Annotated in this window: 37 protein-coding genes (1 of these 37 running past the window's edge); 26 read left to right on the forward strand and 11 right to left on the reverse strand. The window is 42.4% G+C overall.

Annotated elements, in window-relative coordinates:
* The 7 genes from trkA to argJ all read left to right on the forward strand — a co-directional run.
* A protein-coding gene (gene trkA / locus G9Q97_RS22625; protein WP_166151203.1) for a Trk system potassium transporter TrkA crosses the window boundary here: on the forward strand, nt 1-280 show its 3' portion. Its footprint begins 1067 nt before the window's first position; 280 of the gene's 1347 nt are visible here — the last part of the coding sequence; its start codon lies beyond the left edge, outside the window; its stop codon occupies nt 278-280.
* A 2-nt stretch (nt 281-282) separates the two neighbouring features.
* Nucleotides 283-1734, forward strand: a complete 1452-nt coding sequence (locus tag G9Q97_RS22630) for a TrkH family potassium uptake protein (RefSeq protein ID WP_166151204.1) — start codon at nt 283-285, stop codon at nt 1732-1734.
* A gap of 15 nt (nt 1735-1749) precedes the next feature.
* The gene (locus G9Q97_RS22635) at nt 1750-2514 is read left to right on the forward strand and encodes a PhzF family phenazine biosynthesis protein (protein ID WP_166151205.1); all 765 of its coding nucleotides are present in this window, start codon (nt 1750-1752) and stop codon (nt 2512-2514) included.
* Nucleotides 2515-2702: 188 nt separating this feature from the next.
* Nucleotides 2703-3527, forward strand: coding sequence for an acetylglutamate kinase (gene argB, locus G9Q97_RS22640; RefSeq protein WP_166151206.1), 825 nt, complete (start codon nt 2703-2705; stop codon nt 3525-3527).
* Between the two features lie 2 nt (nt 3528-3529).
* Nucleotides 3530-4732 carry an aspartate aminotransferase family protein gene (locus tag G9Q97_RS22645; protein WP_166151207.1) on the forward strand — a complete coding sequence of 401 codons (1203 nt, stop codon included), beginning with the start codon at nt 3530-3532 and terminating at the stop codon, nt 4730-4732.
* Nucleotides 4722-5765: an N-acetyl-gamma-glutamyl-phosphate reductase gene (gene argC / locus G9Q97_RS22650; protein ID WP_166151208.1), complete on the forward strand. Its 1044-nt coding sequence runs from the start codon at nt 4722-4724 to the stop codon at nt 5763-5765. The genes G9Q97_RS22645 and argC overlap by 11 nt, the downstream gene beginning before the upstream one ends.
* A gap of 13 nt (nt 5766-5778) precedes the next feature.
* Nucleotides 5779-6990 carry a bifunctional glutamate N-acetyltransferase/amino-acid acetyltransferase ArgJ gene (gene argJ / locus G9Q97_RS22655; RefSeq protein ID WP_166151209.1) on the forward strand — a complete coding sequence of 404 codons (1212 nt, stop codon included), beginning with the start codon at nt 5779-5781 and terminating at the stop codon, nt 6988-6990.
* A 72-nt stretch (nt 6991-7062) separates the two neighbouring features.
* Here the strand turns inward: argJ and G9Q97_RS22660 are convergent, their stop codons facing one another.
* Nucleotides 7063-7602, reverse strand: a complete 540-nt coding sequence (locus G9Q97_RS22660; RefSeq protein ID WP_166151210.1) for an outer membrane beta-barrel protein — start codon at nt 7600-7602, stop codon at nt 7063-7065.
* Nucleotides 7603-8551: 949 nt separating this feature from the next.
* Here G9Q97_RS22660 and G9Q97_RS22665 point away from each other — a divergent pair.
* Genes G9Q97_RS22665 through G9Q97_RS22675 form a run of 3 tightly spaced genes read left to right on the forward strand, consistent with a single transcriptional unit; the run spans nt 8552 to nt 10982 of the window.
* Nucleotides 8552-9130 (forward strand): YceI family protein, encoded by a 579-nt coding sequence (locus G9Q97_RS22665; protein WP_166151211.1) that lies wholly within the window; start codon nt 8552-8554, stop codon nt 9128-9130.
* A 13-nt stretch (nt 9131-9143) separates the two neighbouring features.
* On the forward strand, nt 9144-10430 hold the full coding sequence (locus G9Q97_RS22670) for a hypothetical protein (protein WP_166151212.1): 1287 nt from the start codon (nt 9144-9146) through the stop codon (nt 10428-10430).
* Between the two features lie 21 nt (nt 10431-10451).
* Complete coding sequence (locus tag G9Q97_RS22675; protein WP_166151213.1) at nt 10452-10982, forward strand: hypothetical protein; 531 nt, start codon at nt 10452-10454, stop codon at nt 10980-10982.
* 164 nt (nt 10983-11146) lie between these two features.
* Here G9Q97_RS22675 and G9Q97_RS22680 read toward each other — a convergent pair whose 3' ends face one another.
* The 8 genes from G9Q97_RS22680 to G9Q97_RS22715 form a co-directional block, all read right to left on the reverse strand.
* Complete coding sequence (locus G9Q97_RS22680; protein WP_166151214.1) at nt 11147-12625, reverse strand: efflux transporter outer membrane subunit; 1479 nt, start codon at nt 12623-12625, stop codon at nt 11147-11149.
* A gap of 12 nt (nt 12626-12637) precedes the next feature.
* A complete protein-coding gene (locus G9Q97_RS22685) occupies nt 12638-15793 on the reverse strand; it encodes an efflux RND transporter permease subunit (RefSeq protein ID WP_166151215.1) in 3156 nt (1051 codons plus the stop codon).
* A 48-nt stretch (nt 15794-15841) separates the two neighbouring features.
* A complete protein-coding gene (locus tag G9Q97_RS22690) occupies nt 15842-16921 on the reverse strand; it encodes an efflux RND transporter periplasmic adaptor subunit (protein WP_246255833.1) in 1080 nt (359 codons plus the stop codon).
* Between the two features lie 491 nt (nt 16922-17412).
* Nucleotides 17413-18801 (reverse strand): arginine decarboxylase, encoded by a 1389-nt coding sequence (locus G9Q97_RS22695; protein ID WP_166151217.1) that lies wholly within the window; start codon nt 18799-18801, stop codon nt 17413-17415.
* Between the two features lie 102 nt (nt 18802-18903).
* The gene (locus tag G9Q97_RS22700; RefSeq protein WP_166151218.1) at nt 18904-19305 is read right to left on the reverse strand and encodes a hypothetical protein; all 402 of its coding nucleotides are present in this window, start codon (nt 19303-19305) and stop codon (nt 18904-18906) included.
* A gap of 247 nt (nt 19306-19552) precedes the next feature.
* Nucleotides 19553-21628: a tetratricopeptide repeat-containing sensor histidine kinase gene (locus G9Q97_RS22705; protein ID WP_166151219.1), complete on the reverse strand. Its 2076-nt coding sequence runs from the start codon at nt 21626-21628 to the stop codon at nt 19553-19555.
* A gap of 42 nt (nt 21629-21670) precedes the next feature.
* Nucleotides 21671-23821, reverse strand: coding sequence for a carbohydrate binding family 9 domain-containing protein (locus G9Q97_RS22710; protein WP_166151220.1), 2151 nt, complete (start codon nt 23819-23821; stop codon nt 21671-21673).
* Between the two features lie 183 nt (nt 23822-24004).
* The gene (locus G9Q97_RS22715) at nt 24005-24619 is read right to left on the reverse strand and encodes a TetR family transcriptional regulator (RefSeq protein ID WP_166151221.1); all 615 of its coding nucleotides are present in this window, start codon (nt 24617-24619) and stop codon (nt 24005-24007) included.
* Nucleotides 24620-24815: 196 nt separating this feature from the next.
* On the opposite strand from G9Q97_RS22715, the gene G9Q97_RS22720 reads away from it, so the two are divergent.
* From G9Q97_RS22720 to G9Q97_RS22745, 6 genes are all read left to right on the forward strand, one after another.
* Nucleotides 24816-28049, forward strand: coding sequence for a SusC/RagA family TonB-linked outer membrane protein (locus G9Q97_RS22720; RefSeq protein WP_166151222.1), 3234 nt, complete (start codon nt 24816-24818; stop codon nt 28047-28049).
* Between the two features lie 13 nt (nt 28050-28062).
* On the forward strand, nt 28063-29862 hold the full coding sequence (locus G9Q97_RS22725) for a RagB/SusD family nutrient uptake outer membrane protein (RefSeq protein WP_166151223.1): 1800 nt from the start codon (nt 28063-28065) through the stop codon (nt 29860-29862).
* 90 nt (nt 29863-29952) lie between these two features.
* Nucleotides 29953-31185: an alkaline phosphatase family protein gene (locus tag G9Q97_RS22730; protein ID WP_166151224.1), complete on the forward strand. Its 1233-nt coding sequence runs from the start codon at nt 29953-29955 to the stop codon at nt 31183-31185.
* Nucleotides 31186-31290: 105 nt separating this feature from the next.
* A complete protein-coding gene (locus G9Q97_RS22735) occupies nt 31291-33501 on the forward strand; it encodes a DUF5916 domain-containing protein (protein ID WP_166151225.1) in 2211 nt (736 codons plus the stop codon).
* A 349-nt stretch (nt 33502-33850) separates the two neighbouring features.
* Nucleotides 33851-34066, forward strand: coding sequence for a DUF2281 domain-containing protein (locus G9Q97_RS22740; RefSeq protein ID WP_166151226.1), 216 nt, complete (start codon nt 33851-33853; stop codon nt 34064-34066).
* Complete coding sequence (locus tag G9Q97_RS22745) at nt 34066-34449, forward strand: type II toxin-antitoxin system VapC family toxin (protein WP_166151227.1); 384 nt, start codon at nt 34066-34068, stop codon at nt 34447-34449. Before G9Q97_RS22740 ends, G9Q97_RS22745 begins: the two co-directional genes overlap by 1 nt.
* On the opposite strand, the gene G9Q97_RS25425 is transcribed toward G9Q97_RS22745, so the two are convergent.
* On the reverse strand, nt 34397-34714 hold the full coding sequence (locus G9Q97_RS25425) for a type II toxin-antitoxin system RelE/ParE family toxin (RefSeq protein WP_166151248.1): 318 nt from the start codon (nt 34712-34714) through the stop codon (nt 34397-34399). The two genes, G9Q97_RS22745 and G9Q97_RS25425, sit on opposite strands and share 53 nt — an antisense overlap.
* A 317-nt stretch (nt 34715-35031) precedes the next feature.
* Here G9Q97_RS25425 and G9Q97_RS22755 point away from each other — a divergent pair, with 317 nt between their 5' ends.
* From G9Q97_RS22755 to G9Q97_RS22785, 7 genes are all read left to right on the forward strand, one after another.
* On the forward strand, nt 35032-36411 hold the full coding sequence (locus G9Q97_RS22755; RefSeq protein ID WP_166151228.1) for a serine hydrolase: 1380 nt from the start codon (nt 35032-35034) through the stop codon (nt 36409-36411).
* A gap of 215 nt (nt 36412-36626) precedes the next feature.
* Nucleotides 36627-37202: a Crp/Fnr family transcriptional regulator gene (locus G9Q97_RS22760; RefSeq protein ID WP_166151229.1), complete on the forward strand. Its 576-nt coding sequence runs from the start codon at nt 36627-36629 to the stop codon at nt 37200-37202.
* A 76-nt stretch (nt 37203-37278) separates the two neighbouring features.
* A complete protein-coding gene (locus tag G9Q97_RS22765) occupies nt 37279-37635 on the forward strand; it encodes a DUF4406 domain-containing protein (RefSeq protein WP_166151230.1) in 357 nt (118 codons plus the stop codon).
* Between the two features lie 39 nt (nt 37636-37674).
* Nucleotides 37675-37842 carry an NUDIX hydrolase gene (locus G9Q97_RS22770; protein WP_222852068.1) on the forward strand — a complete coding sequence of 56 codons (168 nt, stop codon included), beginning with the start codon at nt 37675-37677 and terminating at the stop codon, nt 37840-37842.
* A 139-nt stretch (nt 37843-37981) separates the two neighbouring features.
* Nucleotides 37982-39181, forward strand: a complete 1200-nt coding sequence (locus G9Q97_RS22775; RefSeq protein WP_166151231.1) for a DUF5060 domain-containing protein — start codon at nt 37982-37984, stop codon at nt 39179-39181.
* 18 nt (nt 39182-39199) lie between these two features.
* A complete protein-coding gene (locus G9Q97_RS22780) occupies nt 39200-39640 on the forward strand; it encodes a hypothetical protein (protein ID WP_166151232.1) in 441 nt (146 codons plus the stop codon).
* Between the two features lie 162 nt (nt 39641-39802).
* Entirely contained in the window at nt 39803-40045 is a 243-nt protein-coding gene (locus G9Q97_RS22785; RefSeq protein WP_166151233.1) for a ribbon-helix-helix domain-containing protein, read from the forward strand.
* 15 nt (nt 40046-40060) lie between these two features.
* Here the strand turns inward: G9Q97_RS22785 and G9Q97_RS22790 are convergent, their stop codons facing one another.
* Nucleotides 40061-40642 carry an META domain-containing protein gene (locus tag G9Q97_RS22790; RefSeq protein ID WP_166151235.1) on the reverse strand — a complete coding sequence of 194 codons (582 nt, stop codon included), beginning with the start codon at nt 40640-40642 and terminating at the stop codon, nt 40061-40063.
* Nucleotides 40643-40904: 262 nt separating this feature from the next.
* On the opposite strand from G9Q97_RS22790, the gene G9Q97_RS22795 reads away from it, so the two are divergent.
* The 3 genes from G9Q97_RS22795 (at nt 40905) to G9Q97_RS22805 (ending at nt 42238) form a co-directional block, all read left to right on the forward strand.
* A complete protein-coding gene (locus tag G9Q97_RS22795) occupies nt 40905-41132 on the forward strand; it encodes a hypothetical protein (RefSeq protein WP_166151237.1) in 228 nt (75 codons plus the stop codon).
* 95 nt (nt 41133-41227) lie between these two features.
* The gene (locus G9Q97_RS22800; RefSeq protein ID WP_222852069.1) at nt 41228-41452 is read left to right on the forward strand and encodes a DUF433 domain-containing protein; all 225 of its coding nucleotides are present in this window, start codon (nt 41228-41230) and stop codon (nt 41450-41452) included.
* Between the two features lie 261 nt (nt 41453-41713).
* Entirely contained in the window at nt 41714-42238 is a 525-nt protein-coding gene (locus tag G9Q97_RS22805; protein ID WP_166151239.1) for a hypothetical protein, read from the forward strand.
* Nucleotides 42239-42310: the final 72 nt, after the last annotated feature.

The raw sequence follows: 42310 nt of genomic DNA on the forward strand, positions 1-42310 counted from the left end.
TCACGTAAGCCGCTACCTGACCAAAGGAAAGGTAGAAGCTGTGTCGGGGATTCATGGTGTGGAAGCAGAATTTGTACAATATCTGGTAACGAAAAATAACCGATTGACCAAGAAAAACCTTAAAGCCCTTCATTTCCCAAATTCAGCTATAGTTGCGGGTGTAATCCGGGGGGAGGAAGTGTTTATTCCTGATGGGGAATTCCAGTTAAAGCTAAATGATAAAGCCATTGTTTTGGCCCTCCCTGAAGCCAAGCCCGTTTTGGAAAAACTATTTAATTGACCATGATCCATTACAAGGCTATTCTAAAAGTAATGGGAGGGCTGATGATGCTCCTTGGAGTCCTGATGTCCCCGAGTATTGCATTTTCTTATTATTACCGAAGCGGTGACCAGATGACGCTAATTGGTTCCTCGTTGATTTGTCTCGTTGTAGGGGGGACATTTTTTTATTCCTTTGCCAAGCAGGATCAAAATATCAGAAAGCGGGAGGGTTACATGATCGTGGCCATGAGTTGGATCATTATGTCTGTCTTTGGGATGATGCCATATATTTTTAGTGGGAGTATTACCGCAGTGGCTGATGCTATTTTTGAGACCGTATCAGGATTTACCACCACTGGTGCAACTATTTTAACTGATATTGAGCAACTTCCGGAAGGAATTCTATTGTGGCGGAGTATGACCCAATGGATAGGAGGCCTGGGAATCATTGTTTTAACGGTGGCGATTTTCCCTCTTTTGGGAATTGGGGGGATTGAGCTGTTTGTTGCTGAATCACCAGGTCCTACGTCTGATAAAGTTCATCCCCGGATTAGGGAAACGGCCAAGCGGCTCTGGTACATATATGTAGGATTGACGGTTATCCTGGTGGTATTGTATTACCTGGAAGGGATGTCGTTTTTTGATGCCATGAATCATGCGCTGACCACCATGTCAACAGGGGGATTTTCTACCAAAAATGCAAGCATGGCGTATTTTGATAATCCCCTAATCCAATATACAGCCATCCTTTTTATGTTTCTGGCAGGCACGAATTTTACGCTTCTCTATTTTGCCTTTAAAGGCAGGTTTAAGAGGATTTGGGCCAGTGATGAATTTAGAGCTTATTTGATATCACTATTGGCTTTAATTATTGGTATTGCGATGGCCATTTATTATTTGGTACCAGGCAATCCGGAGAAGATCTTAAGGGAAGCCATGTTTCAGGTAGTTTCCCTGATAACTACTACAGGTTATGTTACGGCAGATTATACAGCTTACAGCAATGGTTTGACGGTCATTTTTTTTATGATGCTTTTTATTGGTGCCTGCGCCGGTTCTACAAGTGGAGGGATCAAGTTTATCAGGCACCTGACTTTTGTAAAAAACTCCACCCTGGAATTCAAGCGCATTGTGCATCCCCGGGCCGTGGTGCCATTAAAAATCAATGGAGAGCGGGTCACTGGAAAAGTCATAACCCATATCATGAATTTTTTATTACTGTACCTCATGATATTTGTTTTGGGATCTATTGTGATGTCAATTGCCGGTTATGATCTCATTACTTCCTTTGGTGCTGTGGCTACTTCTTTAGGAAATGTGGGGCCGGCCATTGGACGTGTGGGTCCAGTGGATAATTTTGCCTTTTTTTCTCCCTTTGCGAAATTATTTCTCAGTTTTTTGATGTTATTGGGAAGACTGGAGCTTTTTACCATTTTGGTATTGTTTACTCCCTATTTTTGGCGTGCCAACTAAAATACATACAAACTTATGAAACCGACCGTAATTGCTGTATTCACTGCACCTGAGCTGGGTTTTAGAGGAAACCCTGCCGCTGTTGTGCGTTCCCCAACTGCATTGAACGAGAAGGAAATGCAGGAGCAAGCTTCCGGAATTGGCATGCCCGCAACCTCCTTCCTGTTTCAGGATATCCAAGGCAAATACCACGTCAGGTGGTTTGCACCGGATGAAGAAATTGGCCTTTGCGGGCATGGTGCAGCTGCTGCAGGTATATTTCTGGCACTAAAAAATGCTACGGGTGAAGTTGAGCTTCATTTTCAGGGAGGCGTTATTGTGGTGAAGGTTGCCGGGGACAGGTTTTCCCTGCATCTGGAGGCGATTCCTGTTCTTGAAAGAATAAATCCTCCCCAAGCTATTCTCGACGGCCTGGGAATCCCGGTTTTGGAAATGTATAAAACAGCCAACAAGCACCTGATCATAACAGACACCGAAGCGGCAGTAGCCCAAATGCGCCCCGATTTTGTCAGGCTGAGACAGTCGGATATTTTTGGTTATGCTATTTCAGCCAAAGGGGATCAGGTTGATTTTGTAAGCAGGACCCTGGTGCCACATGTGCAGCAACTGGAAGATCATGCTACCGGATCTTCCCACGCACTTCTCGTGCCCTATTGGTCAGAAAAATTGAATAAGAAAAACATGACCGCCCATCAGTTGAGTCCCAGAGGTGGGCGCTTTTTCGTTGAAATGGCAGAAGAGGAGGTTATCCTGACGGGTACTTATGAGATCGAAAAATAAAGATGTTTCCTGATGACAGGATGTCAGTAATTTTTTTAAGTTTTTGATTATTTGAATAATGGATAAAAATATTCTAATCAATTTATTTTTTATCCTGTTTTCGATATAAATTTTTTTCCTTGGTATAATTATTGCTTTTTTATTTTGCAATGTTTTTTTAAATCTAATTTCAACCAAATTAAAATATAATGGAATACCGAAAGATTCTCATCAAATATGGTGGGAATGCAATGGTCAACCAGGAATTAAAAGAAGCCATTGCCCAAAAAATAAAAACCTTGCAAAATCATGGCGTCCAGGTGATTTTGGTTCATGGAGGAGGTCCTTTTATCAACAAATCTTTGGAAGATGCAGGTATAACATCACAATTTTTTGATGGCCACAGACATACCAGCCCGGAAGCATTGAGCTGTATAGAAAAAACACTGAAAGGGGAAGTAAACAGTTCATTAGTGAATTTGCTCAACCGGGAGGGCTTGCAGGCAGTAGGCCTTTCCGGAAAGGACGGCAAACTGGCCATAGCGCAAAAAAGATGGCACCTGGCACGCAATGAGGCGGGTGAAGAGAGTCAGGTGGACCTTGGGCAGGTAGGAGATGTAAAAGTCGTAAACCCTTTGTTGTTAAAAATTTTACTTGATAATGGTTTTACCCCTGTGATTACCTGTATTGCTTCAGACGAAAAAGGCAATGATTTCAATATCAATGGGGATGTATTTGCAGGAAAAATTGCAGCAGCTATGGAAGTAGATGCTTATATTGTACTCACAGACGTGGATGGCCTCTACCAGGACTACCCGGACCCTGCCTCTATTCTGAAAGAAGTCAATCTAAAAACCATTCCACAATATTATGGTAAAGCGATAAAAGGTGGGATGATCCCAAAGATTGAATCCTGTGTGGCAGCTTTAGAAGCAGGTGTAAAGAAAGCCGTCATTTTAAATGGCACACAGCCCGATCAGATTTCAGATTATATTATCAATCAAAGAACTATAGGAACAACCATAACTCAATAAACATGCAGATTTCGAATGAATATTTATATGAGGAAGATAAAAAACATTACTTACCTACTTTTAAGCGCTTCCCGTTAGCACTTATCAAAGGAAAGGGTAGCAGGGTCTGGGATGCGGATGGAAAGGAATACATTGACATGCTTGCAGGAATTGCGGTAAATAATCTGGGACATTGTCATCCTAAGGTCGTGGGTGCTATCCGGGATCAGGCAGGAGAATTGATGCATATTTCCAATTTTTTTGTGAGTCCTCCTCAGGTCGCACTTAGTAAATTATTGGTAGATCTTAGTCGTTTATCCCATGTGTTTTTAACCAATAGTGGGGCAGAATCGGTTGAAGGAGCGATTAAGGTTGCGAGAAAGTATGCTTCCAAGAAGAAAAAAGGAGGAGAGATCATCTCCATGAAAACCTCTTTTCATGGACGGACGCTGGCGACCATTGCCACCGGACAGGCAAAATATCAAAAAGGGTTTGCACCCATACCTACCGGTTTTGTGCAAGTGGATTTCAATGACATCAAGGCTTTAGAGAATGCCATTACGCCAGATACCGCTGCAGTCATACTGGAACCTGTCCAGGGAGAAGGAGGTATTATCCCAGCCGAAAAAGCCTATCTGCAGGCTGCAAGAAAATTATGCGATGAAAATGATGTGCTTCTGATTTTTGATGAAATTCAATGTGGAATTGGACGGACAGGCCATCTTTTTGCCAAGGATCATTTTGGCGTTCAGCCGGATATCATGACTTTGGCGAAAGGCCTGGGTAGCGGTATGCCCGTAGGAGCTTTCCTTTGTAACGAAAAAGTTGGTGCAGCCATTGATTATGGAGACCACGGGACTACTTTTGGTGGCAATCCACTTGCGTCGGCTGCTGCGCTGGCTACCATCAAAGCCATCCTGGATGAAAACCTCTGTCAGGCAGCTAAGGACAAAGGGGATTGGTTAATGAGCATCGTCCGTTCCTGGTCAAAGGATCACCCTATGATCAAGGAAGTAAGAGGTATAGGATTGATGATCGGCATTCAGTTGGACCGACCTGCTGCGCCCATTGTGAAAGCCCTGATGGATGATGGCGTCATTGCCAATGCCACCGCAGAATCTGTGTTGCGCCTGGTCCCACCACTTAATATTCCTGAAGAGGACCTGGTGAAGTTTTTGGACAAATTAAAAGCAATCATAATTTCTGTAGAGCAAAATGAAAAGTAAACAATATAAAACCAGTATCATAGGTGCTTCTGGATATACGGGTTCGGAACTGGCCCGGATTTTGGTTAATCATTCGGAAACAGAGATTGTCAGTATCACTTCTGAATCTCATCAGGGGAAAAAATTCTCTGATCTTCACGCACAATTTTCAGGAATTTTAGACCTTACACTGATCAGTGCGGATGAGGTGGATGTGGCAGGTTTGGATGTGATTTTTTTGGCCCTGCCACATGGAGTTTCCATGGAATTTGTTAAACGCTGGCAAGATTCGGGAGTAAAAATCATCGACTTATCTGGAGATTTCAGGCTTTCAACTCCGGAGGTTTATGAGGACTGGTACAAAAAAAGCCACACATACCCCAGGGGATTTGAACAGGCTGTTTACGGCTTGCCAGAATTGCATGAAAAGCGCATAAAGTCGGCTACCTTAGTGGCGAATCCCGGCTGTTATCCAACAGCTTCTATTTTGAGCCTTGCCCCTTTGTTTCAAAGCGGGAAAGTGGATGCCAAAGGAGCAATCATTGATGCCAAGTCAGGAATCACAGGTGCGGGGGTTAAAGCCAGTAATACCACGCATTTCTCAAATGTCAATGATAATTTTAAAGCTTATGGTATTGGCAATCACCGGCATACGGTGGAAATTCAGGAACAGCTTTCATTTTTACTGAAAAAATCGGTTTATTTACAGTTTACCCCACATCTATTACCAGTAGACAGGGGTATATTGGCAACAGCCTACATTAGTGTAGAAGGAGCGATGAATCAGGAAAAACTTGATAAAATGTATCAGGATTTTTACAACAAAAAGCCGTTTGTAAGGCTAAGAAATCAGGCCCCTTCCATCAAAGAGGTTCGGGGAAGCAATTATGCCGATATTTATCCATTTTGGGATGACCGGACCAAAAGAGCGATTGTAGTGACTGTGATTGACAACCTGGTTAAAGGGGCTGCCGGACAAGCCGTACACAACATGAATCTCATGCTGGGATTGGAGGAATCCACCGGTTTGAATCAGGTACCCATGCAACCATAAAAGCATAGAAAGAATGATAAAAAATATTACCAGTGTAAAGGGGATCAAGTGTTGGGGAGCCCACTCGGGGATCAAATCCATGAGAAGGGATCTGGCTTTGATCTATTCTGAAGTACCGGCTGCGGCTGCGGCTACTTTAACTCAAAATAAAGTGCAGGCTGAGCCCATAAAGGTGACCAAAAGAAATCTGAAAAACAATAAAGCTCAGGTGATTGTATGTAATGCGGGAAATGCGAATGCCTGTACAGGCGAGCAGGGTCGCAAAGGAGCCGAAGCCATGGCAGATACCGTGGCAGAGGCTCTGAATATTTCGCCCGATGATGTGATTGTAGCTTCTACCGGGTTGATAGGAGAACCTTTTCCGACAGATGAAGTCGTGGAAGGGATAAAATCTACCGTTCCCAAATTATCCAATGATACCAAGGCAGGTTCTTTTCTGGCCAATGCCATTTTGACTACTGATACCTTTGCCAAGGAAGGCTTTGTGGATTTTGAATGGGAAGGAAATACCATTTCTATAGGTGGGATTGCCAAAGGATCAGGAATGATCCATCCCAATATGGCCACCATGCTGAGTTTTTTGGCTACCGATATTGCCATTGATGAAAAGCTCCTGCAAAAGACACTTAAATATTGTGTTGATCGCTCTTTCAATATGATAACGGTGGACGGAGACACCTCTACCAATGATATGGTAGCCATATTGGCCAATGGTATGGCAGGAAACAAAAAAGTGACCAGCGAGACCGATCCCCTGTTTCTGATTTTCAAGGAAAAATTACAGGAGATATTGATTCACCTGGCGAAGCTGATTGTTTCCGATGGAGAAGGAGCATCTAAATTTATTGAGTACAAAGTTTGCAAGGCCATATCTGAAAATGTTGCCATGAAATTGGTCAGGGCCATTTCGGATTCTACCCTGGTGAAAACAGCCATGTTTGGCAGGGACCCGAATTGGGGAAGAATCATTGCTGCTTGTGGAAATGCTGGCATAAGTTTTAATTACAAAAAAGCCAATCTATACCTTGGAGATGCAAACAATCAGGTATTGGTATTGGAAAGGGGTAACCCCACCTCTTTTGACAAAAACCACATGAAAAAATTGCTAAGGGAATCCCACGTTAAAATCCGCCTGGAACTCAACACCGGTAAGCAAGAGGCAGTGGGCTGGGGATCTGACCTTACCACCGATTATGTCATGTTCAATTCTGTGTACACGACCTGATTTTTTTATAACCCTTAAAATGCTAAGGCCGGTAGGGATATATTTCTACCGGCTTTTTTTTATTGGAATTAATTAAAGCCCTATAGGAAGTATATAAGCTGCCCGAATGCCCAATAAAGCCAATTGAAAAGGAGCAGGCCCTGCATGTTGGTAACGTATCCCCAACTCTACATTGTTAAATATATAGCCCAATTCTGCAGCAAAAGTGAATTCCAAATTACTTTCTGAATAAGTATTGGGTTCGTTTTTGTAATGGTTGATAAAAAGGGTGCCACCCAATTGGGGTTCGAAGAAAAAAGGTTCAAAATTTAACCGGTAACCGGCCAAAACCGGGATTAGATGAAGTGATAGATTTTCACCAGCCGGTAAAACATAAGCCGGGTCCAATGGAAAATACAGGTAGTTTCCAGTCAGGGAAACCTGGCCGTTTAACCCCAGTCCATAAAGTCCCTTTAAGGACGCACCAAAACCTGCGGGGAATTGAGTCTGATAATATTCGTTCAGGGTTATCCCTGCATCGAACCCGATATTTATTTGGTTTACGCCTTCTTGTGCCATGCTTTTCCATGAAAGCAGCGATAAAAGCACCGCTATAATGAATGGTTTGGTCATTTTTCAGGTACAAAAATGTAAATATTAATTACGTAAACTTAAAGATACGAAAAAATGGGTATTTGTACCCTTTTTTGAGGTTTGAGGTCCTAATGATGCAGTATTTTGTAGAATTTGAATGGAGGAGAATTAATTTTAAACGGTAGCTTCGCTAAGTCAATGAATAATGGTATGGGAAGGATAATTTTATCAAAGAAGGTGGTTTATTTAAATTATTAAAATATTGTTTTATTTAATCATTAAATGTCCATTGTAACGAAATATAATATTGTTAAAATTAAAGTCTTTTTTAGGTTCAATATTGAATGATCCGTAATTTTTCGGAAAAAAAATTTAATTAAAGTAAATTTTTATAAAAAGACAGTCTTTCTTTTTTAAAATAATTTTTTTCTATATCTTTGTATTATTAAATCAGAGGGATTTAAACTTGTAATACCTTATTAAAGGGACAGGAGATGATTAGTTTCATGGGAGGTTCAAATCCTTCTTTTACAACTTGGTTATTTTGGGTTTATTGTTAATTGACTTAAGCTATGGAATTCTATTTCATAGCTTATTTTTTTAACTAGTACAACTAATTAATTAATAATTGTCATTATCTGTTTTTTGTGATTTCCCAGCTCATTTTTTTCAATTGAAGATGCTTTTAGATTGTTTCGCAGACCTAACATTTTAAAAAAAGCAGAAATCGGGATGACGGAAGTTTAAATTTAAGTATTTTTCTTTCCGGAATTTGTAAGAACCTTCTTGTAGTATGAAATGCCCTGGTCTGGATTAAGGAATAACAGTAGTGCCGTACACACTTTTAAGACCCAAAATTAGATCATATTTTTTACTGACTTTGCTCATGTTTTAGAGCTGAACCACTCTTTACCTTTGAACTATCAAAACAAACAATCAGGGTTTTTATCCATAGAATACTGAGATTTTAGACCTAAACCATACAATTATGCGTCACATTTTAAAGAATTTCCTGTTGGTGGTAATGATTACCGCAGGAGTAATCTCCACCAAGGCATTTGCACAACAGTCCTATGAAATTTCAGGTAAACCTCAATTGAAAGTTTCCGGTACTTCCACCCTTCATGACTGGGACATGGTTTCCTCAAAAGCAGAAGGGGCTGCATCCCTGAGAATTTCTGCCGGAAAAGTAACCAGTATAAGTTCAGCCAGGTTTTCCATGCCTGTAGCCTCCCTAAAAAGCGGGAAAGGACAAATGGATAACAATGCCTATAAGGCCCTTAAAGAAAGTGATCATCCCGATATTTCTTTTACCCTGCTTGAGGCCAACCAGGATGGCGGCAATGACTGGAAAGCTACCGGTCGCCTTCAGATCGCCGGTGAAACACGCACCGTACCCTTTCACTTAAGTGTATTGCCAAATGGAAATGAAGTAAGGGTAAAAGGATCCGCCCAGATAAAATTGACTGATTTTGAAGTGGATCCCCCCACCGCTGTTTTTGGAACGATCAAGACCGGTGATGAAATGACGATAACGATTGATTTGAATCTTAACCCAGTAAATTAAAACTTTTATTATCATGAGAAACAAGATTATATTACTCACAGCAGCCATTTTATGGTCTTTTGGAAGCATGGCCCAGCAACGGGACATGCAATTTTGGAGAGCTTACGACCAGAGAGGTATCAATGTGTTTGAAACCGGAAAAGCAGATACCGTAGCCTTTGATGGAGTAAGGGTAAGAATTGGAGGGGCCTTTGCCCAACAGTTTCAATCCCTAAGCCATGAAAATTCCGCTAGCCCGGTAAGGAATGAAGATGGGGTCAATACCAACCAACTGATGGATATCGGCTCGGGATTTAACCTGGCCACCGCTAATCTGAACATTGATGTGGCACTGGCCGATGGGATACGCCTGAATTTGATTACCTACCTTTCTTCCAGACACCACCCCGAGACCTGGGTTAAAGGAGGATACCTGCAGTTTGACAAGCTCCAATTTTTGAACAGCCCTGTATTTGACCAAATCATGGAAAAAGTGACCATAAAAGTGGGTCATATGGAGATCAATTACGGTGATTCTCACTACAGGAGATCGGATAATGGGAATGCCTTTTACAACCCTTTTGTAGGCAATTATATCATGGATGCATTTGCTACAGAAATTGGTGCTGAAGTCATATTTCAAGACAATGGTTTTCTGGCAGTCGCCTCCATGACTGGTGGTGAAATCCAGGGCGGGGTAACCAATCCTAGTCGGAGAAAGCCTTCATTTATCGGGAAACTTGGTTATGACAAGACCCTTGAAAATGATGTAAGGCTGAGGCTAACCGGATCTGTTTATACCACCGCCGGTTCAGTAAACAATACCCTTTGGTCAGGTGACAGGGCAGGTTCCAGGTATTATCTGGCCATGGAAAATACCCTTGCATCTACTTCAGGTAATTTTACCTCCGGTCGTTTCAATCCCGGTATGCGGGATAATGTCACTGCATTGGTGCTAAATCCATTTGTTGAATTTCAGGGACTGGAATTATTTGGTACCCTTGAGCAATCCAAAGGCAAGGCTGCCAATGAATCAGAAGACAGGACCTGGAATCAGGTTGGCCTGGATGCAGTATACCGCTTTGGTGCAATGGATAAGTTTTACCTGGCAGGCAGGTACAATCAGGTCGGCGGAGAAATGGCCAATGGACTGGAACCTTCTATCTCACGGGTGCAGGTCGGTGGAGGCTGGTTTATCACCAAAAATATTTTAGCTAAACTGGAATATGTCAATCAAAATTATCAGGATTTTGCAGCTACCGATATCCGAAATGGTGGTAAGTTCAATGGACTGATGATTGAAGGTGTCATAGGGTTTTAATCTCTTTTATTACATTAGATCATGCGTATCGCCAGTCTTTTATTTTGCTGTATCCTGTGGATGGGAAGCCTTCAAAAGGAGGCATTTATCATCCAGCAAAAAGAAATCATCGTAAAGGGTAAAACTTCAATTGGTGATTTTGAATGCAGTTACGGCAAGGAAGAGATTGGCGATACCTTGTATTTGGGAAATGCTCCCAACAACAGTCTTGATTTTAATATTCCGGTTAAGGAATTTGGATGCGGTAATTTCCTATTGAACGGTGATTTTCGCCGAACCTTGAAAGCTGATCAATATCCAGTTTGTGAAGTACGGGTGATGCGGCTTTTTCGGGGTCAAAAAAACATCTACGGAGATTTGGCCATCAATCTCGTAGGCAAGGATTTGAAATTAAGTAATGTATTTTTTGACAGGAATCGGGAGAGATTGCAAGGTAAAGTTCAGTTGTCCTTTGAAGAATTGGAACTGGAAGCTCCCAGCCGGTTGGGAGGTTTGGTGAGGGTGGAGGAGACCATTGAACTTCAGATTGACTTGTACCTTGTACCAGCTTAAAATCCCTCTTTTATTGGAATTTTGGTTTATTTCACCATTTGACTGGTGAATTCACCTGGTACGAACGATTTCATGCCTTGATGTAAATGTTCATTATTTGCTTTAAAATTCATTATCCAATCCTTTATTTGCACAAGCTTAAATCAGGAGCAGCCATTTGTCTATCAATTCCAACCCCCACCCAGGTTTCTGTACAATTCAATATTTGCTACAAGCATCTGCATTTTCACATCGACCATGTACAATTCACTTTCAAGTGCATTACTTTGGGCATTGATTACCTCCAGATAAGTTGCGTACCCGCTACTGAACAATAAATACGATTCTTTAACAGCCTCTCTTGCATTTATCAGTCTTTGTTCAGCCAATTCATATTCCTCCTCCAGTTTTTCAATCGTCACCATGCCATTAGAAATTTCTGAAACTGCCTGTATCACTTTTTCGCGGAAGGCAAGTTCAGCTATATCCCGTTCCGCAAGGGAAATTTTGTACCTTGTTTTCAGCCTTCTGTTTTGGAAGATAGGCTGAGTTAATGAACCGATAAATACGCCAAATAATGAACCGGGATTCAGGACATTGGAAAAACTAATCGCATCATAACCCAACTGGGCACTTAATGAAAGAGCCGGATAGCGCATGGCTTGAGAGACGCCTACCTGGGCATTCGCCTCTACCAGTGCCAATTCAGCAGCATTAACATCTGGCCGATTTTTAATCAGTTCCAATGGCAGTCCTACGTAGATATCGCTTAATAACCTGGTATCTCCAAGGCCTTTGTTTACGTTTATGGATTCGTTCGGATATTCCCCCAGTAATTCGTTTAGTTTGTTTTTTTGAATTTCCAGTTCGCGCTCTATTTGCGGAACAAGTGAGGCAGAGATCATTTTCTGAGATTCTGTTTGAGTTATCGCCAGGGAAGAAACTTCCCCTGCCCTAAATTGTAATTTAACGATGCTCAATGTCGAATCGTTGAGTCTTAAGTTATAAGTTGCAACCTGCTGTTGTTCCTTAAGCATAAGCAGTTTGTAATAGGCAGTAGCTATTTCCGCTACTAAATCGGTTTCAACCGCTTTGGTAATGGCTTCCCTTCGTTGAAACTGTGCGCGGTTGGCTTCTTTTTGTCGACGGAGTTTACCCCAAACATCAATTTCCCAACTCGATTGAACTGCCGCTATGTTATGTGCCCTGGCTACATACCATTGATTAGGCGTATCTTTACCCTGGTAATATTTGACACTCTCCCTTGTAGTGGAATTTTGAGAGTACCGATCGTTTCTTTTTTCAAAAATGGTGTTAAGCTGTGGGAAAAAATTGGCTTTTGTCTGCTTAAAGGCTTCATTCGCAATATCACTTTCCTTTCGGATTTGTTTTAAATACAGGTTATTATTCAGCCCTTTATCAATTAATTTCACCAGTGAAGTGTCCTCAAAAAAGGATTCCCAGGCTATTTCTGCTATATTATCAGTAAATGCGTCGGTACTATCAGGTTGGTCTGATGGCAAGGTTTTAAAGGCAGCAGGGAGTTCAAGATCAGGTCGTACGTAGTTTTCTCCTGATTTGCACCCCCAAAGAAGAGCAGCTACTAATAAAGCGGGCGTAAGGGGGAGTAGGTATGTTCGTTTAATGTTTTTTATCAAAGACATATTCATTAATTTTTAAGCCTCAACAGGAATGTTCTCCCGTGATTTTCTAGCGGTTTTTTCATGCAAATATTGGAAAACCAAATAAAGCGTTGGGATAATGAAAATCCCTAGAATTACGCCGAAAAGCATTCCGCCTGCCGCTCCGATACTCACTGATTTATTGCCCTGTGCAGAGGCCCCAACGGTCCGCATTAAGGGTATTAGGCCGGCTATAAAGGCAAAGGAAGTCATGATGATGGGCCGGATACGTAAGCGGGAAGCCTCAATTGCCGCATTAAAAATACTCATGCCTTGCCGTCGTTTCTGGGAAGCAAATTCAACGATCAGTATGGCGTTTTTAGCTAGCAAGCCTATCAACATGATAATACTTACCTGAACATAAATATTGTTGTCAATACCGGCTAGGTTAATAGCGACAAAAACGCCAAGAAGTCCGCAGGGAATCGATAGCAATACAGCAAATGGCAATAGGTAACTTTCGTACTGTGCCGCTAAGAGGAAGAATACAAATACAATACTTAAGATGAAAATAATGGCTGTTTGGAAACCTGATTCTTTTTCTTCCAGACTCATACCCGTCCACTCATAACTATAGTTTATGGGTAATTCAGCAGCGACCGCTTCAATGGCATTCATGGCGTCACCTGTACTGTAACCGTCTGCCGGGGTAGCATTGACTGTAATCGAATTAAACAGGTTGTAGCGGTTTACGATTTCCGGACCGACAACCTCTTCAAGTGACACGATTGTGTTTACCGGAACCATTTCCCCTGTTTTACTCCGTACGAAAATAGCGTCAAGTGATTTCTTTTCCGTACGATAGGGGATATCTGCTTGAACAAATATTCGGTACTGCCTTCCAAACCGGTTAAAATCTCCCGTTTGCAATCTCCCAAAATAAGCTTGGATCGATCTCATCATATCTTGTACACTGACGCCCATATTTTTTGCCTTCACGTAATCAATGTTCATCTGGTACTGTGGGAAATTAGCATTGAAGGTGGTAAATGCTTTCTCGATTTCAGGACGATCGTTGACGGTGGCGATAAATTCATCTGCTACCTGATTAAAATCGGTGAAACTTTCTCCAACCCTATCTTGAAGGATCATTTCCAATCCGGAAAATTCTCCAAAACCCTGAACCGTTGGCCTGGCAAATACATTGATTTCAGCCTCAGGAATATGAGACAGGTCATTTATTAGTTCCGTTATCAACAAATTGATGTCCTGGGTTTCACCGCGTTTATCAATTGGGTGGAGATTGATGTATCCCATACCAAATGATGGGCTCGGGGCGTTTTCCATAACATTGAATCCCGAAATGCTATTGACACTTCTGACGGCAGGATGATTTCTAAGGATAGAGTCCACCTGGTTCATGGGACCGGATGTCCTGTGTAAGGAGGAACCCGGAGGCATGGTGAGCGAATACGTAAGAAAGCTGTCGTCCTCAGCCGGAATAAACGCCCCGGGTGTACTTCTGAACATAATAACTGTCAGCGCTAATAGCAGCACAAGTGCACCAATAGGTATCCATTTCTTTTTGAGTAGGTAAGTAACCGAGCGTACATATTTGTTGGTAAATGCTTCAAATCCCGATTCAAAGGATGTAAATACCCTATGTTTTAACCTTCCCATTTTACTGGCCGATTGATCATCAAACGGCTTTGCAGGCTTTAAAAGTAAAGCACATAGTACAGGACTCAAGGTAAGGGCATTCACCGCTGAAATAAGAATGGCAAAAATCAAGGTATATGCGAACTGCCGGTAAAAAAGTCCCACAGGGCCCTCCATAAAACCCACTGGAACAAAAACCGCTGCCATTACTATAGTAATCGAAATGATGGCTGTGGAAATCTCTTTCATCGCTTCCACCGTAGCTTTCTTCGCCGGCATTTTACCATGGGTTAATTTATGGTGTACCGCCTCTACTACCACAATAGCATCATCCACTACAATCCCGATAGCCAATACCAAAGCAAACATCGTCAGCACATTAATAGAGAACCCCAATAATTGCAAAAAGAAGAACGTACCTATCAATGATACCGGAATGGCAATCGCCGGAATTATGGTAGACCTAAAGTCCTGGAGAAAAATAAAAACGACGATAAATACCAGGATACATGCTTCCAATATCGTATGCACCACCTGATCGATTGATTCATCGATCTGATTTCGCACTGAGTAGGATATGTCGTAAGTGATTCCTTCTGGAAAATTCCTGGAAATCCGCTCCATCACTTCGCGGATATCCTGATCGATTTGCTTTGCGTTGGAATCACTGGTTTGGGTAATATTGATCGTTGCTGCAGGTTTCCCATCGACCGTATTGTCGCTACCCAGATTAGATGCACCAAGTTCAACCCTCGCAATATCTCTGAGGTATAGGATAGATCCGTCTTTATTCGATTTAATAACAATATTTTCGTATTCTTCCGGCGTGCTAAATCTTCCCTTGTGTTTAATGATGGTTTCAAAAATCTCCTCTGAAGTTTCTCCAAAGCGTCCTGGTGCTGCTTCAAAATTCTGATCGTTAATTTGATTGGTTACATCTTGTGGTACGAGGCCGTATAGCGCTAATTTCTCCGGATTTAGCCAAACCCGCATCGAATAGGTTCTTCTTCCGACGAAAGAAGCCTGTGCGACTCCCTCCACCCGCAGCAATTCACGCTTAACATTGATTCTGGAATAGGCCTGGATAAAAGTTTCATCATAAGGAGAGTCCTCACTTTCAGCAACAATGTTGATCGTCATAATATTGCCACTAAGCCGCTTTACTACTGAAATACCTTCCTGAATCACCTCAGGAGGAAGTTCCCCAATTTCTCTTGATATACTGTTTTGAACGTTGACCGCAGCGATATCCGGATCAGTACCAGGTTCAAAAAATATATTGATGCTACCTCTGCCCGAATTCGTCGCTTTCGAACGAATATAAGTCATATTTTCTACCCCATTTATGGCCTCTTCCAATGGTAGGAGTACCGATTTGGCTACGGTTTCAGCATTGCCACCAGGATAACTTACCCTTACATTGACACTAGGAGGTGCAATGTCCGGAAAGCGGGTTACGGGAAGACGCATAAGGCTGATCAATCCTGCAATGACAATCAGAATAGATATGACAGAGGCAAATACAGGCCTGTCGATTATTTTTTTAATCATACATCTTTAAATTGAAATAAATTACACTAGCTAATTCGGATTGCTTGCTTATGGGCGGCTAGTTTGTTGATAGGGTTCCACTTTCATCCCATCTTTAACTTTGTGAACACCTGATTCAATGATGGTTTCCCCTTCAGAAATATTATTGTTTTTTATGATAAAATTTCCGCCGGCTTTGCCATTGATCTGGACCTCTTTTCTTTCCGCTGTGCTGTCTGCGCTCAGTGTAAATACGAAATTTTTGTCCTGCACCTTGGTGATGGATTTTTGGGGCACCATCAACACATCAGGGTGGATCTGTTCCAAAATAATTTTGCCGGTGTTTCCGCTTCTTAGCAATTTGTTTGGGTTATCAAACTTTGCCCTAAGGGTAATTGCACCGGTGGTCCGATCGATTTGACCGGCATCAGCATCGATTACCCCTTCTTCCGAATAAACGGTACCGTCCGCCAGGATTAACTTTACATGCGGGTTAAGCCGCCGTGCAGTAGAATCTTCCTTCATTTTTTTGTAAAACAAATAATTAGATTCACTCATGGCAAAATACACGTATATTTGACTTATATCTGATAGTGTGGTTACGGGCTCATCATCTCCTTTTGCTACCAAATTTCCCACACGTTTAGGAATCAAGCCAATGTACCCACTAACCGGTGCCTTTATCTGGGTGAACTGTACGTCTATCTGGCTGGTTGCTTTCAGCGCTTCGGCCTGAGCAAGCGATGCCTTAGCTACCTCGTAGTTCGATTCAGCAGTTTTCATTTGTACTTCTGAAATCACTTCATGGTCTATCAGAGGCTGGAGTCTTTCCAATTCTATTCTTGCATTTTCAAGTTTTGCTTTCTCAACTTCTACAGCAGCCTGTGCATTTTTAAGCCGCTCCTGATACGGTAGGGAATTGATACTGAATAATAATTGTCCTTTTTCTACAAAGTCTCCCTCGTCAACGTGGATTTCATCCAGTAACCCCTCAACCTGGGGACGAATCTCAACATTTACCTTGCCCTCAATAGCTCCCAGGTACTCAAATGTAGTCACCGCAGAATCCCTTTTTACCGTGGTCACCGGCAATGATAGTGTCTCCACTTTTACCTGTTCTCCTTTGCTGTCGCATGAATAATTAACCAAAGAACCTATTATAAATATTGGTACTAGCAATAGATTATAATTAATACTTGAATTTTTTAGTCTCATTTTTAAATAAAATTTTATCCTCATTCCAGCCCTATTGAATTGTTTTTGGCTGATAAGACGGGTATGATTGCTAAAATATCAAAAAGCATTCCAATAATTTTTTGATGAATGGATTAATAGATGTTTTGGGTGGTAAAAAAATTGCTACTTGTAATAATAGGAGTCTAAGAAAATCTCTTTTGATAGTATAATTACTATGCAATTTGTTTCTTTCTGGATTTTGCAAGATGGGTACTGACAAATAACTTTTTGTCTTATAAATTCTTAAAAATGAATAATTTGATGAGGGTTCGCAATAACCCTTATCAAATTATTCATTTCCATATTCCAGCAATTGAATTTGTTTTTTTGAAAAAATAATTTGTGGTGTGAGATTGGACTTGTTATCACTTCCTTCCCCAAAAAAAATGTGAAAAAAATCTCAATCAATACCCTAAGGTTTTCATCATGCTGCTGCTTTCCTGCTCAGGGGCAAACATCCAATGCTTAATACTCCCATCACTTTTCCGATCAATAATTATATGTTTGGGAGCAGGAATGAGGCAGTGTTGGATCCCCCCATATCCTCCCAGAGATTCCTGATAGGCACCTGTATGGAAAAAGCCAATGTATTGGGTGTTGCCTTTCTCTAATTTGGGAAGGTATATATTGAATTGATGGGCTTCGGAATTGTAATAGTCCATGCTGTCGCAAGTCAGGCCGCCCAAAGAAATATTGTGGTATTCCTTGTCCCAGTTGTTGACGGCCAACATGATGTATTTCTGGTTTAAACCCCAGCTATCCGGCAGCTGGGTGATAAATGACCCATCTATCATGTACCACAATTCCTTGTCATTTTGAAGTTTTTCATCAAGTATGGAATAGATCACCGCACCACTTTCGCCTACGGTATAACTTCCGAATTCGGTAAAGATATTGGGCTCTATGGTGTTGTTTTTGGCACACATCCACTTGATATTCTTAATGATCTGATCTGCCATGTACTGGTAATCATAATCAAAAAATACATTAGTTTTAATGGGCCAGCCACCACCCACATCCATCGTGTCCAATTCAGGAGCGACTTTTTTCAATTCCACATATTTCTGGATGAACCGAGTCAGTTCCGACCAATAATATGCTGTATCCCTTATTCCGGAATTGATAAAAAAATGGAGCATCTTTAGACTTACATTGGGATTGTCTTTTATTTTTTCCTCATATAATTTGATGATATCATGGTACCGGACCCCAAGTCTGGAGGTATAAAAGCCAAATTTGGGTTCTTCATCCGCAGCAATCCGGATACCTACCTTAAAAGGTACCTTTACATGCTCCAGATAATAATCGATCTCAGTAAGGTTGTCCAGCACAGGAATGCAATTGGTAAAACCCTCATTGAGTAATTCGGAAACATATTGTTTATAAAGTTCCCGTTTGAATCCATTACAAACGATGAAGGTGTCTTTGGTAATTTTTCCGTTTTTGAACAGGTTTTTTACCAGGGGGATGTCAAAAGTAGAACTGGTTTCAATATGAGCCCCATTTTTCAAAGCCTCATCCATCACAAAGCTGAAGTGAGAGGATTTGGTACAATAACAATAGGTATAGCTGCCCTTATAGTCATGTGTTTGCATGGCATTGCCAAAGTAGGTTTTGGCATTTTGGATATTTTCGGAAATCTTGGGCAGGTAGGTCAGTTTCAAGGGTGTCCCATACTCCTTGATAATTTCCATTAGATTTACCCCATTAAAATGCAGCTGGTTGTTGTTTACATTAAATTCTTTGGTTGGAAAATCAAAAGTTTGCTGGATAAGGTCGATATAATTGTTCATAATTTGCGCTTGCAATTGCTATTTGGTCTATAGAAGATCCAAAAATTGCACCAAAATCTGACTAATCAAACCATTTTTTGTGGAAAAAATGGATCAAAATCTTTAGCCCAAACTTTTGAAAAGCATTTTATTTTCCTTGTCTTGCCTGATTTTCGTCTTTAAAAGTTTACCAAGGGCTTTTCTGAATAGCATCTCTTTGTTCAGGGTTTCGTAGATGTATTTCAAGAATGCCGTAATTTCTTTTTTCGCAGTTGACTTGTAATAAAACGTGAAATTTTTATGGGAATGGTTATTGGTCAGAAATGCAGCCGGGCTTTTGTACAATTCGGCTAATCCCCTCAATAAGCCATAAAGCGAAGCCCATTTTTCTGATAATTCAAAAGAAATGGCTTCATACCCATCCGGGTTTTCGGACATTGACGAAAGCAAGCGTATTCCGAATTGATCAAAATTCACTTCTTTAAGATAACCTTTTTCAATTTTAATTTCCTTTTCCGCTACCATCTTCTTTTTGACTTTACAGTCTCATTTATTTACACTTACTTATACCCAATTGCGGACAAAAAGTTTTGATTTTGAAAAAAATATGGCTCGTTTCAAATCCAATGCAGCATCTTTTTTTAGTCCGCTGAAAAGTTCATTGTTTTCAACTTGATATTTAGGATATACTTAACTTAAAACCTGAACATTCGTTACTCATTGGTATTGAGTTGGTATTCATTTTCTACATTAGAATAGTATTGCCCACTCGTTACTTTTGAATAGGTATTTCAATAAAGAAAGTAGTGCCTTTGTTTTCTTCACTTTCAAACCAAATATTTCCTCCGTGGGCAGTGATGATTTGTTTGGATATTGCCAGGCCCATGCCAAAAGGTTTCTCTCCTTCTGTTCCATGTCTTTTTCCTTCGGTGTACCATTCAAATACCTTGTTCTTTATTTCTTCTGGAATGCCAATACCCTCATCTTTTATTAAAATGAATATTTTTTCGAATTTTTCCCGCATGCTGATCCGGATGGATTTCCCTTTTGGACTGAACTTGATCGCATTGGCAATCAGGTTGCTGATTACCCTCCATAGTTTCTCCCGGCTTACGGAGGCTGTCACTGGTGTGGTTTCCAGTAGTATTTTTTGGTCTTTTTCCCGGGCTTTGTGTTGCAAAAGTTCCACACAATAATTCAACAGCCGATCTATTTCTACCGGTTCTTTTGTAAGAGCAGCCGAATTTTTGTTGGATTGCATCATTTCGGATACCAGGTTAAGCGAATTATTGCAGGAGGTTTTAATGTGTTCCAGCAAAACCCTGTTCTCACCTGTAATCTGCTCATCCGATAAGAGTATATCAGACATCATGACCATGCTGCTGATCGGGTTTCTCAAATCATGAGCTACCATGTACATGATTTTGGTGTTTTCCGCTTGACTTTGTTCCAGTGCCCCAAGTGTTTCCTGAAGTTCTATATTCTGCTGGCTGATTACCCTGTTAATATTTTTGGACCGGTTGAGACCTCTCCAGGCCAATCCTAAAAAGACAACCAACAATACCGTAAATCCCACTGCAGCACCCAAATAAATATTTTTGATATGGTTGTCTCGGTTTACAATAGAGAGTTGATACTGTTGGGCTGCATTTTCATAGGATTCCTCCATGTCCACCAGCCGAAGTTCTTCATCCACTTTTTCGATGGAATCCCTCAAAGAATAGTAGTCTTTTAAATAATGGTAAGCCCTGTCAGATGCTCCGGATTTTCGGTAATATTCCCCCTTTACCCTGTTCAATTGGATAAGGGTGTTAATATAGCCGCGGTTTTTGACCTCAGCCTCGGTAAGTTCTTCATCCAATTGATCCAAATAGGTCCGGGCTTCATTCAGTCGGCTCTGACGAATCAAAAGATCGATCAATTTTACCTTGGATGTTTGCGCATCCCTTCTGTCATATTCAGGTCTGGAATTGATAGCAATGCTTCTCTTAAGAAACTTTTCGGCTTCTTTATCTTGTCCTAATTTAGCCAGTGCGCCACCAAGATTTCCAAAATAGACACCTTTTGCCAGACTGATAAAGTGTTTTTCTCCGGGATACTTCTTTTCAGCATTTTCAAGAAAATTGATCCCCTTTTGGTAATGGACAACGGCACTATCCAGCAAACCCATTTTCTCAAAACTCAGCGCAAGAGTATTGCGGTACATCTGCGGAAAATAGAGATTTTGGTCCAGCATCCCATTTCCCCAGCAATCTTCATTTTCCCGGATTGCCTGTCTGAAGTACGGAAGGCTCTCCTCAAATTTATTTTGCTGGTACCGGAAAAGTCCCATTTGATAGGTGAGGTTGCTGATAAGGCAATTGCTTAAATTCTGAGCGGCAAACTTTCTGCCCTCAAAATAGCTTTCAAAGGCACTGTTAAATTGTTTTTTGGCTTTATACCAGTCTCCTTCTAAAAATTTTGTCTGAGCATATTCTTTTTCATATATATGCCTGCTGTCTTCCAAAAGCCAAAACATGCTGTCCAAATATTCCCTGGACTTGTCCAGGTCAATGTCATAGGTGAGGTAAATTTTGCTCAAAAAATTGTATTTTTCCCATAAATCCAGCGTGCCTTTATCTTCTATATGTCGGTAGGCACTGTCTAGAAAATTTAAGGAATTTCTGAATTGCCCACTATTTAGCAGGTTACTTGATTTGTCCAGGATTTGTGAAGTTTTAGGGGATAAGGCTTGGTATGATTTTTCCTTCTCCGCACAACCCACAAAAACCATCAGAAATGCAACTGCTATACAGCCTTGAAATAAGTTATTACAGCCAAAAAATGAAAGCCGGGAAAATTCTTGCATATGTTTTCAAAATAATCTAAAAAATGTTGGAAAGCCTAATTTTCAGAATCTAAATGTGTAGGCCAATTTGATGGTAGACTGTATCTCCATGGGACGAATTCTGTCCATGAACCGCTGCCAATTGTGGTTGTGTACAATAAATAGGGTTTTTCCCGGATTGATGATCCAGATAAAGCGGCTATTGGTACCCAATCTCTCGGTCACATTATCGTATTGAATGTTAAAATTGATAGATACCCAGGGTGAAAAGTCATAGCTGCTATTCAGCCTTACCAAATGAGTTTTGAAATTTCCCTGCTCAAGATCAACTTTACTGTAGATATAGCTAAGGGTCATGTTCAGCCCCACAATAGGTCTCATAAAAATATCTGCTTCCAGATTGGATTGCCTGCCTGTCCAGAAGCCTATATTGGTCCAGGTGGCAGAACCTCCGATCTTTCGGAATGGTGCCGATATGGCCTCAATGGAATAACCCCTGTTTTGGTACCTGCCCTCGGGGATCAAATAGGTGCCATCCCTGAGGATATCGAATGTATAATCCAGAAATTCATAATTGTGCAAAGCGGAAAAATTAAGAATGTCCCCGGATTCAAACCGTAATCCAAGGACACGGATTTCATGATTTACAGTGGCTGGTTCCCAATTCATCATCATTAGGTATTCAAAGTCATATTCCCAGCTGATTTCCCTCAAAACCTTGCTTCTTTCCATCAGGGGGTTATAGGTTATTGTAGGCTGCAGCCTTCTGAATCCAACACGAGGAACAAAACCTACTGCCGGGTTGTATTGAATGCCAAATTCCCGATAAGATACATGAGCATCCCAGGGTTGATTGGGAAAGTTAAACCGAAACCCTCTGACTGACCTGTCCATCAAACTACTGCTATCATTGAAAAAAGAAGGTGTATGACCTACAAAGAAAGTCTCAAACTGGAAATTTTTGTTTCCTAAAAATCTTGAAGTACTCAGACTGATGTCGGCCCCGAAAGTTTCTCTTACAGGTAAACTGTCACCCTCGGTTTCCCTTCTGGTATAAATAGCACCGACCGTACTTTCACTTGAAATATTCTGTAGCACCCTGGCAACAGTGAAATTTTCCCCCGGAAGTGCTTCAGCCTCACCGGTCTTTACATGGATCATGCCGATATCGGTGTTGTTTACCCGGCCGATTAGCCTTCCCCCATAGCGGATGGGAATGGCCCTGCCTTCCTGTAGGCCGATTCGTCTGCTGAAATAGGGGTTTGGATTACTGGATGGGGCAAACTGGAAGATATTGGCACCCTGAAGAAAAAAGTCCCTCCTTTCTGGCAGTAGAATAGGAAATCGGGTGAGGTTTACCTGCCTGTCATCGACTTCCGCTTCCGCAAAATCCGTATTGATGGTTATTCCTGCTTTTAAATTCGGGTTGATATTATAATTCAATTCTCCGCCAGCATTGAAAGTGCTTTCCTGCCCCATAGGGATTTCAGGGTCAATCCTCGTCTGGGACCTGGAGGCTATGGCATAGGGAATGGCTTCCAGGCCCAAACCTTGATTGATTTGGGACAAACCGGTTAGTTTTCCGGCATCCTGCGGTCTTTCTATTCCCTGGTTTCTCTTATAACCCTCCCAGAGGGTGATTTCATTTTTTCTTCGGATGGTTCTTAAAAAATTGATTCCCCAGGTTTCATTATTTGGGTTGAAATTTAGTGTCATGAATGGAATCCGAAATTCTGCAACCCATCCTTTATCATCCTTGCTGACCCAAACCCTCCATATGCCGTTCCAGTCTCTGTTGATCTGCGCCCCCTGTCCCGTTCGGAGAATGCCATCTCCCATCATGCCCAGGGGGTTGGTCTCAAAATAAAAGGCAGAACGCTGGTCATCATAAGTATCCAGAATCAAGGCAAAAAAATCATCTGTAGCCAGATCCGCATCTCTTCTTCTTTGATAAGCTTTAATATTTCCAGGCTCGCTGTCATACATTCTCACACCCAGGTAAAGATTTTTTTCATCAAAAGCAACCTGAACAGCCGTTTGCTCTGTTGCCAATTGCCCTTCAAGTGGCTCCTGTTGCCGGAATGAAGTTGCCGTATTTACTTGTTTCCAAAAACTTTCATCCAACCTACCATCCATGACCGGAGACTCATTTACTTTTAATCGATAAGCCTTAATTTCTCCTTTTTCCTGCGCCCAAAGTATGGGTGAAAGCATAGTCAAAAGAATAATAATGGGAATAAACCTTAAACGCATATTGTTTATTTGTACTACAAAATAAAATATTTATGCCGGCTTAGGGGCATGTTTTTTTATAGAAGGTCTTTCGGTCGGATCAGCCCCTGATGGATATGGCCTATTCCAGGAATTTTCCCCAATCAGAAGTGTAGTTTATTGGAATCACTCATTTTCATCCAGAATCAATTGACTTTCCAATTGAAGTAGCTGAAAAACCTGATCTTTAAAAATACTTAATTTTCTTTCGTATTCCTTTTCATCTTCAATAAGGGAGAGGTAATAATAAGCCCCTTCAATGACTACAAAAATTTTTTCAGCCAATAATGCAGTGTCCCCTCTGGCAAAAACCGGGTCTTTGTCCAATAAAGTTTTTAACGTATTCCGTAGTTTAAGATGGAGTTTTTTATATTCTTTTTTGATGGTTTCATCCCGAAATGTCATCGCAAAACAACTAAAAAACACACCGTCATCAAATAGCAGGTTCCATTCTCTTGAAAAAAGCCGGTTGACCAAAAGTTCAGGGTAAACTTTATGATCTTTTTCCAACTTGTTAATGATTGGCTTATAAATCAGTTGATACTGGTGAAGTATATGGGCAATCAATCCCAGTACCAAAAGCCTCTTGTTTGGGAAATAGTGCATGATCAGACTTGGTGGCATGCCCAGGTGTTTGCCAATTTTTGCAATCGATACGTTTTCAATTCCCTCCAGACGGGATAAATCATAAAAGCCTGTAATGATTTCCTTTTTTTTCTCCTCTTTTACCTTCTTTTTCATACCTTCGTAAAATAAAAAGGCTAATTTAGTCAAAAAAGTATTCTTTATAGCGATTTTTTATTTAAATTTAAATATTTAATATTGAATGAATATTCAATAAATAAAATGTAACACGGGTTTAATATTGAGGTAATAGTAGTCGCCTAAATTGCGATCCGAATCAGCATATATTTTATCACCAATACCTAAATAATACATGGAAAAAGTTTTACATCAATTCAAAAACATCAACAAGAAAGCAGGTTTTTTAAGCTTGCTCCTGAGTTTGATGGTGACGTGGACAGCCCTGGCCCAGATTACGGTTAGTGGTGTTGTCAAAGATGGGGTAGAAGATCTGCCATTACCAGGTGTCTCTGTATATCAAAAAGGCGGGAATAATGTAAGCATTACAGATATTGACGGGGCCTACAGCATTGAAGTGGCCTCTGCTCAGTCAGAGCTTGTTTTCTCCTTTATCGGTTTCGAAACGCAGAATATCATCGTCGGAGATCGAAGTACCATAGACGTGACTTTATCTGCAGAAGAAACCCTTTTGGAGCAGGTGGTGGTCGTGGGCTATGGTACCCAAAAGAAGATCAACCTGACAGGGGCCGTTGATCAGGTTTCCGGAGAAGATATCATCAACCGACCTGTAGCCAATGTCATGCAAGGTTTGCAGGGAGCCAGCCCAGGTCTGAATATCACCTATTCCGGTGGCCGCCCCGGCACGGTACCGGATATCAATATCAGGGGCTTTACTTCCATTAATGGAGGAGGACCTTTGATCGTCATTGATGGTATAGCAGTAGCCTATGAGGATTTGTTACGTTTAAATCCTGCAGATATTGAGTCGTTTTCAGTGTTGAGAGATGCCGCCTCTGCAGCAATTTATGGAGCAAGAGCTGCTTTTGGGGTGGTTCTGATCACTACCAAACAAGGAGGGGAAAAGCAAACCATCTCTTACAATAGTAATTTTTCCTGGGGAAAACCCACAGTCCTTCCTCAGCCGGTAACAGATCCCTATATTTATTCCAGGGTGATGGACCAGGCGACCAGCAACACACCATGGAATTACATCAATTTCAATGATTTTCATTACCAATGGGCCAGAGAGCGATCTGCAGACCCTTCTGTGGAGGATGTTCGGGTAGATCCCAATAACCCCAACCAATGGGCCTATATGGGAAATAATGACTGGTACGGTTATTTTTTTAACAATGCCAGCTTCTCCACCAATCAGAGTCTGGCCATCAGCGGGAGTTCGAACAATGAAAACCTTCCCATGACTTACTATGTGTCCGGAGATTACACCCGGGAAAACGGCATGAATAAATTGCAGCCAGATAACTGGGACCGCTATTCCCTGCGTGCTCGCATTACCGCGACTCCTAAAAAATGGCTGAAACTGGACAACAACCTGAACATTTACCAGACCAAAAGGGCGGAATCGACCAATAACATTACCGATATTTATTACCTCACCCCAATAGAAGTTGCTGAAAACCCCGATGGTACCTGGGCCAATACCGATGCCGGCAGGCTGGCGGCAAGGCTGGTGGACGGAGGAAGAAACCGGGAAGACATGTTCGGTTTCCACAATATCCTCCGGGCCACAGGTACTTTTCTGGACGGTGACCTTACCGTAACCGGAAATGGTAGTTTTAAAAGAGAACAGTGGATTTACGGTTGGGATAGAAGGAAGTTTGACATTGGTTTCGGTCCGGATGACATCAGAACCGAAGGGGGAGATGGCCTGGTGGCAGAAAGAAATGGCAACCTGCAAAATACCATTTTTGATTTGTATGGAAATTATACCAAATCATTTGGTGATCACTCCATCAACATTCTGGCAGGTTACAACCAGGAAAGTTATTCCTATTCTTCTGTAGAATCAGAAAGAAGGGTCTTGATTTCCTCTTCTTTGCCTTACCTGGGCTTGACTACCGGGGATTCTTTTATTACACCGGGATACAGCTCCTATGCGACTCAAAGTGTGTTTGGCAGGGCCAACTACACCTATGACAATAAATATATTTTGGAATTCAATGGACGGTATGACGGTTCTTCCCGCTTCCCTTCATCTAACCGTTGGGGCTTTTTCCCATCTATTTCCGGTGCCTGGATTATCAGCGACGAAGGATTCTTTCAGGACATGGCCATGGGAGCAGCTCCTACCCTCAAATTCAGGGGTTCTTATGGAAGCCTTGGCAACCAAAACGTGTCTAATTTTGGCTATTTACAGGCACTACCCACAGGGCTTTCCGATTACCTGATTGGCGGTGACCGGCAAGTGGTGGTGAACAGTGCTCCGGAGCTGGCCGTGGATCCCAATTTCTACACCTGGGAAAGGGTGATTACTACCAATTTCGGCGTGGATTTTGGACTCTGGGAGGATAAATTCTTTGCTACTTTTGATTACTTTATCAGGGATACCAAAGACATGCTCACCAACCCGGTAGAATTACCAGGTGTATTGGGTACCTCTCCACCTCAGCAAAATGCGGCTGATCTGCAAACCAAGGGCTGGGAACTGACATTAAATTACAGAAACCAGTTTGGCAGTTATGAAAATCCTGTACAATTTTCTTCTAAGTTTTTCATTTCTGATTCCAGATCATGGATCACCAGCTACGAAAACGAACAAGGATTGCTGTCCAATTACCGGGTAGGTCAGGAAGTTGGAGAAATCTGGGGATTGGTCAATGATGGAATGTTCAGTTCGGAAGATGAGATCAGCCAACTGGACCAAACGGCCATCGTTCCCTGGGGAGCCCTGGATATTGTGCCCGGCTGGCCAAAGTATGTAGACCTGAACAATGATGGAAAAATAGAACAGGGCCTTACGGAAACCGATTCTAAAGACCTTAGCATTATCGGCAATAGCAGGCCACGATACCAGCTGGGAGCAAACCTGAATGTGTCCTGGAATGGTTTTGATGTTTCCATGTTTTTGCAGGGAGTAGGTCGTCAGGATTATTACCCCCAGCACTACATCTTCTGGGGTCCCTATCAGCAGCCTTATGCGAATATTTACCCCTGGAACCTGGATTTTTACAGGGGACAGGCTGACGGAGAAGCCCTCCGTGCACAGCACAGCCAATCTTACCTGGATGCAGGTTTGGCAGACCAAAACCTGGATTCCAGGTATCCGGTACTGCAATCCTGGATGGCGGACGACAATTATGGATCAGGACTGGATATTCCTCAAACGGGGTATCTACTCAATGCTGCTTATCTGAGGGTAAAAAATTTAACCCTGGGCTATTCCCTTCCACAAGAAATAGCAGCCAGAATCAATGCCAGCAGGATCCGGTTTTTTGTAACAGGGGAAAACCTGTATGAATTTTCGGCCATCAAATCCTTTGTGGATCCGGAAGCCGTAAATAACGGTTATGGTTGGTCGTACCCTTTCCAGAGAAGGTATTCATTTGGTGTTAACATTGACTTGTAAAAGAAGAAACAAAATGAAAAAATATAGCATTTACCTATTGGCCTTTAGCATGCTCTTCATGGCATCCTGCGATGAAGACTTCATGGAAAGGTATCCACAGACATCGATTTCCCCGGAGGAGTTCTTTAAGACCGAGGAAGATTTGAGATTATATGTAGATGGATTACTTACCCTGCCTGACATGTACGAATACCAGGCAGATCAAAGCAGTGATAATATGGCAACTACAGGGGCCATTGAAATCAAGAGCATGATGACCGGAACGCCCAATTCCCAGAACATTACCGGAGGCTGGGATTGGGAAGACCTAAGGAACATCAATTACTTTCTGGAAAACAGCCCCAATGCGGATGCAAGTATGGAAGCCATTCAGCATTATGAGGGATTGGCCCGGTATTACAGGGCTGTCTTTTATTTTGATATGGTGAAGAGATATTCTGATGTGCCCTGGTATGGTCAACTGTTAAATCCTTCCGATGAAGAGTTGTTGTATAAGGGTAGGGATTCCAGAGAAACCGTAATGAACGGGGTGATGGAGGATCTGGCCTTTGCTGCGCAACATGTGCGGGAGGAGGTCCCCTCGGGTACTCCAGGAAACTGGGCAGTAAAAACCTTTTATGCAAGAGTGGCATTGTACGAAGGTACTTTCCGGAAATACCACGACGAATTGGGCCTTCAGGGATCGGCCAATGATTTTCTTACGCTGGCAAGAGACTTGTCCAAGGAAATCATGGACTCCGGAAACTTTTCCCTACACCAGACGGGAAACCCGGGAAGTGATTACAAGGCCCTGTTTAACAGCCAGGATCTATCAGGTAATTCGGAAGTAATACTTTTCAATCCCTATGACCTGAATAAGGACAGGAACAGTGATATCAATTATACTGTTTTTGGAACGTATGAGCAATCTCCGTCCAGGGATTTGGTGCAAACTTACCTGATGCGGGATGGATCCAGGTTTACCGACCAGCCCGGTTTTGAAACCCTGGGTTATGTGGATGAATTTGAAAACAGGGATCCCCGTATGGCCCAAACCCTGGTTTATCCGGGTTGGGTAAGGGCCCCGGAACCTGATGCATTTATTCCTATTCTAAGCAGAAATTTTACGGGTTATTTCCAACAAAAAGGATACAACAATACCACGGATAATGTGGCATTGGGCAGCTTGGATTTTCCGGTATACCGCTATGCAGAAGTTCTGCTGACCTATGCAGAAGCCTTGGCAGAATTGGGCAGCCTGACTCAGGCTGATGCAGATATTTCAGTCAACCTTTTGCGGCAAAGAGCCGGTATGCCCGACTTGCAGGTCTCACTGGTCAACGCCCAGCCAGATGCCTTTCTTGCCGCCAAACATCCCAATGTAAGTGGACCCATGACTGGAGCTATTTTGGAAATTCGCAGAGAAAGAAGAGTAGAGTTTGCCCTGGAGGGATATCGTTACGACGACCTGATGCGCTGGTCTTCCGGAAAATTATTGGAAAACATCCCCGAAGGCATGTATTTTCCGGGTCTTGGTAAGTACGATTTGACAGGGGACGGTGTTGAAGACATTATCCTGATTGATAAGGATGCGGACGTTCCTGGTGACCCACAGAAGGAGACCAACTCCCTGGGTAAGATGCTGATCTATTACAAAGCTGGTACTGTGGATGACAACGTGACTGTTTACATGGAAAACGGATCAGAGGGAGGTACCTTGGTCACTGAAACCGCAGAGCGAACATTCGAAGATCCCAAGTACTATTACAGACCCATTCCCTTTCAACAGACAACGCTAAATCCGAATTTAGAACAAATCTTCGGCTGGGAATAATTAATTGAAAGTTTCTTACAAGTAAGCTGCCGGCGATTGTGGGCAGCTTACTTTTTTCTATACCTACAAAATTATTACAAAAAACATCCTATGAAGCTTAGCATTTATACCCTTACATTCCTTTTTGCAGGTATTTTTTTAATGCCTTTTCAGACGGAGGCTCAGGAAAAGAAAACCTTGTTTATTATTCTGGACGGAATCCAACGAGAATTGCTGATCAAAAACCCCACACCAAATATGGACGAAATCATCTCCGAAGGAGGATATTTTCCGGCCCATGTAGGAGGTGCAAAAGGAGGGTATTCAGAAACCCCCACCATTTCGGCTGTAGGTTACAATAGCCTGCTTACGGGTGTTTGGGTAAACAAGCACAATGTAAAGGGAAACAGCATTCGCCGGCCCAATTACAACTACTGGACTATTTTCCGGCATTTCAAGGAAAATTACCCCAATAAAACCACTGCAGTATATTCTACCTGGCTGGACAACCGGACCAAGTTGGTGGGGGAGAATCTGGAAGCAACCGGACATTTGCAATTGGATTACCATTTTGACGGCTTGGAGGTAGATACGTTGGGTTATCCCCATGACGATAAAAGCGAATACATCAAAAAAATAGATCAGGAAGTGGCCGCTTATGCGGCGAAGGATATTTCCCGAAAGGCACCTGACCTTACCTGGGTATATTTGCAATACACAGACGATATGGGCCACAGGTTCGGTGCCAGCCCGGAAATGGATCTGGCCATTCAGGAAGCAGACAGACAAGTGGGACTGATTTGGTCAGCGATTAAGGAAAGGGAGAAAGAATTTGATGAAGATTGGATGATTGCTATCACCACCGATCACGGCAGGGGAGAGGGAGGTTTTCATCATGGAGGCCAATCCGATGAAGAAAGAGCTACCTGGATCATTTCCAATCAATCTTTCAATGAAATCGCAAGCAACATACCTGGAATTGTAGATTTATTCCCCACGATTGCGAACTATATGCATATTGAAATTCCAAAAAACCAGGCCATGGAAGTGGATGGAGTTTCCTTATGGGGAGAAGCGTATGCCTCTCACCTCAAAGGTACGCTTAATGGAAACCTGTTGAACCTGAACTGGAAGGATTACGGTTCCGGGGAGAAAGCTAAAATATGGGTTACCCCAACCAACCAATTCAGATACGGCAATTCAGACCTTTACCGATTATTGGGCGAGACAGATTTGGCGAAAGAGACGGTAGAATTGGATTTGAAAATGAAATACGATAACCTTAAGGTAGTTTTGGAGCTTCCGGAAGGCTTTATTAATGTTTGGCTGAAAAACCAGGAATAACAACGGCTTTCTTCAAATGTTTACCCTTTCAGGGTACCATTTGTGTAAATAAAGTAATATGTTTGGTGTTTAAGGGCTTAAATTGGTTTTTAAACACCAAACCTCATGAATAAACTAATTTTATATCAATTACTGTTTTTTTTAACTAATTTTATTGTTCAGGGTCAGGACCTGGAAATTACGGGAATGTATGCCGTAAAAGTTGAGGGACCTCTTACCATAGATGGTGAATTAAATGAAAAAGTCTGGCAGGAAGAGGGCTGGATTGATGATTTTATCCAGACCTTCCCTACGGATACCCTACCGGCAATTGCCGAAACAAGGGTTAAAATCGCCTATGATGACAAGTTTCTCTACATTGCAGCCATCATGCTTAGCCCGGAACCCAGGGAGGCCTATGTGAGTACCTCCCTGAGGCGAGATTTCCGGGGAAATCAAAATGATGGGATTAGTTTTGTAATTGATACGTTTAACGACAAAACCAACGGCTACATCTTTGGTGTAAATCCATATGGGGTGCAGCGGGAAGCCATGATGGGGAATGGCGGTTTGCAACCCACAGATTTTAACCTGGCCTGGGACAACAAGTGGTATTCCGAGGCGGTAATACTAGAGGACCGATGGGTAGCTGAAATTGCCATCCCTTTCTCTACGTTGCGCTACAAAGATGCAACAGACAACTGGAACGTGAACATTTACAGGATTGACAGCAAATACTCCGAAAAAACCACCTGGACACCCATTCCCCGTAACTTCAATGTGACCCACATGGCCTTTTCCCGCAATTTGTATTTCCCGGAACCACTACCAAAATCAGGGGGGAATTATTCGATCATACCTTATGCTGCAATGGCTACTTCTACGAATTCCGTGGAAGGGTATAGCGAGCCATTAAAGCCTTCTTTTGGCGGTGATGCCAAAATCGGGCTTGGCCCGGCCATGAACCTTGACCTGACCGTGAATCCTGACTTTTCGCAGGTAGAAGTGGATGAGCAGGTGACCAATCTGGATCGCTTTGAAATTTTCTTCCCGGAAAGGAGGCAGTTTTTCCTGGAAAATGTGGATTTATTCGCTGATTTTGGAACAGATCGAATACGGCCGTTTTTCTCTCGCCGGATAGGAGTAGATAGGGATGAATCCACCGGGCAGAATGTGCAGAACCAGATCCTCTATGGTGCCAGGCTAAGTGGAAAACTGACCGATGACTGGAGGGTCGGAGCCATGAACATGCAAACGGGCAGCGATCCCTTGCGGGGTATTAGCGGCAAAAATTTCTCTGTTGCCGCCCTCCAACGGAAAGTGTTTAACAGGTCCAATGTAGGTGTCATGCTGATCAACCGGGAAACCGTCGATATGGAAAGGGGGGGAGCCAACCTGAAAGGAGGGGACTACAACCGCCTCGCCGGAATAGACTACAATCTATTTTCCAAAGACAACCGCTGGAGCGGAAAGTTTTTTTACCACCGAACATTTGAAAAAGGGGTACAGGAAGATGTCGGCACCGGACATGCGCAGTTGGCTTTTAATGATGTGAACTTCAATGCGGGCCTGGCCTACTCCTATGTGGGAGAAAACTACAATCCCTTGGTAGGATACACACCCCGCACGGGATACCAGCGGATCGCGCCGGAAATAGGCTACACTTTTTTTCCGGAATCCGAGCATGTGAACAGGCATGGTCCCGGCTTCCTGTCTGAAACCTTGTGGAATGCATCCCTGGGAGTAACAGATGAGCTGCATACCCTGAATTACCTGGTGCAGTTTCATTCCTTCGCCGAAGTAACCCTTAGCGCCAACAACCAATATACCTATTTGTTTTTCCCTTTTGACCCAACACGGACCGGAGGAGAACCGCTGCCGGATGGAACGGCTTACCGGTACAATTATTTGGGGATTGATTTTCGTACTGATCCCAGGAAAGCACTGGCACTCAGGGGTACCGGACAAGTAGGTCAGTATTACAGCGGGACCATGGCTAATTTTACGGGAATGGCACAATGGCGGATTGGTTACCTGGCGAATATTTCCATGAACCTGAGCTACAGCCGGATCCGGCTTCCCGAGCCGCAAACAGATGCCGACCTCTTCCTGATCGGTCCCCGCATCGACCTTACCTTTACCCGCAGCCTGTTTTGGACCACTTTTATTCAGTACAACAATCAGATCGACAATATAAACATCAATACCCGGATTCAATGGCGCTATGCCCCGGTATCTGATCTGTTTGTGGTTTATACAGACAATTATTTCCCGGACACCTTTGCTTCCAAACAAAGGGCATTTGTAATGAAGTTGAATTATTGGTTGAATTTGTAAAAAGGCTGTCGGTTCGTGTTTCTTTGTCAAATTTCCTTGACAGGGAAGACTCCCTGCAGTAGGTGATCAAAGCTGAACTTGATAAATATTAATCGGCTGAAGAAGTGCGAGACTGGCGAAGTACTGACCAAACTCCACCAAGCACAAATCCCTCCGCCGCGGCGGAGGGCAAGGGGGGGGTTCGTGTAATTCCAATAATAAGGATTTGATTTTCTGATATGTAGACCCGGAGACCCCATTAAATAACTATTTTATAAACCAAGATAATAGTTGTCAGTTTCTGAAGGAAGCCGTAGAGAAATTGATTAACCTTTCGTAACTTTAGAATACATAAAAATAACATTAAAAGATGGAACTAAAGCTTAGCGTTCGATTTGAGCAATTGGTTAACTTGGCCAGTCAATTGTCATTACCGGAAAGGCAGCGACTTATTGCCATACTTCAGAAAACCACACATACAAGCAAAACCAAAAAGGGGGAACGGGAATTGGGAAAATACAAAGGTAAAATAAAAATGGCTGATGATTTTAATGCACCCTTGGATGACTTTGAGGAGTACATGTAATGAGGTATCTATTAGACACACAGGTATTGTTGTGGATTTTTGGTGAATCAGATAAATTAACCGCTACAGCTACCGATATAGTTAAAAGTAAAGAAAACGATTTGTTTGTAAGCAAAGCCAGCTTTTGGGAGGCGGGGATTAAAGTCAATATCGGTAAATTGACGTTACCATTTACATTAGAAGAGTTAGTAAAAGAGACGCTTTCCAACGACATTGAGATATTGGATATAGAAATGAACCATATTCTTAAAAATGTCCATATCCCACTTTATCATCGTGACCCCTTTGACAGATTGATTATCAGTCAGGCAATGGTTGAAGAACTGCCAATTATCTCCAGTGGTGACAAATTCTCACTCTACAAGGTGAGCAGGATTTGGTAAAAGTGTTGAGTATTAAGGAAATCAAGATTTTACCAGCCACAGCCTTAAAAATATTATAAATATGTACAACAATTACCTTCGATTCTGAGCGTAAATAAAAAATACTGTGGGCTTTGTAGTTATAGCTTTTAAGGTGTGCGGAAAATTCGGACGCATCCCGTCCAATTTCCGGATTAATAGCAATTTTTTCCAGACAGTTGAGCAACTCCTCAATGTAGGCAAGGGTTTGTTTTTCACCCCATTTCTCTAATGAATAATCAGCAATACCGCTCCTGTCTTCATGACAGACAAAACGTAATTAGCCATGCTGGTTTAAATCGGTTTTTCCCAGCGAGTACCGGGGGCAGGGCATCCGGAACTGGTACGGCTGGATGGAACTGATCAGCCCCCGGCAGTATCAAGATCCGGAGATGATTATTGGGAAAGTGTCATATGTACTTTGGGGTTTATCCAGCTAGTAAAACCATACAAACTATATGTATACAGAAAAAAAATTAATTGTATATTTAATGACATATTGAGATTTATCTCTTGTAATTGAGAAGGGTTAAATCTCGAAATAAAATTAAAATTGGAATCCTTATGAACCGCATTGGAATTACCCTGATTTTTTTACTGATATCGCTTGCCACCGTTAAATGCCAGCCAACATCGGGTAAAAAAACGCTTCAATCGCTTCCTCCGGAAGTCGTAGAAAGCATCGAAAAGCGCATAGCAAATGGCGTTACCCCAAGTATGGCCATCGCGCTAATTGACTCTAGTGGAACGAAATTCTATCATTTTGGAAACACTAGCAAGGACGGCAAAGCGGTGGATCAGCATACCATTTATGAAATCGGATCTATTTCTAAGGTATTTACCGGGATTCTGCTTGCCCAACAAGTCATTGATGGAGACCTCAATCTGGATGATGAGATCAATGACTATTTACCGGAGGGTATAAAATCTACTGTGATGGGCGATGCAGCAATCACATTTGGCAACCTGACCGATCATACTTCCGGCTATCCCAGAATGCCGGATAATTTCACCCCTGCCAATCCCAATAATCCTTTTGCCGACTACACGGAGGATCAGATGTATGCCTTTATTTTGGGCTACGAACCCACCCGGGAAGCAGGTGCGGCTTACGAGTATTCCAATTTTGCCCAGGGTCTGCTGGGACATCTGCTTGCTCTGAATAAAAACAGTACCTACGAAGATTTGTTGGTTCAGACCATTACAGATCCATTGAACATGGAAAATACCCGGATTGAATTGACGGAAGGAATGAGAGAGCATCTGGCCCTAGGACACAATGCAGGTACTGTGGTAGAAAACTGGGACATCCCCACCCTTGCCGGTGCAGGAGCAATCAGAAGCTCAACTTCAGACATGGCCAGGTTTATTGCTGCTAATTTGGGTTATATAAAAAGTCCGCTGAAGGAAGCAATGGCCTTGTCTCATAAAGTCAGGCATAATAAAGCTGGGGATATGAGCGTGGCAATGGGTTGGCATATCAAGAAAGGGGCTGAGGGAGATGTCATCTGGCACAATGGAGGTACAGGCGGCTACAGGACCTTTGCCGGATTTGTGAAAGAGACCGGTGTTGGCCTGGTACTTCTTACTAATTCTTCCAGCAGTTCTGATGATATTGGCTTCTATCTCCTTGACCCCGGGGCGAAATTGGCAGAGGTAAAACCCAAAGGTCAGGCAGTGGACGTACCGGAATCTATCCTTCAGCAATACGTGGGTGTATACGAGTTAGCTCCCGAGTTCAAGATCACCGTGACCCAGGAGGGAAAGGAATTGTATGGCCAGGCAACAGGGCAGCCAAAGTTCCAGATGTTCGCAGAAAATGAAACGCTGTTTTACCTGACTGTGGTAGAAGCAAAGATATCGTTTCAACGTAAAAATGGAGAGGTGGAAAGTCTGACTCTTTTTCAAGGCGGACAAGAAATGCTGGGTAAAAAAGTGGAATAGGCTTTATGAGGCAACCGTTTGACTGGAACGATTCCAGCATCCCGGCAGAAATTTTGGCAACGGGAGTGCATGGTTATGGGGTTGGTGAAATTTAAACCACTTTGTGGAAACAGGGGTTTGTGAAGCACCGGCCATTGAAACCATTCAAAATTTATAACCTTCTTACATAAGGTTTTCCTTGAAAGTACAAGTTTACTCGTTAGATAAAAATCACTGTGAACACCGATTTACTACTTTTGAATATCTGCAAGAACATTTCATTGAACAATGAAGAAAATGCCCGAATTTTACGTTTTTTGGAAGAAGAAAAGGTAACAAGGAACAGCTTTATTTTAAGGGAGGGAGAAATATGCGATTATATTTATTTTGTTAATTCTGGCATATTGAGAGCCTACTGCATTAACCCGGATGGTAAAGAGGCGACTGTTATGTTTGCAATGAAAGATTGGTGGATTACGGATATGTATTGTTTTTTAAATGGGCTTCCTGCAATGGTCAATATTCAGGCAGTGGAGGCCTGCAGTACTTTAAAACTATCCAAAGTACATCTGGATACACTTTTTACAGAACTGCCGAAATTCAATACCTTTTTTAGAATTTTAATGCAAAATGCCTATTGCCGGGAACAACTCAGGACCATCCAAAACCTAACCCTACCTGCCAAAGATCGGTATGAACAATTTACGAAGAAGTACCCCCAGATAGCCAAAAAAGTGACGCTTAAACAAACGGCTTCTTACCTGGGAATCACTCCTGAATTCCTCAGTGTTATAAGAGGAAAAAGGGATTGACACAAAAAATACAGGATTTCTTAATATACCTTATTTTTTTAGGGAACAGGAATGAGGTAATTTGAAAAAAAACGATATGCTAATTTTAATTGCGGGTCCCTATCGAAGTGGTACAAATGATGATCCTAGACTCATTCAAAACAACCTGGACAGGCTGGAAGCCATGGCCTTACCGATTTTCAGAAAGGGACATGTCCCCATTATTGGGGAATGGCTTGCCCTGCCATTACTTCACCTGGCCGGATCACAAAAACCAGGGGATGAAATTTGGAATGAAATTCAATACCCGGTAGCTCACCGTTTACTGGAAAAATGTGATGCGGTCCTGAGGATCCCGGGTGCGTCCGGGGGGGCCGATCAGGATGTAAAAAAAGCAAGGGAAAGGGGACTTAAAGTTTATTACCATTTAAATGAAATTCCTGATGCAGAATAGCCGCATTAAAAACCTGAAGAAAGATTTTCTTTCCGATAAATGAAGGTAAGCATGGGAGGGGGGCTGGATGAGGAGCAGGAAAATATCGAGGTGCTGGAATTGCCTTTTAGTACCGCTTGCGAAATGATACAGACAGGAGAGATTAAAGATGGGAAAACAATCATGTTGTTGCAATACCTTAAGATTCAAAATTTTATACCCGAATAAAATCGGTCAGGACTTGGCCATTTATCAGAGGTTTTAATTATGGTAGGCCCTTGGATAAAAGTAAAGGATGAATAGCAATCTGGACAAAATTTTTTATCTTTAAAGAGTATACTGTATACATAATACATCGAATTGATACATGGTAAAGGAAATCTCCCTATTAATCTTGATTTGGATGGTAGCCCTGCAATCTACCACTATTGCACAAATCAATACCTCCAATTATAAAAAAGGTAACAAATGGGAAGTAGAACAATGGCAGGTAAACGACATCGTCTTTTCCGCCAAAACCGATCCCGCTGATAATCCGTTTGACGCAACATTCGGGGCCATTTATACCGGACCCGATGGACAGATTCTGGACCTTACCGGCTTTTTTAATGGCGGAAACGAATGGATCAGCCGGTTTTCGGCTGCCGAGCAGGGCACCTGGCACTTTGTTACCTATTCCTCCGAACCCAAACTCAGCGGGCTGACCGGGGAACTGCAGGTACTGCCCAACTCCCGGCCCCGGCAAAAAGGAGCGGTGGGCATCGATCCGGAAAATCCCCAGGCCTTTGCCTATGAAAATGGCGATCCCCATTTTATGCTCGCCTTTGAGCTGGATTGGCTGTTTGCCCTGGACTACGACAATGAAGCGGGCCTGTCCAAAACCGAGCAACTATTGGATCAGATCAAAGCAAACGGATTCAATCATGTGGAGGCAAATATCTACGCCTATGATGTGGGTTGGAGAGTGGCCGACGATGTGCCGGAAAAGTACTTCTACGGCAAACCACCCTACACGGCCTGGGAAGGCAGCAATGAAAACCCCGATTTAAGCCGCCTGAACCTGGACCTTTTTCAGCATTGGGACCGGGTTTTGGCCAGCATGCAAGGCAAAGGGCTGGATGCCCACTTGATGATCTATGTCTGGAACAAATTGGTCAACTGGCCGGAAATGTACTCCCATGGGGACAACCTGTATTTTGACTACATCATTCACCGCTACCAGGCCTTTTCCAATGTGATCTGGGATGTTTCCAAAGAAGCGCTGGATTACGAGCGGGCCGATCCGCCCTACATTCAGGAACGGATCCGCCGGATTCGGGAAAAAGACCGATTCAACCGATTGATCACCGTACACGATTACGAGTTCAATTCCCGGTACGGGGAGCTGGTGGATTTTATTTCCATTCAGAGTTGGCGCTCCAATCTGTATTCCCTGATGCTGCAGGGAAGGGCGGTTCATGCCGATAAGCCGGTGGTCAACATCGAACACGGGGGATATGAAACCGGCTCCTACCAAACCTTTGTCGGCAATTACACCAGCCCGGAAACCTGCCTGGTGCGGACCTAGGAATGCGTATTTGCCGGGGTGTACGGTTCCTATTACTGGCAGAACAGCTCCTGGAACATCGTGGTCCACGATCCTTTTGCGGAGGGACAGGATTTTGAGCCGCCGCGGTTTGACTACTACAAGCACCTCGCCGGCCTGTTTACCCGATACAACTTCAACGAGCTGCAGCCCAGCTACCCCAAGATTACTACCAATAGCCGGGTAGGGACCGACAACCTGGCCACCAATGGCTTTTCGCTAAGCAATGGGGAAGGCCTGTACCTCATGTTTATTCCCAAAGACAGCGAGCGGGTCAACGCGGTTCTTCCCAAGCCGGACAGTGGAAAGATGAAAATCACCTGGTTCAATATATTTACAGGCGAGTACCGGGAGCAGGGCAGCAGGAACTGGTCCGGCTGGATGGAGCTGATCAGTCCCTGGCAGTATACCGATTCGGTGGTGATTGTAGAGGAGGGGTGAAATGCTACTAATCAACACAAATGGCTTTACCATTTAAGGTGAAAAATTTGGCCGGATTCTTTTTAGATTTATTCCATTGGTAGACGACAAATAGGGATAGAATTGTTTTTGGTGCTGAAATGATGTAATTTTGCATCAACAATTCTAGTAAAGAATAAAACCATGGCAAGACAGAGTATTTCTTTAACCAAACCAAACGACGATTGGCTCAAAGCCCAGGTCGATAGTGAAGAGTATTCCAGCAAAAGTGAGCTCGTCAACGATTTAATCCGACAAGCACGAGCCCAACAAAGGCAGATAGACTGGATACGCAGGAAACTTATCAAAGCAGAACATAGTGGTTTTACAGACATGAGTCCCGAAGAAATCCTTGCACAATCAAAGAAAGAATTGGGCAATCAATAATGGGCCATTACAGACTTACTGAGGAAGCGAAGGCTGATTTAATTTGAATTCATCACTCGTCAGGGTTTCAGGAAGATTAATCTGGGCAAAGACCATCTCGTCGGTACTATCGCCAAAGCGGATCGTGAGTAGGTTTTTGTGAATAGAAAAACTTCGCATCGACCGAAGGGCGGAAAAATACCGGTTTTCAAAATCCATCATTGGCTTAGTGGAGCCTTTGTAGGTTGAGCCAATTCTTCCGTTCGACCAAATTTTACCCTTTTCCTCATCCACCTGATACGCTCCTCCAAAGCCGTTGACAGGTCCGGCTCCGTGAAAAGTCCACATCCCTTCATCCTCTGAAAGGGTTGATGGGTCTGTGGTGAAACGCACCCTAATGCGCCCAAACAACCCTTCGCTGCTGAAGCGAACCAAATCCGCCGGTGGGTGATCACGCCTGTTCCTTATCCGATCGGTAAAGTACAGAAAGCCCCAGGATTGGAAAAGATCGGTTTGAACCTCCTCTACCTCGTAGGGTATTACCACATACGGATTGGCTTTGTCTTCCTCACAGGAAAGAAGGAAAATAACCAATACTAAAAACAAGAGATTCCTCATGGTCAACGATATTTAGCATCGAGACGGTAATAGAACGTAAAATGTCTCAACGTCAAAAAAAAAATGGCTTGAAGTAGTAAGTGGTCCAACCTTTTATTACCTTCAAAAACATTCAATGGATTCGACTTCTATTGTACAGACACATTATTCCACGATGGGGGACGTTACAAGAAACAGCTCCTTCAAGGGGAAGGAGCTAAATTTAAAAAGATATTAGCAATATGCTGCGTATGGGACGTTATTAAAAATCTGTTCATGGGAATTGCCTGCAATAAAGCAAACTGAAATTAGTTGGTATAGTCCGTCCACCCAAAGCCAACTACAAATAGCCCCCACATCACTTCCGTCACTTTTTCACCTTCGAATCCCAGGAGCAGGGCATCCGGATCTGGTCCGGTTGGATGGAATTGATCAGTCCCTGGCAGTATTCCGATTCGGTGGTGATGGTGGAGGAGTGGATGCGCTAACGATCAAAACAAGCGGCCATTGAGCTATCAGGATGAAAAGTTTGACAAAAACAGGGTCTGTCAATTAAAAATCGGCGTATGTCTAATTTTTAGTATTTTTGTCAAAAGAATAAATAATATGATCGATTATAAGGAAATAATCAAACGCAATCCAAACAAAAGATTTGGAAAGCCGTGCATCCGGGATACCAGAATCACCCTATTTGATGTCCTTGGATGGTTAGCTGCCAGAATGACCCAGGATGAAATTATTTACGATTTTCCGGAACTTACAGTTGATGATATTAAGGCCTGTCTTGCGTATGGGGCCGATAGAGAACATAAAATTAAGCTTAGTTCGTGAGATATTGCATGCCGGATGCGGGCAAACATGACGAAAGTACTACACGGACGGATGTGTACTCTCAAGAGATCGATCAAAATATGAAATTCTACCTAAACTACGATCTATATTTGTTATTAGCAGGTTAATCGAACTATATGATTTATTATTTGTAAATTAACAAATTAAACTAATGATTTTGAAAACATCAACGCCAAGTATTTTTTGACAAATATCGTTTCTAGGGATAAAATAGAGCTGGATTCGGTAAGATTTGAATCCTTGAAAAAGTCAAAATTTCAACTTTTGGAAGCATTTTATTTTGAGGAAAAATATGATATTTTTCTGTCAAATTATTTAGTTATTGAAAAGGAAGTTTTAATAAATACAATAGATAGATACTTCCTTGGAAGTAAACCCTATAAATTTTTCCATGAATCACGTCTAATTTTGAATAGGCTGTTTATAAATTTCTTGAGCGGTGTAAGGATGTACCAAGATCAGGTACCAAGCCATGTAGAGAATTGTTTAGATAATGATAGACATGTGATTAAAAATTTAAAAAATTTGTTTTCCAAAGAATTTGATTTATCCATAGAATATCAATCTATGGAATTTCTAAGAAATCATACTCAACATGGAGGCCAAGCGGTTCATAGCATAACATTTCAAAATAAAAATGTTGGGAACGGTGATTCAGCTAAGAATCAATTTTCAATTTCAATTTGGGCGCTTAAATCGGTCTTAATGGAAAATCCCAAATTTCCAAAGAACCGTTTATCGAGTGTAGATGAAAAAGTTGATTGAACTAGGCGTATGATAAATAAAATTCTTTGTAAGGGTATGGTGGTTTTTCTACCATTCTTTTCATGAGGTTTT

This window comes from Cyclobacterium plantarum, from assembly GCF_011290685.1.
GTDB lineage: Bacteria > Bacteroidota > Bacteroidia > Cytophagales > Cyclobacteriaceae > Cyclobacterium > Cyclobacterium plantarum.

What these genes read in the sequence shown, in the direction of transcription:
- G9Q97_RS22700 (WP_166151218.1), bottom strand. Translation starts at nt 19,305, where the DNA reads ATGGTAGCGGAAAAGGAAATTAAAATTGAAAAAGGTTATCTTAAAGAA.
- G9Q97_RS22705 (WP_166151219.1), bottom strand. Translation starts at nt 21,628, where the DNA reads ATGCAAGAATTTTCCCGGCTTTCATTTTTTGGCTGTAATAACTTATTT.
- G9Q97_RS22800 (WP_222852069.1), top strand. Translation starts at nt 41,228, where the DNA reads ATGATCGATTATAAGGAAATAATCAAACGCAATCCAAACAAAAGATTT.
- G9Q97_RS22695 (WP_166151217.1), bottom strand. Translation starts at nt 18,801, where the DNA reads ATGAACAATTATATCGACCTTATCCAGCAAACTTTTGATTTTCCAACC.
- G9Q97_RS22720 (WP_166151222.1), top strand. Translation starts at nt 24,816, where the DNA reads ATGGAAAAAGTTTTACATCAATTCAAAAACATCAACAAGAAAGCAGGT.
- G9Q97_RS22745 (WP_166151227.1), top strand. Translation starts at nt 34,066, where the DNA reads ATGAGGTATCTATTAGACACACAGGTATTGTTGTGGATTTTTGGTGAA.
- G9Q97_RS22670 (WP_166151212.1), top strand. Translation starts at nt 9,144, where the DNA reads ATGAGAAACAAGATTATATTACTCACAGCAGCCATTTTATGGTCTTTT.
- argB (WP_166151206.1), top strand. Translation starts at nt 2,703, where the DNA reads ATGGAATACCGAAAGATTCTCATCAAATATGGTGGGAATGCAATGGTC.
- G9Q97_RS22725 (WP_166151223.1), top strand. Translation starts at nt 28,063, where the DNA reads ATGAAAAAATATAGCATTTACCTATTGGCCTTTAGCATGCTCTTCATG.
- G9Q97_RS22635 (WP_166151205.1), top strand. Translation starts at nt 1,750, where the DNA reads ATGAAACCGACCGTAATTGCTGTATTCACTGCACCTGAGCTGGGTTTT.
- G9Q97_RS22675 (WP_166151213.1), top strand. Translation starts at nt 10,452, where the DNA reads ATGCGTATCGCCAGTCTTTTATTTTGCTGTATCCTGTGGATGGGAAGC.
- G9Q97_RS22755 (WP_166151228.1), top strand. Translation starts at nt 35,032, where the DNA reads ATGAACCGCATTGGAATTACCCTGATTTTTTTACTGATATCGCTTGCC.
- G9Q97_RS22765 (WP_166151230.1), top strand. Translation starts at nt 37,279, where the DNA reads ATGCTAATTTTAATTGCGGGTCCCTATCGAAGTGGTACAAATGATGAT.
- G9Q97_RS22710 (WP_166151220.1), bottom strand. Translation starts at nt 23,821, where the DNA reads ATGCTTTCACCCATACTTTGGGCGCAGGAAAAAGGAGAAATTAAGGCT.
- G9Q97_RS22740 (WP_166151226.1), top strand. Translation starts at nt 33,851, where the DNA reads ATGGAACTAAAGCTTAGCGTTCGATTTGAGCAATTGGTTAACTTGGCC.
- G9Q97_RS22645 (WP_166151207.1), top strand. Translation starts at nt 3,530, where the DNA reads ATGCAGATTTCGAATGAATATTTATATGAGGAAGATAAAAAACATTAC.
- G9Q97_RS22660 (WP_166151210.1), bottom strand. Translation starts at nt 7,602, where the DNA reads ATGACCAAACCATTCATTATAGCGGTGCTTTTATCGCTGCTTTCATGG.
- G9Q97_RS22680 (WP_166151214.1), bottom strand. Translation starts at nt 12,625, where the DNA reads ATGTCTTTGATAAAAAACATTAAACGAACATACCTACTCCCCCTTACG.
- G9Q97_RS22665 (WP_166151211.1), top strand. Translation starts at nt 8,552, where the DNA reads ATGCGTCACATTTTAAAGAATTTCCTGTTGGTGGTAATGATTACCGCA.
- G9Q97_RS22785 (WP_166151233.1), top strand. Translation starts at nt 39,803, where the DNA reads ATGGCAAGACAGAGTATTTCTTTAACCAAACCAAACGACGATTGGCTC.
- G9Q97_RS22685 (WP_166151215.1), bottom strand. Translation starts at nt 15,793, where the DNA reads ATGATTAAAAAAATAATCGACAGGCCTGTATTTGCCTCTGTCATATCT.
- G9Q97_RS22790 (WP_166151235.1), bottom strand. Translation starts at nt 40,642, where the DNA reads ATGAGGAATCTCTTGTTTTTAGTATTGGTTATTTTCCTTCTTTCCTGT.
- argC (WP_166151208.1), top strand. Translation starts at nt 4,722, where the DNA reads ATGAAAAGTAAACAATATAAAACCAGTATCATAGGTGCTTCTGGATAT.
- G9Q97_RS22730 (WP_166151224.1), top strand. Translation starts at nt 29,953, where the DNA reads ATGAAGCTTAGCATTTATACCCTTACATTCCTTTTTGCAGGTATTTTT.
- G9Q97_RS22630 (WP_166151204.1), top strand. Translation starts at nt 283, where the DNA reads ATGATCCATTACAAGGCTATTCTAAAAGTAATGGGAGGGCTGATGATG.
- argJ (WP_166151209.1), top strand. Translation starts at nt 5,779, where the DNA reads ATGATAAAAAATATTACCAGTGTAAAGGGGATCAAGTGTTGGGGAGCC.
- G9Q97_RS22735 (WP_166151225.1), top strand. Translation starts at nt 31,291, where the DNA reads ATGAATAAACTAATTTTATATCAATTACTGTTTTTTTTAACTAATTTT.
- G9Q97_RS22715 (WP_166151221.1), bottom strand. Translation starts at nt 24,619, where the DNA reads ATGAAAAAGAAGGTAAAAGAGGAGAAAAAAAAGGAAATCATTACAGGC.
- G9Q97_RS22775 (WP_166151231.1), top strand. Translation starts at nt 37,982, where the DNA reads ATGGTAAAGGAAATCTCCCTATTAATCTTGATTTGGATGGTAGCCCTG.
- G9Q97_RS22770 (WP_222852068.1), top strand. Translation starts at nt 37,675, where the DNA reads ATGAAGGTAAGCATGGGAGGGGGGCTGGATGAGGAGCAGGAAAATATC.